Source organism: Frigoribacterium sp. Leaf186, from assembly GCF_001423905.1.
GTDB lineage: Bacteria > Actinomycetota > Actinomycetes > Actinomycetales > Microbacteriaceae > Frigoribacterium.
Genome location: NZ_LMPQ01000001.1, coordinates 732393 through 790063 on the forward strand (window position 1 = coordinate 732393; position 57671 = coordinate 790063).

A 57671-nucleotide genomic window follows, 5' to 3' on the forward strand; every position below is an offset into this window, starting at 1 on the left:
TCCTCGCCTTCATCGGCGTCAAGCTGCTGTTCCACGCCCTGCACGTCAACGAGGTGCCGTTCATCAACGGCGGCGAGCCGATCACCTGGATCCCCGAGATCCCGATCTGGTTCTCGCTCGGCTTCATCGTGCTGACGATCGCCGTCGCGACCGTCGCCAGCCTCGCCAAGACCCGCCGGGACGCGCGTGCGAAGGCCGGCGTCACGGCGACCTCCGACCCCGACGACCACTGATCACCCGACGGGCGGCCCCACCCGGGGCCGCCCGTCCGCCCTTCCCCGACCCGACCCGACACCGCCACTCCCCCGCGGCACGACCGCGACCGCACCACGGAACGGAACACCTCGATGCGCCTCGAACTCATCCGCCACGGCCAGACCGACTGGAACGCCGCCGACAAGCTGCAGGGCTCGTCGGACGTCCCCCTGAACGACACGGGACGCGGCCAGGCCCTCGAGGCGGCCCGCCTCTTGGCCGGCGTCGAGTGGAGCGCCATCGTCTCGTCACCGCTCGGGCGGGCCCGCGAGACCGCCGAGATCATCGCCGGCGAGCTCGGCATCGAACTGGGCGACGCCTACGCCGAGCTGATCGAGCGCGACTACGCCTCGCACGAGGGCCGCACCCCCGAGTCGCCGATCCCCGACGAGCCGAACGCCGACTACCCCGACATCGAGCCCCGTGGGTCGGTCGCCGCGCGCGGCATCGGCGCACTCGAGATGATCCGCGACACGCGTCTGCCGCTCGACGGCGACGACGCCCACATCGTCGTCGTCTGCCACGGCACGATCATCCGCTTCACCCTGGCCGAGATCCTCGGCCGCGAGGTGCCGCACATCGAGAACGCCGCTGCGAACACGGTCGAGTGGGACGGCACCGCCTGGCACGTGCTGAGCATCAACGGCGGGGTCGTCGACACGCCGATCGACTGACACCACGGTGCCCTGCCGGGGCACGTCGAGAACCGAGGAGGCGCGGCCACGCAGGTCGCGCCTCCTGCGTCTGTGCCGGGGGCGCCGGCAGGGCCGGTCAGGCCGGGGCGGGGGCCGGGGCGGGGGCGGCGGTGCCGCGCTCGGCGACGACGCGTTGGCCGACGACGGCGCTGACCCCGTCCTGGCGCATCGAGACGCCGTAGAGGGCGTCGGCGATCTCCATGGTGCGCTTCTGGTGCGTGATGACGATGAGCTGGCTGGACTCGCGGAGGTCCTGGAAGATCGTCAGCAGGCGACCGAGGTTGGCGTCGTCGAGTGCCGCCTCGACCTCGTCCATGATGTAGAACGGGCTCGGCCGGGCCTTGAAGATCGCGATGAGCAGCGCGACGGCGGCCAGCGACCGTTCTCCGCCCGACAGCAGCGAGAGCCGCTCGATCTTCTTGCCGGCCGGCCTCACGGTCACCTCGATGCCGGTCGCGAGCAGGTCGTCGGGGTCGGTCAGGTGCAACGAGCCGCTGCCCCCGGGGAAGAGCACCGGGAACACCCGGTCGAACGCGGCCTGCGTGTCGGCGAAGGCGCTGGCGAAGACGGTCTGCATCTTGTCGTCGATCTCGTCGATGATCGTCAGCAGGTCCTTTCGGGTGCCCGTCAGGTCGGACAACTGCTCGGTCAAGAACAGGTGTCGCTGTTCGAGCGCCGCGAACTCCTCGAGGGCGAGCGGGTTGACCCGGCCGAGCTGCGCGAGCTTCTTCTCGGCGACGGCCAGGCGTCGCTGCTGGGCCGGCCGGTCGAAGGGCACGCCCCGAGGAGGCGCGGCGACCGCCCCGGCCGGGGTCGCGTCGTCGAGGTCGTCCGCCGCCCCTCGCGCACGGTCGGCGGCCCCACCCGCTGCGCCCGCGTCCGCGTCGCTCGCGTCCGCGTCGCCCGCGTCCGCGTCGCCCGCGGCCTCGACGTCGAGCAGGTCGACCTCGTCGTCGACGGACGGACGCGCCACGACGTCGTCGTCGCCGGGGACGAGCACGTGCGGGCCGTACTCGGCCACGAGGACGTCCTCGTCGAGGCCGAGCTCGGAGCCGGCGCGCTCGAGCAGCCCGGACAGGTGCAGCTTCTTCTCGTAGATCTCCATCTCGAGGCCGTGCACGCTCTCGGTCACCGTGCCGAGCCGGTCGCGCAGCTCACGCTCGGCTCGCCGCAGCGCCTGCAGCTCGGCGTTCTGCTCGGCCCGGGCCGCCTCGGCCTCGGTCAGCACGGCGCGGGCCTCGGCCACCGACCGCGCGACCGCGTCGAGGGTCGGCGGCAGCGCCTCGAGCACCGCCGAGGTGGCGGCCGTCTGGCGCTGCCGCACGACCGTCCGGCGGGCCTGCAGCTCGGCGGCGGCCCGTTGCTCGTCGAGCTGGCGCTGCAGGGCCTCGGCCCGGGCGATCTCGGCCCGGACGCGTTCGCGGACGGTCTCGAGGGCGATGCGGCGCTCGGTCTCGACGGCCCGCGCCGCCTCGACCTCGGCCAGCAGGCCGTCCCGCGCCGAGGCGTCGAGCAGCGGGCGCGGACGGGCGGCGTGCTCGTCGTGGGCGGCCCCGGCGGCGTCGACGGCCCGGCTCGCGGCGTCCACGGCCTCGGACGACGCGTCGAGCGCGGTCGAGAGACGCTCGACCTCGGCCTCGGCAGCCTCGACCCGGGCACGGAGGCGGCCGAGCTGCTGCCCGTGGGCGGTGACCCGCGCCTCCTCGTCGCGGGCGGCCGCCGCGGCCTCCTTCGCCCGGGCGCGCGTGGCGGCCAGCCGCTCACGGACCTCGGCGAGCTCAGGGGCGAGCCGCTCGATCTCGGTGGCGACCCCGGTCAACCGGTCGGCGGCCGCGTCGCGCTCGGCGACGAGCTCGAGACGCGAGCGTCCGGCGCCCGACCCGCCGCGCAGCACGTAGTCGGTCAGCACCTCGCCGGCCCGCGTGATGACGGTGACCGGCACGGGGTGGCCCGCGAGTGCCTGCCAGGCCGAGCGGGCGACCGCGAGGTCGTCGGCCACGACGGTGGCGGCCAGCAGGCCGAGCACCCCGGGAGGCGCGGTGACGACGGCCGTGGCGGCGACGGCTCCGGTCGGGAGGTCGACGTCGAGCGTCGACAGGGGCCGCACGGGCTCGGCCACGACGACCTCGACCCGGCCGAGCTCGGCCTCGGTGGCGTGCGCGACGGCGTCGGCCGCGGCCTCGAGGTCGTCGGCCAGCACCGAGTCGACCACGCTGCCGAGCGCCGCGGCGACCGCGGCCTCGTAGCCCGGACGCACCTGGACGTGCTCGGCCACCAGGCCCCGGATGCCGGGTCGGCGCGCGGCGACGAGCGCGGCCGTGGCGTCGTTCTGGTCGAGGGCGAGCGAGAGCGCACTGCGGCGGGCCGCGAGGGCGTCGCGCTCGCGTTCGGCGACGTGGAGGCGGTCGCGCAGCTCGTCGACGCTCGCCGAGAGAGACGTCACCCGGGTCTCGGCCTCGGCCTGGACGGCGGCGTGGTCGACCCCGTCGCCGTCGACGCGCGGCGATCGCCCCTCGAGCTCGGCGTACTCGGCGCGCCCGGCGTCACGACGCGCCTCGGCCGCCTCGAGCGCGGCACGTTGCCGCAGCTGCTCTCCGCGCACGGCCGCGAGCCCCGAGCGCGCGGTCTCGAGCGCCCCGCGCAGTCGCGTCGCGTCGAGGTCGTGCTGCGAGACGAGCACGGCCTGGGCCTGGATCTCGACGTCGAGCGCGTCGAGCGCCGCACGGGCCGTCGCCAGCTCGGCCCCGGCCGCACCGACGGCCGACTCGGCGTGCGCGACGTCGCCGCGCAGGCGATCGGCCTCGTCACGCGCGTCGGCGACCATGCCCGAGCTGACGGTCGTCGCCACGGCGGGCTGGTCCGCCTGCTGGGCGAGCAGCTGCAGTCGCTGCTGCGCGAGGCTCGCCAGGCTGCGGAGGCGTTCGTGGACCGACTCGAGCCCGAAGGCGACCCGGCGGGCGTCGTCGACGGCGTCGCCGACCATCGCCTGCTCGAGTCGGTGCTCTCGCTGCTTGTTCTGGTCGATCTGCCCTTGCAAGGCGATGCGTTCGGTCTTGCGCTCGGACTCGGTGCTCGAGGAGGCCGTCAGCGACTCGCGCAGGCCGACGACCTCGTCGGCCACCAGGCGGGCCCGGGCGTCGCGGACCACCGCGGCGATGGTCTGCGCCTCGCGGGCGATCTCGGCCTGACGCCCCAGGGGCTTGAGCTGGCGACGGATCTCGCCCGCGAGGTCGCTCAGGCGGGTGAGGTTGGTCTGCATCGCGTCGAGCTTGCGGAGCGTCTTCTCTTTGCGGCGTCGGTGCTTGAGGATGCCCGCAGCCTCCTCGACGAACCCTCGGCGGTCTTCGGGGGTGGCGTGCAGCACCGCGTCGAGTTGGCCCTGCCCGACGATGACGTGCATCTCGCGGCCGAGGCCGGAGTCGCTCAGCAGCTCTTGCACGTCGAGCAGGCGGCAGCCCTCGCCGTTGATGGCGTACTCGCTGCCCCCGTTGCGGAAGAGGGTGCGGCTGATCGTCACCTCGGCGTAGTCGATCGGCAGGGCTCCGTCGGAGTTGTCGATCGTGAGGACGACCTGCGCCCGACCGAGGGGGCCGCGCGTCGAGGTGCCGGCGAAGATGACGTCCTCCATCTTGCCGCCGCGCAGGTTCTTCGCCCCCTGCTCGCCCATCACCCAGGCGAGGGCGTCGACCACGTTGCTCTTGCCCGAGCCGTTGGGACCGACCACGCAGGTGACGCCCGGCTCGAACGCGAACGTGGTCGCCGAGGCGAACGACTTGAAGCCCTTGAGCGTGAGGCTCTTCAGGTGCATGCGCCGCGCCTCCTCGGGGATCGTGTCGGTGGTGACCCGCGCTCAAGGATACGGGCGGGGGGCCCGCCGACCGGGGAGGCGGGCGGCACCGAGGGCGCCCGGGGTCAGCGCGTGCGGACCTTCTGGCAGCGCGGGCAGAAGTGGCTCGAGCGGTTCATGAAGGCCTCGCGCACGATCGGGGTGCCACAGCGCGGACACGGTCGCCCCTGCTGCCCGTAGGCGGCCAGGCTGTGGCTGAAGTAGCCCGACTGGCCGTTCACGTTGACGTACTGCGCGTCGAAGCTCGTGCCCCCCTCGCCGAGGGCCTTGAGCAGGACGACCCGCACCTCGGCGAGCAGCATGCGGGCCCGCGCCCTCGAGAGCGACTCGGTCGGCTGCTCGGGGTGGACGCGCGCGGCCCAGAGGCTCTCGTCCGCGTAGATGTTGCCGACCCCGCTGAGCAGGCCCTGGTCGAGCAGGGCGCGCTTGACGCCGGTGCGACGGGCCAGCAACCGGGTGATGACCCGCGGCTCGTCGAAGGCCGGGTCGAGCGGGTCGCGGGCGATGTGCGAGACCTGCTGCGGGACGCGGCGCACCCAGGCGGCGGGGTCGTCGTCGGTGCCGGCGAGGGCGGGTGCCGGCGGGGCAGGGCGTCCGGCCTCGCCGTCGGCCTCGGCCACGGCCTCGGCCACGGCCTCGGCCTCGGAACCCAGGAGGCGCGGGCCGGCGAACCCCGCCGCTCGCCCGTCGAGGGTGGGCACCGTCTCGTCGAGCGCCATCGAGCCGAAGATGCGCTGGTCGACGAAGGCCAGCCGGACCGCCCCGAGGGAGGGGCTCTCGACGTCGAGGCGGATGCGCATGAGGCGGTCGGGCTCGGCGTCACGGCTGCGCAGCAGCACCTGCCCGCTCATGCCCAGGTGCGCCACGAGCGCCAGCGGCTGCTCGTGCGGCTCGGCCGGCTCGAACGGGAACCAGAGGAACTTGCCCCGGCGGACGGCCGAGTCGATCGTGCCGCCGACGAGGCGGTCGACGAAGTCGTCGCTCGGGCCGCGGTGCCGCTTGAGCGAGCGCTGGTCGAGGACGTCGACCGCCGTCACCACGGCACCGGCCACGACGGGGTGCAACCCCGCGCGGACGACCTCGACCTCGGGCAGCTCGGGCACGGTCAGTCGGACGACGCGGCGGCGCGACGTGCGGCCGCGACCCCGGCGGCCGAGGCGTTCAGGGTCGTCCAGGCCTCGAGGGCCGCGGCCATCTCGGCCTGCTTCTTGCTGCTGCCCGACCCCTCGGCGACACCCTGTTCGTCACCCAGGGCGACGACGGCGTGGAACCGCTTGTCGTGGTCGGGGCCGCTGTCGGTCACCGAGTACGACGGCATGCCACGCCCGAGGGCGGCGGCGAGCTCTTGCAGGCTCGTCTTCGGGTCCATCGCGGCGCCGAAGCGGTCGGGGTCGACGAGCAGCGGTGCGACGAGCCGGAGCACCAGCGCGGTCGCGGCCTCGCCCCCGGCCTCGAGGTAGGTCGCACCGATGATCGCCTCGACGGTGTCGGCGAGGATCGAGTGCTTGTCGCGCCCACCCGTCAGTTCTTCGCCGCGGCCCAGCCGCAGGTGCGGGCCGAGCCCGACGATGCGGGCGACCTCGGCCAACGCCACGGTGCTCACGAGACTCGCCCGACGCTTGGCGAGGTCACCCTCGTCGAGGTCGGGGTTCTCGGTGAAGAGCATGACCGTGACGGCCTGCCCGAGGATCGAGTCGCCGAGGAACTCGAGGCGTTCGTTGTTGCCGACGCCGCCGTGCTCGTACGAGTACGACCGGTGGGTGAGCGCCTGGTCGATCAGGTCGTCGCTCAACTCGATCTGCAGCCGGGACAAGAGAACAGCCCGGTCGGCACCAGGGCTCGACTCGGGCTGACTCATGCGCTCACCGCGAGGGTGGACGGGTTCACGTCGGTGATCAGACGTCGGCGACCTTGCGGCCCTTGTACTCCATGTACAGGGCGGTGCCGGCGCTGTCTTCGACGACCTTGGCACGGTGCGGGAGGCTGTAGGTGACCTTGCCGTTCTCGATCGTCTTGACGAGCTGGACCGGCGTGGCCTTCCACTGCGAACGACGAGCGTGCGTGTTGGAGCGTGACTGCTTGCGCTTCGGGACGGCCATGGGTTTCTCTTCTCTCTGTCGGCACCCTCACGGGTGCCTGGGTCTGACGATGGTGGGTGACGCGGTGGTGTTCAGTGCTGCTCGTCGGCCGGGCGCTGGTCGTCGTGACCGGTGCCCTGTGACGTGCCGTCGGCGGGTGCCGATTCAGCCTGGAACCCTGCCAGGGCCGACCAACGGGGGTCGGCGATCTCGCGGGGTTGGTAGTCGGGGATGTCGTCCACACGCTCGCCCGTTTCGGGGTCGAGGCCCGGACAATCCGGCCGACAGACCGGCTGGAAGGGCAGTGACAGAACCACTGCGTCTCTGACCACGGGTTCAAGATCCACGTGATCGTCTTGAACTTGATAGTCAAAAGCTTCGTCGACATCGTACGCGAAAACCTCGGCGAAATCGACTTCGACGGGCTCGGAGATGTCGCGCAGGCACCGGCTGCACTCGCCGACCGCCGTGCCCGACACGTGGGCGGACACCAGGATGCCGTCGTGCAGCCCCTCGAGCTTGACGTCGATCGCGATCTCGGCGCCCTTCGGCACCGAGATCTGCCCCTCGCCGAGCTTCTCGGGCACGACGACGTCGAGCTCGTGCTCGCGCATCTCGCCCGGACGGTGCACGAGGTCGAACACCGGGACGGTGTAGGGGGTCTGGGTGAAATGAGGCACGAGGAGGGAGTTTACGCCGTCGAACCGGACGTCGCCTCCGTGCCGCCGACGAGCGATCGCGGTGCGATCGTCGCCGCGACGCGCTGGCCGGGGGACGAGGAGGCGCGGAGCCCGTCGATCACGCGACGCGCGTCCGCCTGCACCCGGCCGGCCGCGGGCTGGGCACCGAAGCGCTCCGCCTGCAGGGCGTCGAGCAGCGCGGACGTCGCGACCCGCGCCTCCTGGACCCTGGCCCCTCGAACCCTCGACGTGCGGACGGGCGTCGACGCCGGGGCGGCGCCGTCGGCCCCGAGCCGCGCGAGCAGGAGGTCGGCGACGGCCGGCGGCGTGAGACCCGACGTCACGGGCACGCCGAGGTCGCGGGCCGTGTCGACGACCTCGTGCCAGGCGTGGAGCGCGAGGTCGGGCGGGGCGGCGGACAACCGGCGGCGCCGACGACCGGCCCGCAGGCCGGAGGGCACGACCAGGCCAGCGAGCAGCAGGGCGGCGAGCAGCGACAGGGCGATCGACGGAACCGGGCCGACCCCCGTGCCCGCGCCGGACGCCCCCGACGTCGGGGTGGCGCTCGCGCCCGGGGCCGCCGTCGTCGGAGCAGTCGTCGCCGAGGGCCCCGTGCTGGCCTCGGGAGCCGTGCTGGCGTCGTCCGAGGGGACGTCGCTCGGTTCGACGCCGGTCTGCTGCAGGTACTGCTGGGGGGCGCCGAGCCCGACGGTCGGCTCGAACGGCACCCAGCCGAGGCCGGCGAAGTACAGCTCGGGCCAGGTGTGGAGGTCGTCGCTGCTGACCTGGAACGCCGCGTCGTCACCGACGCCCTGGAGGTTGCCCGGCAAGAAGCCGACGGCCACGCGCGACGGGATGCCGAGCGTGCGGGCCATGACCGCCATGGCCGAGGCGAAGTGCACGCAGTAGCCGCTCTTCACCTGCAGGAAGGTCTCGATCGCGTCGAGGCCGCTGCCGTCGTAGCCGCGGTCGACGGGCGTGTCTTCCGAGTACGTGAAGTCGCCGTCGCGGAAGTAGTCCTGCAGCTCGACGGCGGCGTCGAACGGGTTGGCGGCCCCGGTGGTCACCTGGGCCGCGAGGTCGATGACGCTCTGCGGCACCTCGTCGACCGAGAGGTAGGCCGTCATGTCGGGCCCCGCGTCGTCGAGCGAGGCGACGACCTGTTCAGGGCTCGGGTCGACCGGGCGGCTCGTCACCTCGTACTCGAGCCCCTGGGTGCCCTCGGAGTCGCTGCGCACCGTGACGCCGCTCTCGTCGACGAACCGCCACTGGTCGTCGAGTCCCTCGATGCTCGTGGGCGGGACGGGAACCGGCAGGTAGGGGCTGCGGAGGGCGCCGACGGTCACGTCGGTGACGACGTCCCGTCGCGCGGTGCCCGGGTCGATGCCGGGCGCGTCGGGCAGGGCGTCGAGGGTGTTCAGGGGGTCGAGCTGCACGTCGGCGGGGCTCCAGGTCCGGCCAGAGAAGTCGACGAGGTCGACGAGCTTCAGGTACTGGCCCTGCGCGTCGTCGGTGCGGTACGAGAGGACGGTCACCGGCGCCCCGCGGCGCAGGTCGTCACCGAGGTCGATGATCGGGTTCACCCCGGTGGCGAGGCCCGTGCCGGTGCCCGACCCGGTCAGCGGCGCCACGCCCGACAGCGGGACGACGGCCGTCAGCAGGCCCGCGACGGCCACCGACGCCGCGGCGCCGACGAGACCCGCCCGCGACGGCCGACGGCCGGTCGACACCATGAGCAGCACCAGGTAGGCCAGCACCGTCGCCACGACCCAGGGCCAGCTCGTGGCGACGTTCGGCACGAAGGTCGGCACGGCCAGCACGAGCGCCGGGAAGAGCCCGGTCATCACGGTCAGCTGCCCGACGCTCGACAGCAGGTCGGTGACGACGGCGACGACGAGCACCGAGAGGGCGACCGTGACGAGCAGCCCGTCGTTGACCTCGACCGGTGCCGACCCGTCGACGATGGCGGCGTTTGCCTGCGCCGAGAGCTCGGGGAGGCGCGCGAAGGTCGCTCCGGTCGGGACGACGCCCAGCAGGGCCGTGCCCCCCGAGGCGAAGGCCGTCGTGACGAGGGCCCCGGCGACGGCTCCGACGACGACGCCCACCCACGACGCCGTGCCCAGGGCACGGAGGACCAGTGAGGCGCCGAGCACGACGCCGGCGACGACGGCGCCGGCCACCCACCAGCCGACCCCGACGAACACCGGGTGCAGGCTGGCCAGCGAGAGGACGAGGACGAGCCAGAGCAGCACCGAGGTCTGCCACCGGGCCGTGGCTCCCGGCACCGCTCCGAAGAACCCCACGCGAGGCGACGGGTCAGTCATCGAGCACTCCTGCACGGGCGATCAGTCGTCCGACGTCGTCGCTCGAGTCGGCCTCCACGACCCGCCACCCGGCGTCGACGAGTGCCCCGGCCACCTCGTCCGGGGTCAACACGGGACCGGCCGCGCGGTCGGCGCCGTCCGTCGCCCGGGCCGGGCGCGAGGTGAGGCCGGTGCCGAGCGGCAGGGCGGGCGTCACCACGACGGCCACGGCCGACGACCCGACGGCCCGCGAGGCGACGAGCAGGTCGAGCTCGAACCGCCTGAGGCCCGACACGACGGCGACCACGGGTTCGCGGGGCGACGGAGCGGGCGCGGGCGCACCGAGCTCGTCGTCGAGGCGGAGGTCGGCGAGGTCGTCGAGGAAGACCGTCGTCGAGTCGGGGTCGTGCCGGGCGACGAGCGACCCGTCGGGCGTGGCGAGGACGGTGAGCGACCCGGCGTGCCCGACCTCGACCGCCACCGTCGCGGCGAACGACACCGCCCATTCGAAGGCGTCGCTGACGAGCGGGATCGTCGGCGCCGCGGCCGTCGACCGGAAGCCGCTCGAGGGCGGCACCGTCGGCCGGGCGTCCGACCATCCCTCGGCCGCGACCGCGATCACCACCCGGGCGCTCGGCAGGCCGTGCTGCTCCTCCTGCCGGACCATCAGTTCGCCGTGGCGGGCCGTCGCCTTCCAGTGGACGCGTCGCATCGGGTCGCCCCGGCGGTACTCCCGGGTGACGGGGTCGTCGTCGCCACCGGCCAGGCTGTGCTCCCGCTGTCGCCGCGAGCCGTCGCCCAGCGCCCGCGACTCGCGACCGAGGCCGACCTCGACCACCTCGGGCACGACGACGAACTCGGCCGCACCGTCGGCGACGACGCGTCGTCGGGCGACGCCGTACGACTCGACCAGGTCGACGTGCAGCGGCCCGATGCGGTGGCGTCCGCGCGGCAGGTCGTGGTGGCGGAAGACCGCCGAGGAGGCGCGCCCCGGCACGAGCAGGACGGCTGCGGCCTCGGAGTCGGCAAGGCGCCCGAAGGGCAGCTGCTCGCGGACCCGCACCGTGCCGGAGGTCCGGCTGCCGCGGGGCAGCACCGACACCGTCTCGACGGCGGACCAGCCGGCCACGCCACGGTCGGGCGAGAAGCGACGGGCGACCCGGACGTCGACCATGCGGAACAGCAACGACACGGTGACGGCAACGGTCAGCACGACGAGCGTCGTGCCGGCGAAGACGAGCGCCGGCGCCTGGAGCAGCCAGCCCACGAGCACGACGAGCACGCCGCCGGCGAGCACGCCGACGCCCCGGCCGGTCGGCCTGGGGACCCCACCCCGCTTCACGGTCAGCGCGCGTCGGCCGGGTCGCCGAGCGGCACGGCGGTCCGTTCGACGACCTCGGCGACGAGGTCGTACGCGGCCGAGACGGCTCCGGCACCCGCCCGACCGGCGAGGATCACGCGGTGCCCGAGGACGGGACCGCTGAGGGCGTCGACGTCGTCGGGGACGACGTAGCCACGGCCGTTCAGCGCGGCCCACGACTTGGCGGCCCGCATCAGCTGCAGCGTCGCCCGGGGGCTCGCCCCGAGACGGACGTCGGGGTGCACCCGGGTCGCCTGGACGATGCGGACGGCGTACTCCTCGACGGCCTGCGCCGTGTAGACGGTGCGCACCGCCGCGATCATGCGGGTGAGCTCGTCGAGGGAGACGAGCGGGCGCAGGACGTCGAGCGGGCTGACGCGCTCGCGCTGCTGCAGCATGCGCAGCTCGCTGCGGGCGTCCGGGTAGCCGAGCGAGATGCGGGCCATGAAGCGGTCGCGCTGCGCTTCGGGCAGGTTGTAGGTGCCCTCCATCTCGACCGGGTTCTGCGTCGCCACGACGAGGAACGGTGAGGGCAGCGGGTGGGTGATGCCGTCGACGGTGACCTGGCGCTCCTCGAGGCTCTCGAGCAGGGCCGACTGCGTCTTGGGCGAGGCCCGGTTGATCTCGTCACCGATGACCACGTTCGCGAAGACGGGGCCGGGCTTGAACTCGAACCCGCCGCTCTGCCGGTCGTAGACCGAGACGCCCGTGATGTCGCTCGGCAGGAGGTCGGGGGTGAACTGGATGCGCGTGACCGTGGCGTCGACCGCCTTGGCCAGGGCGCGGGCGAGCTGGGTCTTGCCGACGCCGGGGACGTCCTCGATCAGGAGGTGCCCTTCGGCCAGCAGCACGGTCAGCGCGGTCGAGATGGCGCCGTCCTTGCCGTCGATGACGGTGGCGACGGCCTCGAGGATGCCCCGGGCCCGCTGCTGGACCTCGTCGAGCGACATCTCGGGCCCGGCCCCGGCAGCTCGGACGGCGGGGTCGACGGTCGGGTCGTTGGTCGTGGTCATCGCGTCGTCCTCGGTCGGGTGGGTCGGGGTCAGGTGGTGCTGAGGTACGCGGCGACGGCCTCGGGCACGTAGGGCGAGACGTCGCCGCCGAGCGACGCGACCTGGCGGACCAGCGAGCTCGAGACGTGCGCGTGGGCGGGGTCGGGCAGGAGGAACACGGTCTCGACGCCGGCCAGGCTGCGGTTCATGATCGCCATCGGGGTCTCGTACGCGACGTCGACCTGGGAGCGGATGCCCTTGACCAGCACGCTCGCGCCGACCTCGGTGCAGTAGTCGACGAGCAACCCGACGCTCCAGCTGTGCACCGTGACGGTGTCGGGCAGACCCGCTGCCCTGAGGGAGTCGCCGAGCAGCGAGACCCGCTGCGCCAGCGGCAGCAGGGCGCTCTTCTCGGGGTTGTGCACCACGAGGACGTGGACCTCGTCGAAGATGTTGGCGGCCCGGGCGATCACGTCGACGTGACCGAGGGTCACGGGGTCGAACGAACCCGGGACGACGGCGATCCTGCTCATCCGGTCACTGTATCCCGCCGACCCCGGACGGACACCCAGGCCGGACCCACCGTCGAGGACACGTCACGCATCGTCTGCCGGCTCAGTTCTTGCCCATGGCCTCGCGGCCCCGGTCGTCGAGTCGCCGGGCGATGGCCGCGGCGAGCGCGGGATGGTCGACCAGGCGGGGGTCGGCCTCGAGCACGTCGGCGGCGTGCTCACGGGCGAGGCCGATGAGGTCGCCGTCGCGCGCCACCCGCAGCAGGCGCAGCGAGGACCGCCCGCCCGACTGCAGGTTGCCGAGCACGTCGCCCTCGCGGCGGAGCTCGAGGTCGACTTGCGCGAGCTCGAAGCCGTCGAGCGTCGCCGCGACCGCGTCGACGCGCTCACGTGCCACGGTCTCGGCCGCCGCGTGGGTGACGAGCAGGCAGAGCCCCGGGTGCCCCCCTCGCCCGACGCGACCCCGCAGCTGGTGCAACTGCGAGACGCCGAAGCGGTCCGCGTCGAGCACGACCATGGTCGAGGCGTTCGGCACGTCGACCCCGACCTCGATCACGGTGGTGGCGACGAGCACGTCGACGTCACCGGCGGCGAACCGGCGCATGACGTCGTCCTTCTCGTCGGACGACATGCGGCCGTGCAGCGGTTCGATGCGCAGGCCCTGGAGCACGGGGATCGTGGGCACCCGTGCCATGACCCCCTCGACGCTGGCCCGCTCGGGCGCCGGCGCCTCGGCCGCATCGGCGTCGGGCGCATCGTCGTCGGACGCGACGTCGCCGTCGGGCGGGTCGCCCGGTTCGGCCGTCACCGCGTCGATCGCAGGGCAGACCACGAACACCTGTCGCCCCTTCGCCACCTCTTCGGCCGAACGCTGCCAGATGCGACCGCCCCAGGTCGGGTGGTCGGCGAGCGGCACGACGAACGACTCGATGGCCTGGCGCCCCGTCGGCAGCTCGGCGATCGTCGAGACGTCGAGGTCGCCGAACACCGTCATCGCCACCGTCCGCGGGATCGGCGTGGCGGTGAGGACGAGCACGTGCGGCGGCGTCGCCCCCTTCTTGCGCAGGGCCTCGCGTTGGTCGACGCCGAAGCGGTGCTGTTCGTCGACCACGACCAACCCGAGGTCGAAGAACTCGACGGTCTCGCTGATCAGCGCGTGGGTGCCGACCACGATGTGGGCCTGACCGCTGACGATCGACAGCAACGCCTTCTTGCGTTGCGCGACCGTCATCTGGCCGGTCAGCAGGGTCGGTCGCAGTCGCGCGGCCAGGTCGGGCCCGAGCGTCGCCGTGATGGACCGCAGGTGCTGCGCGGCGAGCACCTCGGTCGGGGCGAGCAGCGCCGACTGGCCCCCGCTCTCGGCGACGGCGAGCATGGCCCGCAGGGCGACGAGGGTCTTGCCCGAGCCGACCTCGCCCTGGACGAGGCGGTTCATCGGCACCTCGGCCTCGAGGTCGCGGGTGATCTCGTCGCCCACGAGCCGCTGGTCGCCCGTCCGCTCGAAGGGCAGGGCGGCGTCGAAGCCGGACAACAACCCGTCGGGGGCGGCCCGACGTGGCGTGGCCGCCGAGCGGCGCACGAGGGCCCGCTGCTGCAGCAGCGCGCTCTGCAGCACGAAGGCCTCGTCGAACCGCAGCGTGTCACGGGCCGTGAGGTGGTCGCGATCGGTCTCGGGCCGGTGGATGCGCTCGTAGGCCTCGGACACCGGCATCAGGTCGAGCTCGGCGCGCACCGACGCCGGCACCGCGTCGTCGATCGGCGGCAGGCCGTCGAGCAGCACCTCGACCGACTTCTGCACCTGCCACGAGGCCACGGAGGCGCTGGCCGGGTAGATCGGGATCGGTTGCTTCGCCCACTTCTGGGCCTGCTGGTCGCCGACCCCGGCGACGGCCTCGTGCGAGGCGTCGAAGAGCTCGTAGTCGGGGTGGGCCAGTTGGCGCAGCCCCCGGTAGTCGCCGACCTTGCCCGCGAAGATGCCGCGGGCACCCGGCACGAGGTCCTTCGCCCGCCAGGCCTGGTTGAAGAACGTGAGCGTGAGGATGCCCTGCCCGTCGCCGATGCGCACCTCGAGGATCGAGCCACGGCGGGCCCGCATGGTGCGCTCGCGCACGTCGAGCACCTGCGCGACGATCGTGACCGACTCGCCGAGCGGCAGCTGATCGAGGGCCGTGAGCTCTCCGCGTCGGGCGTACCGCCGCGGGAAGTGCGTCAGCAGGTCACCGACCGTGCGCAGGCCGAAGGCCTTCTGCAGCGCGGTGGCCGTGCGGCCCCCGAGGGCCCCGGCCAGCGACGCGTCGAGGGGTGAGTCGGGCACGGACACCACGCTAGTGCCCGCCCCCGACAGCGCCCCTCCCCTGACGTGGGCCGCGAGCGTCAGAGCGAGAAGGAGTACCCGCCGGAGGCGCGGGTCGCGGTCGCGAGGTCGGCCGTCTGCCGGTCGTCGTTCACCTCGAGGGCCCGCAGCCGACGCCCCACCTCGCGCGCCGACTGCTGGCAGAAGCCGACGGCCAGGTGACGCTCGGCCTCGGAGTCGGCCCGCGCCTCCTGCAGGGCCGTCGAGGCCCGCGAGAGCACGGCCGTCTGCGCGTAGATGCCGCTGGCCGCGTCGGCGAGGCGCTTCTGCACGAGCTGCTTCTCTTGCACCTTCTTGCCGTGCTTGCGCAGGGCGCCCTCCGTGCGTTCGCGCAGCCGCGACACCTGTTCGCCGAGCTCGGCGGCCTGCTTCGCGAGGGCGGGGTGGACCCCGACGGGACGCTCGGGTCGGAGGCGACGCTGGACGCGGCCGGCGACGTACGGGGCGAGCACGCCGAGGGCCCGCCCGGGGTCGCCGATGCTCAGCGACGCCACGTCGGGCAGTTCTTCGCTCAGCGTCTTGAGGCCGTTCAGGGCGACGAACGCCCGCAGGACGTCGTTGGCGCCCTCGAAGATCGGGAAGATGCGGAAGTCGCGCAACGCCTTCGACAGCGGGTGGTCTGCCATGTAGGCCTCGCCGCCGTGCAGCTGCACGGCCCGGTTCAGCGCGTACCAGCCCGTGTCGCTCGCCGCGACCTTGGTCATGGCCGACTCGAGGGCGAAGTCGGTGTCGCCCCGGTCGACGAGACCGGTGGTGAGGTACGACATCGACTCGATGCCGTAGATCTGTCGGGTCATCCAGGCGAGCTTGTCGCCGACCATCTCGAAGTCGGCGAGGGGCCTGCCGAACTGGTGCCGCGCCTCCGTGTGCTCGAGGCTCAGCTCGAGGAACCGCTTCATGCCGCCGGCGATCGCCGTGCCCATCGACATGCGACCGTTGTTGAGCGTGTTGACGGCGATGCGGAAGCCGTCGCCCGGCTCGCCGAGCAGGTTCTCGGCGGGCACCCGGACGTCGGTGAAACGCACGCGTTGCAGGTGGTTGGCCTTGAGGCCGTGCGTCTCGAACCGCGGGCCGGTGCTCAACCCCTCCGTGCCCTTCTCGACGATCAGCGCGACGTGGCCGAGGTCGCTCTGCGCGAAGACCGTCAGGACGTCCTTGTCGCCGTTGCCGATCCACCGCTTCTCGCCGTTGAGCACCCAGCTGCCGTCGGCCTGCCGCTCGGCGCGGGTCTCGAGGGCGTAGGCGTCGCTGCCCACGTTCGGCTCGGTCAGCACGAACGCGGCGAGTTTCCGACCGCTCGCCAGGTCGGGCAGCCAGCGCGCCTTCTGGTCGTCGGTGCCGTAGAGGTGCAGCGGCTTGGTGCCGATCGACTGGTGCACGCCCATGACGGTGGCCAGGGTGCCGTCGACCCGGCCGAACTCCTCGTACACGCGGCAGTAGGCGCTCTGGCCGAGCCCGAGACCGCCGTACTCCTCGGAGACGAAGAGTCCCATCAGCCCCCGCTCGCCCAGCTCGCGCACGAGGTCGTCGCCGATCCACCCCTCGCGTTCGGCCTTCAGCGGGTCGTAGCCCGCGAGCACCTCGCGGGCGGACGCCGACACCGTCTCGACCCGGGCCTTCTCGGCCGCGGTCATGCCGGGGTACGGGAAGACGAGCTCGGAGGCGATCCGCCCCGCGAAGAGCGACTTGGTGTACGAGGGCCTGACGGTTCGATCGACGATGGTCATGGCACCCGATGCTGTCGACGCCGGCGGGTGCGGACAACTCAATTGTGCAGGTCCGACGACCGCGCCGGGCGGGCGACGGCGATGCGTTGTCGGGATGCTCGAAGCGCGCCCCCCGGGCACTGCGTCGGACCGGGGCCGCGGCCCAGCCGGAGCGGCGCCGTCGCCGGGTCGGGCCCGCACCGTCGTCCGGTCGGCCGTGCGATCGGACGGGCCACGGCGACCTGGCATGGTTGACCCCATGTCCCGCATCATCTCCGGCTTCGCCGACAACCTCTCGCTCGTCGTCCCCAAGGTCGGGACGCGCCCCACGAGCGACCGGGTGCGCGAGGCGCTCTTCTCGTCGCTCGACGCCCGTGACGAGATCCGCGGCCGGCGCGTGCTCGACCTCTACGCCGGCACCGGGGGCCTGGGGCTCGAGGCGGCGTCGCGGGGGGCCGCGTCGGTCGTGCTGGTCGAGAAGTCACCGGCCGCGGCGAAGGTGCTGCGCCGCAACGTCGAGTCGGTGCTCGCCCGGGCGCCCCGCCCGCCCCGGGGCACTCCCCCGCGCGTCGACGTCGTCGCCCAGCCGGTGCGGTCGTACCTCGAGGGCGGGTCGGCCCTCGTCGACCTCGTCTTCTTCGACCCGCCGTACGAGCTCTCGGCGGCCGACCTCACCGCCGACCTCGTCGCCCTCCTGCCCTCGCTCGACGAGCAGGCCCTCGTCGTCGTCGAACGCGCGTCCCGCGACGGCGAGCCCGGTTGGCCGGACGGCCTCAGCCTCGACGTGAAGAAGCAGTACGGCGACACGACCGTCTGGTTCGCGCTGCGCGACTGATCCGACGGACGAGGAGGCGCGGGTGGCCTCGTCAGCCCTGCCCTCCGGACCACAGGCGGTACGGGTCCCACCCCCCGGCCTCGCCGAGGTCGGAACCGTCGAGGGTGACCCGGGGCGCGCCTCCTGCGGCGTCGCGGACCGTGCCGACGGCGCGGAAGCCGCCGGGCAACGGCGCGCCGGGCGGGAACGTGGCGAAGAGGGAGTGGTCCTCGCCGCCCGAGAGGGAGAGGCGCACGTCGTCGCCGAGGGCGGCCGCCGTCAGGTCGACCACCACGTCGCCGGCCCGGGCGACGCGGCCCGCGTCGAGGGCGAGGCCGTCGGACAGGTCGAGCATCGCGGTCGCGCCCGCGATCGCCGCGGCGCGCCCGTCGGCGACGGGCGGCGTGGGGGCGAGGTGCCAGCCGACGTCGGCGTCGCGGGCGCGGAGAGCCGCGGCCGCGGAGGCGTCGGGCCGCCCCTCGTGGTCGACGCCCAGGCGGAAGAGCAGGTCGAGCCCCCGGGCGGACCGGCCGAGGGCCCCGGAGACCGCGACGACGTCGCCGGGCCGGGCGCCGTCCCGTCGCACCGGGGCGCGCCCCTCGAGGTCGCCGAAGGCCGTCACCGCGACCGTGAAGGTCGGTGAGACCGAGAGGTCGCCGCCGACCACGCCCGCCCCGGGGGCCATGACCGCGCAGCCCTCGCGCAGCCCGTCGGCGAACGCCTCGAGCTCGGCCACGGGCGTGTCACCGGGCACCGCGAGGGCGACGACCAGGGCCGTCGGCCGCGCCCCCATCGCCGCCACGTCGGCCAGGTTCGAGGCGGCGGCCTTCCAGCCGAGGTCGTGCGGCGTCGACCAGGCGCGACGGAAGTCGGGGCCGTGCACCATCAGGTCGGTCGTCACGACGAACCGGGCGTCGGGGGCGGCCACGACGGCTGCGTCGTCGCCCGGGCCGAGCAGGGTGTGGTCGCCCCGCGGCAGACGCGGCAGGATGCGCGCGAGCGTGGCGAGCTCGCCGACTCCCTCGACGGTGTCGTCGGCGTCCGGGCGGGGGTCCGTGGAGCGTCGTTCCATGTGCTGAACGGTAGCCTGGTTGCGATGTCGAACCCGTCCTCGCTCCTCGCCCCGCGCCTCCGTCCCCGCCTCCGCGTCGCGGCCCTGGCGCTCGTCACGGCGGGTCTCGCGACGACCCTCGTCGGCTGCGCCCAGGCCGTGCCGATGCAGCCCGCCGACGGGGCGAACGACCCCTCGTGCGCGCAGGTCACCGTCCACCTGCCCGAGGTCGTCGACGACGGGCAGGGCCGGCGCGAGACCGACGCCCAGGCCACGGGCGCCTGGGGCTCTCCGACGAGCGTGTTGTTGCACTGCGGCGTCGAGACGCCCGCGGTGTCCGACCTGCCCTGCTACGACATCCAGGGCGTGGACTGGCTGGTCGACCAAGATCCTGACGACGCCGAGACCTCGATCCTCACCACGTACGGCCGCGAGCCGGGCGTACAGGTGATCGTCGACACCACGAAGGCCAACGGCGGCAACGTGCTGCGCGACCTGGCCGACGCGGTCGGGTACCTGCCGAACGACGGCAAGCAGTGCGTCGGGGCCGGCGACCTGCCCGGCTCGGCCGGCTCGGCCGACGAGCCCTCCGCCACGCCGACGCCGTAGCGCCCGCCGGGCCGCGCGTTCGTTCCGCCGTCCGCCTGCACGCCGCCGGGCCACGCCACGAACGACGCGCGCCGCGACGAGATCTCGTCACGGCACGTGCACGTCGTGGTGCCTCAGCGTCGCGCTGTGGGCGAGCACTGTGCGTGCAACCCGAGCGGTTGCCCCTTGCTCGAGCCCCACTCGTCCGTTATTAATAGATGACGTCAGACATTTCGTCGAATGGGAGGGAGGTGAGCCATGAGCATGGAACAGGTACTCGCGGACCTGCGCGACGAGTTCTCGTTCGTCGCATCGAACCCTTCAGGCTGGAACCACTGAAACGAAGGGCCGCCTGCTGTGCAGGCGGCCCTCTCCACAAGGGTCGACATGTTCTCTCTCTCCTCTATTTCCGTGCATCGAACAGCGCGATCGTTGCTCGAACAGGCTGACGGCACTCGGCTGGGAGCCGCGCAGACGGCCTTCACGCACCGTGCCCAGATCGCAACCTGCACATATCCCTCCCTCCACCGCCCCATCGACGCCCCGAACCATCTGACCGATCTCGGCATCCGGGTGAGCAGCGATCCGTTCGTGTTCTTGACAGCGGCAACTGAAACTTTGGGCCTCGATCGGATGACGGCCCCCTGGACGAACCAGGAGGCCGTTCTCCGTGCCTGGTTCGATGACGAGCTGACCGAACCCGAGATCGTCAGTCATCTCGATGCACTCGTGTCATTCGCCGGGCGCTGGGGGGATGCCGGTGAGATCGCGTCGCAGCTCGTCACGGGTTCGCGACCCATGCGGACGACACGCTTGCAGACCTATGTCGCCTGTGCGTTGGCTGCTCGGCATGACGCCCGGTGCCTCCAGGCATTCGACGACGTGGCGACCCGGTCGGACGCTTGCCCTCTCGATGAAGCGATGGCCCGAGTCCGGGCGGCCGCCTGGTTGGTCAAGAGAGTCGATGACGTGAAGGGAGCCGGGCATCGACTCGTCCGGCTGCAGGCTCTCATCGACGCGTGGCGACGTCATGCGGTGATCAGCGAGGCCGACGCGGACACTCTCGAGGGAGTGGCGAAGAACCTGCTCGCGCTGGTCGATCTCAGAGCCGGAAGGCCTGGAGCAGCACGGGCGAACCTCCAACAGGCCATATCGCTGCTGGGCGAGGGAGACCTGGTGACGGTGGCACCCGATCGACGGGCGCGCTATGCCGCGCAGGCTCGGCTCAACGGCATCCAACTCCTGGCTTCGACTTCCGGTTGGGTCGTGGCGTCAGCGCGCGCACTCGAACACGTCGAGTGGTGTCGAGCGCACCACGACGGATCGGTCAGCGAGGCCATGGCCGTTGCCGCGTACGCCCTCTTTCGCGCAGGGGATCTCGTGAAAGCGGATCGACTCGCGCGCCAAGCGGCGCTGGTGATCGCTCGAGAAGGGTCGCCGATGCGGCTGTCCGCGGTACGCAAGACCCTGATCGGCACTCTCCACGCAGCCGGTCGAGAGGACGAGGCCCTCGGACTGGTGCAGGACCTCACAGCCGATCCGCTGGGGCTGTGTCTCGATGACCACGAGGTCGACGCATGACTCGAGCAGCCCTCGAGCTGGTCGACGTGTCGCGGGTCTTCCGTCGGGGTGCCACACGCAGGGTCGCCGTCGACGGGTTCGACTTGACCCTTGCACCGTCCAGCGTCACCTGTCTGCTCGGGCCGAACGGTGCCGGCAAGACCACGACCGTCAAGATGGCCTCGACCCTCCTCGCACCCACGTCGGGCGAGGTCGTCGTCGCCGGCGTCGACGCCGTCCGGCGCCCCCGCGAGGCCCGGCGTCACCTCGGACTCGTCCTCGGTGGCGACCGGGGCTTCTACCTTCGGGCCACGGCTCGCGAGAACCTTCGATTCTTTGCCACCCTCACGGCCGTGCCCACCCGGCTCCATCGGTCCCGAGTGACGGAACTCCTCGCGACGGTGGGTCTGTCCGACCGCGCCGACGATCGCGTCGAAACGTTCTCACGAGGCATGCGTCAACGCCTCCACCTGGCGCGAGCCCTGCTGGGCGAACCCACGGTCGTCCTGTTCGACGAGCCCTCGATCGGCCTCGATCCCGAGGGCGCTCGCGACCTTCGTGACCTCGTCGTACAGCAGCGGGACCATGGACGTAGCATCCTCCTGACGACACACGACCTGAACGAAGCCGAAGCCCTGTCCGACACCGTGATCGTGATCGACGACGGGCGGACGGTCGCGAGCGGCGACGCCCGACACGTCGCCCAGCTCGCAGGCGTCGAACTCGTGACGACGACGTCGCTCCCCCTCCTGCCACCGTCGCTCGTGCCTCGCCTCATGGACCGTGCCGACGTCGCGGAAGTCGTCGTCCGGCAGAAGCCGTTCGCGGCCGAAGTCGACATCTTCTGGACGACCGGCTCGGCACTCCCCCCGTCGGGTTCCCGCCTCGTCGACGTCCTGACCGTGGAACCGCACTGGACGACGACCAGGCCGGTGTCGCTGCACGAGGCGTACCTCGCGTTCATCGCCCGTGCACGTCGGATCGAGACGTCGTGACACGTGTGTTGACGATGACGGCGTTCCACTCCCGCCAGCTCCTGCGCACCAGCTTCTTCCTGCACGAGTCGCTCCTCGCCCCGATGGCGTTCATGACGCTCCTCGCAATGGGCCGACGGGCCTCGGGCGTCGATGTCGGCACCGACCTCTGGGTCACGGCCACGACGGCCGGCCTCTGGTCGACGACCACGCTCGCCGTCGGCATCATCGGGTTCCAGAGGCACCAGGGCACCCTCGAGCACCTCGTCCTCACCTGTCGGCCCCCCGGAGTCGTCTTCGGTGCCCTCACCTCTGCAGCGGCCGCCATCGGTCTCGCAGGACTGCCCGGCTGCCTCGCACTCCAGTGGGCGCTGACACGTCAGGTCAGCACGTCGTGGCAAGCAGTGACGAGCATCGCGGCGAGCGGCGTGGCCTGCGCGGCGAGTGCAGCCGTCCTCAGCTCGTTCTTCGTCCTCGTCCGTTCCGCGACCGTCTTCGAACCCCTCGTCCTGCTTCCGGTCTGGCTGCTCTCCGGACTGACGGTGCCCGTCGACGCCCTGCCCAGCGGCCTGGCGCTCGTGGCACGTCTGCATCCCCTGACCTCCGCCGTGGCGATCGCCCACACCACGGAAGCCACGACGTCCTTGTCCCTGCTCGGCGCCTCCCTCGTCACGTCGGGCATCTGGGGCGTCCTCGCGGCCGCGCTGTCGGCCAGAGCGCACCGGGCGGCTCTCGTTCACGGAACGCTGGGCCTGTCGTGATGCGGGGCGCATCGTCGGTCGTCCTCGCGGCTGCCACCATCGCGTTCCGGAGCCGGGTCGAGTTCACGACCAAGGCGGGTGTCGTGGTGCGCTATCTCGCCGTCCCGTGTCTGACGGCATGGCTCTTCCTCGCCTTCGCCTCGGGCGGGATGGACAGGGCACCCACCTCGAGGGACGCCCTCTGTGCTGGTCTCGCCACCGCGGCCCTCGCATCGTCCACGGCGTTGACCGAGCTCATGTCGGTGGACCGTTTCGAGGGCGTCACGGCTTTCATCGTCACGGCATCACGCGGTCGCCTCCTCGGCTGGCTGGGAAGGGCGGGGTTCGTCTCGGCCACCGGCGCGGTGACGGGCCTCGTGGGGACCACGGCTTCGCTCGTCGTCACCGCCGGCGCGGGCGCCGTCTTCTCGCCCACCGATCTGCTCGCCATCCCCCTCGGGTCGCTCTCGAGTGTCGGCGTCGGTCTCACGGTCGGCGCGATCGGCCTCGTCCAACGCGACTCGTTGCTCTTGTCCAACCTGGTGCAGCGCGGACTGCCGATCGTCTGCGGTGTCGTCGCCCCACTCGGTGGCCTCGTCTCGGGAGGCGATGCCGTCGCCGGCCTGTTCCCGCTCGGGCTGCTCGTCCAGTCGACCCGGCAGGAATCCTTCTGGAATCCGCACGACCTGACGACGTTGCTCGTCTGTTCGATGGTGTGGATCGTTGTCGGACTGCTGCTCAGGGTGTCGCTCGAGAGGCACGCGCGGCGGCGAGGCACCTCCGAGTTGCTGACGGCCGGATGACGAGCAGGCGCGGTCAGCGCTCCGTCTCGAGGCCGAGCGCGATGAGTTCGTCGATCAGCTGGGGGTAGCTGAGGCCGCTCGCGAGCCAGCAGGCGGGGAACATCGAGATGGGGGTGAAGCCGGGCATGGTGTTGACCTCGTTGATCACCCAGCCGTCGTCGGTGAGGAAGAAGTCGACCCGGGCGAGGCCGGTGCCGTCGATGGCCTCGAAGGCGAGCGCGGCGAGGCGCTGCATCTCGGCGAGCTCGTCGCCGCTGAGGTCGGCCGGGCAGACGAGGTCGGCACCGGGCGCACCGAGGTACTTCGACTCGAAGTCGTAGAAGGTGTCGCTCGCGAGGACGATCTCGCCCGCGACCGAGGTGCGCGGCGACGCCCCGTCACGCCCGCCGAGAACGGCGCACTCGATCTCGCGGCCGACGACCGCGGACTCGACGAGCACCTTGTGGTCCTCGGCGTACGCCTTCGCCATGGCCGCGCCCAGCTCGGCGGGTGAATCGACGCGCGACACCCCCACGCTCGAACCGGCCCGGGCCGGCTTGACGAACATCGGGTACCCGAGCGCCTCGACGTCGGCGGCGACGCGGTCGGGCGCGGCGTCCCAGTCGCGGCGACGAACCGTGCGCCACGGCGCGACGGCCACGCCGGCGGCCTGCAACACCGTCTTCGTGAAGTGCTTGTCCATGCCGAGCGACGAGGCGAGGACGCCGGCCCCGACGTACGGGAGGCCGGTCAGTTCGAGGAGGCCCTGCACCGTGCCGTCCTCACCGAACGGGCCGTGCAGGATGGGGAAGACCACGTCGACCTCGCCCAGCAGGCGGGTCGAGCCGTCGGCCTCGGTCACCATGAGCTCACGGGTGGTGGACGACTCGGGCCAGTGCACCCGCGTGCCGTTGTCGACGACGGTCGGCAGGGTCTCGGCGTCGAGCGCGAACCGCGACGCGTCGTCGGGCTGCAACGTGAAGGCGCCCTCGGCCGTGATGCCGACCGGCACCACCTCGAACCGCTCCCGGTCGATCGCCGAGAGGACTCCTCCGGCCGTCGCACAGCTGATCGAGTGCTCGCTCGACCGGCCGCCGAAGAGAACGACCACGACGGTCTTCGCCGGGCCGACCGACGACGGGTCGGTCGCGCCGGGGGCGGTCGCGGCGGGGCTGGTCACGTCGGGATCGGTCGCGACGGGGGCGGTCGTCGGAGTCGGGTCGCTGGTCGCCATGGAGGGGCCTTTCTTCGGTGTCACGGCCCACGGGCCGACCCGCGGTGGCGGGCTCTGGTCGGCGCACGCCCCGGCGGCGACGACCTCGAGGTCACTCGCCCTGCGGCTCGTCCGTCTCGGTGAGGTGCGGGGCGATGTTGCGCGGGTCCAGCGTACCGGCGAGCACCTCGGCCACCTGCTGGACGATGGGCATGTCGACGCCCCGCGACCGGGCCAGTTCGAGGATGGGTGCCACCGACGCCAGCCCCTCGGCGGTCTGGTTCATCTGACGCACCACGTCACCGAAGGCGTACCCCTGACCGAGCAACCGGCCCGCCGTGTTGTTGCGCGACAGCGGCGACTCGCAGGTGGCGATGAGGTCGCCGAGCCCGGCGAGCCCGGCGAGCGTCTCGGCCTTGGCACCGAACGAGACCGCGAACGCGGTCATCTCGGCCAGGCCCCGCGTGATGATCGAGGCCTTCGTGTTCTCGCCGTAACCGACCCCGTCGACGATGCCGATGGCGACGGCGATGAGGTTCTTCAGCACGCCGCCGAACTCGGTGCCGATCACGTCGGTGTTGACGAACGACCGGAAGTACGGGTTGGTGGCCGTGGCCGCGACGAGGGTCGCGGTCTCGAGGCTGTGGGACGACACCACGGCGGCCGTCGGCTGCCGCTTCGCGATCTCGAGGGCGAGGTTCGGACCGGACGCGACGGCGATCAGGTCGCGCTCGATGCCGAGCTCGGCCTCGATGACCTGACTCATGCGGAGCCCGGTCGCCTTCTCGACGCCCTTCATCAGGCTGACCACCGGTACGCCGCCGGGCACGAGCCCCCGGATGGCCGTCAGGTTCTCGCGCAGCGTCTGACTCGGCACCGAGAGGTAGACCTGCTCGGCGCCGGCGAGGGCCTGCTCGACCGACGGGGTCGCCACGAGCGTGCGGGGCAGGTTGATGCCCGGCAGGTAGTCGGTGTTGCGCTTGCTCTCGGTGATCTCGCGGGCCACCTCGGGACGGCGGGCCCACAGGGTGACGTCGGCACCGCCCTCGGCGAGCACCTTGGCGAAGGTCGTGCCCCAGCTGCCCGACCCGAGCACGGCGACCCGACGCGGGATGGCCTCGCGCATGACGATCGAGATCGCCTCGGTCGTGACCGCCCCGTCGCCGAGAGCCTCGATGGCGCCTTCGCGTGACTCGGAGCTACTCAAAGCGGCCTGTCTCCTTCTGGTGGTTCTTGGCGGGGTTCCAGCGCTCGGCGGGTGCCGTCTCGGCCCGAAGCCGCTCCACGAGCTCGGTCACGGCCTGCATGACGAGCGCCGTGGCGGCCGTGACGGACGCCTGGTCGAGCGGTCGGTCGCGATAGGCCGAGAGGTCGACGGGATCGCCGATCACGACGGTGATGCGCTTGCGGGGGAAGGCGTGCAGCCGGCTCGAGTAGCGCCCCATCAGGTGCTGGCTGCCCCAGTGGGCCATGGGGATGAGCGGGACCCCGGCGGCGAGGGCGAGCCGCACCGCCCCGCTCTTGCCCTTCATGGGCCAGAGATCGGGGTCGCGGGTCAGCGTGCCCTCGGGGTAGACGATCACGCCGCCACCGCTCGCCACGAGGGTGCGACCGGCGGCGAGGGGGTCGTTGTCGTGCGTCCGACCGGCCCGTTCGACCGGGATGTGCCCCATGGCGTGCATCATGCGGCCGAAGATCGGCACCCGGAAGAGCGACGCCTTGGCCAGGAAGCGCGGGACGCGGCCGAGGGCCCACATGACCCGGCCGACGACGACCGGGTCGATGTTCGTGTAGTGGTTCGGCGTCAGGACGAACGCGCCCTCGGCCGGCAACTTGTGACCGTCGACGATGTCGATCGAGGCCATCAGGTCGAACAGCGGCGCCGCGGGCGTCGCCAGGGTGCGGAAGAACGCGCCTTTCTCCTTGCGACGCCCTCGCGCCGGGACCGGGACGACGGGGGCGTCGGGGTCGGCAGTCGACACCGGCCGATCAGCCCTTGAAGTCGAAGTCGGCGCCGAGCTTGCGCAGCTTCGCGATGAAGTGCTCGTAGCCGCGGCTGATGATGCCGACGTTGCTGATCTTCGACTCGCCCTCGGCGGTCAGGGCCGCGATCAGGTGGCTGAAGCCACCGCGCAGGTCGGGCACCCGGATGTCGGCCCCGTGCAGCGCCGTCGGGCCGTTGATGACCGCGGCCTGCTCGAACTCGCGACGCGCGACGCGGCGGTCGTGGTCGGGCAGTCCGTCTTTGTGCACGGTGATGTCGGCACCCATGTCGTTGAGGGCCTCGGTGAACTGGAAGCGGTTCTCGTACACCGTCTCGTGAACGACCGAGGTGCCCTGCGCCTGCGTGAGGGCGACGATCAGGGGCTGCTGCCAGTCGGTCATGAAGCCGGGGTGCACGTCGGTCTCGACGACGACGGGCTTGAGCTCGCCACCGGGGTGGAAGAAGCGGATGCCGTCCTCGTGGACGTCGAAGTCGCCGCCGACCTTGCGGAAGACGTTCAAGAACGTCATCAGGTCTTTCTGGTCGGCACCCTCGACGAAGATGTCGCCCTTGGTCGCGAGCGCGGCCGAGGCCCAGCTGGCGGCCTCGTTGCGGTCGTTGATCGCCCGGTGCGTGTAGCCCCGGAGCTTCTCGACGCCCTCGATGAAGATGACGCGGTTCGGCTCGACCGAGACGACGGCGCCCATCTTCTGCAGGATGGCGATGAGGTCCATGATCTCGGGCTCGATCGCGGCGTTGCGCAGTTCGGTGACGCCCTTGGCGAGCACCGCGGTCAGCAGCACCTGCTCGGTGGCGCCGACGCTCGGGTAGGGCAGCTCGATGTTGGCACCGGTGAGGCCGTTGGGCGCCGTGAGGTGGATGCCGTTGTACGACTTGTCGACGACGGCGCCGAAGGCCCGCAGGGCGTCGAGGTGGAAGTCGATCGGTCGGTCGCCGATGCGGCAGCCACCGAGGTCGGGGATGAACGCCTCGCCGAGACGGTGCAGCAGCGGACCGCAGAAGAGGATCGGGATGCGGCTCGAACCCGCGTGGGCGTCGATCTCGGCGAAGTGGGCGCTCTCGACGTTGGAGGGGTCGAGGATCATCTCGCCGCGCGCCGGGTCGGTGATTCGCACGCCGTGGACCGAGAGGAGCCCGCGGACGACGTTGACGTCGCTGATGTCGGGGACGTCCTTCAAGATGCTGGGGGTGTCGCCCAGCAGCGCCGCGACCATCGCCTTGGTGGCGAGGTTCTTCGCGCCGCGCACCTCGATGCGACCGATGAGCGGCTTGCCGCCCCGGATGACGATCTCATCGGAGGTCAGCCCCACACGGGCACCTGCTGCTGCTGCGTCTTGGACGAGAGAGTTCACTTACTTCACCGGCAATGTCTTCGGGCGCCAGGAGGCGCGACGGGATTCGAATTCTGTGATGGCCGCTTCGTCGCGGAGGGTCAGGCCGATGTCGTCGAGGCCTTCGAGGAGACGCCACTTAGTGTAGGCATCGACTTCGAATCCGACGGTGAGGCTGCCGACCGTGGCGGTCTGCGCCACGAGGTCGACCGTGATCTCGACGCCCGGGTGCTCGTCGATCTCGGCCCAGATCCGCTCGACGTCGTCTTCGGCGACGGCTGCGGCGAGCAGCCCCTGTTTGCCGGAGTTGCCGCGGAAGATGTCGCCGAAGCGCGAGCTGATGATGACGTCGAAGCCGAAGTCGCGGAGCGCCCAGACGGCGTGCTCCCGGCTCGACCCGGTGCCGAAGTCGGGGCCCGCGACGAGGACGCGCGCGCCCTGGAACACCGGCTGGTTCAGCACGAACTCCGGGTCGTTGCGCCACCCGAAGAAGAGGGCGTCCTCGAAACCGGTCTTGGTGACGCGCTTGAGGAACTGCGCCGGGATGATCTGGTCGGTGTCGACGTTCGAGCGCTTGAGCGGCGCGGCGACGCCGGTGACGGTGGTGAACTTCTGCATCAGAGGGCCCCTGCCCGGTCGGTGCCGTCGGCGAGGACGGGTTCGGCGTCCGATCGGGCGTCGACCGGTGCCCCGGCGTCGTCGGCCTGGAGGTCCCACGGCGACGAGAGCGTTCCCCGCACGGCGGTGGCCGCGGCGACGAGCGGCGACACGAGGTGCGTGCGGCCCCCCTTGCCCTGACGGCCCTCGAAGTTGCGGTTCGACGTCGACGCGCAACGCTCGCCCGGGGCCAGCTGGTCGGGGTTCATGCCGAGGCACATCGAGCACCCGGCGAACCGCCACTCGGCGCCGAAGTCGGTGAAGACCCTGTCGAGGCCCTCGGCCTCGGCCTCGAGCCGGACGCGCGCCGAGCCCGGCACGACCATGACGCGGACGCCCTCGGCCTTCGTGCGGCCACGGACGATCGACGCGAACGCCCGCAGGTCTTCGATGCGGCTGTTGGTGCACGAGCCCATGAAGACGGCGTCGACCGGGATGGCCTTCATCGGCGTGCCGGCCTCGAGTGCCATGTACTCGAGGGCTCGCGTCGCCGCGGCCTTCTCGTTCGGGTCGACGACGGACTCGGGGTCGGGCACGGAGTCGCTGAGCGACACGCCCTGGCCGGGGTTGGTGCCCCAGGTGACGAACGGCTCGAGGGTGTCGGCGTCGAGGAAGATCTCGGCGTCGAACACCGCGTCGTCGTCGGTGGGCAGGGTGTCCCAGTAGGCGACCGCGTCGTCCCAGTCGGCGCCGGTCGGAGCGTGCGGTCGACCCTGCAGGTAGTCGTAGGTGGTCTGGTCGGGCGCGACCATGCCCGCGCGGGCCCCGGCCTCGATCGACATGTTGCAGATCGTCATGCGCCCCTCCATCGAGAGGGAGCGGATGGCGCTGCCGCGGTACTCGAGCACGTAGCCCTGCCCGCCGCCGGTGCCGATCTGCGCGATGACCGCCAGGATGATGTCCTTCGCGGTGACGCCGGGGCGCAGCGTGCCCTCGACGGTGACCGCCATGGTCTTGAAGGGCTTGAGCGGCAGCGTCTGCGTCGCCATGACGTGCTCGACCTCGCTCGTGCCGATGCCGAACGCCATTGCCCCGAAGGCCCCGTGGGTCGACGTGTGCGAGTCGCCGCAGACGACCGTGACGCCCGGCATCGTGAGGCCGAGCTGGGGGCCGACGACGTGCACGATGCCCTGCTCGGCGTCGCCCAGCGAGTGCAGGCGGACGCCGAACTCGGCCGTGTTGCGGCGGAGCGTCTCGATCTGCGTGCGGCTGGTCAGGTCGGCGATCGGCTTGTCGATCGCCAGGGTCGGCGTGTTGTGGTCCTCGGTCGCGATGGTGAGGTCGGTGCGACGCAGCGGCCGACCGGCCTGGCGCAGGCCGTCGAAGGCCTGCGGGCTCGTGACCTCGTGGACGAGGTGGAGGTCGATGTAGAGAAGGTCGGGGGCACCGTCTTCGCCCTTGACGACGACGTGGTCGTCCCACACTTTCTCGGCCAGCGTCCTACCCACGGGCACGCCCCTTCTCTTGTATCGACGTCGAGATGATCCGAGGAGTCTACGCCAGTGCCTCCGGCGTCCGTCCCGACGGTCGAGGGGTGGAACCCCGCCCCGGCGGCGGTCATTCCCACCCCGGCGAGGCGGTGGCACGGCCGGGGCGTCGCCACGGCGAGCGCCGCGGCCCAGGGCTCCGAATAGCATGACGACACCCGTCGGGCGGACGACGGCTGCGCTCGACGAGGAGGCCGACCCATGAGCCACCCCGAGCGCGCGCGCGATCACCCCGAGGAGGCGCGGGTCGCGGGCCGCTGGCACCGCGCCTCCCCGGCTCGTCGCCTGGCCTCGGTGCTGGGCGCCCTGGTCGTGGCGACCGCGCTCGTGGCCGCCGGGGCGGTCTCGGTCGCCCCCGACTACGGCGACGGCCGGCCCTGGACCGGACTCGCCGTGGACGACCTGCGGCGCGCGCCGGACGCGACCGGCTGGACGCTCGACCTCGCCGCCACCCTGGCCCCCGACGCCCCGCGGCGGTGCCTGAACTTCTGGACGTCCCCGGCCGTCGACGGGCTGGTCGCCGTCGGCACCTCGGTCGACCTCGACTTCGGCGACGCCCTGGGGTCGCCGGCGTGCCGGTCGTACGCCTCGGAGGCCACCACCAGCCTCATCGGCCTGGTCGAGACGGCCACGGGCACGGTGCGCTGGGTGCACGACCTGGCCCGGGACGTGCCCGACACCGACGCGCTGAGCATCCCGGCGACCCAGGTCGTGCCGGCGGCCGGACGCGTGCTCGTGCAGACCCAGACCACGGGGGCCACGGTGCTCGCCGCGCTCGACCTGCGCGACGGGTCGCTGGTCGAGTCGACGCGCGGCCGGCGCGACCTGCCGAGCGTCAGCGTCGACTCTCGCGGGCCGCTGCAGCTGCGCACCTTCTCGGGCATCGCGGGGTCGGGCGACCGGTACCAGCTGGTCGAGGCCTCGCGCCTCGACGACCCGGTGTGGGAGGGCGGGGTCGACTCGGGCAGCACGCCGGCGTTGCTGGACGCCGGCGCCCTGGTCTCGCAGGGCGGCGAGACGGTGCTCGTCGACGGCACGACGGGAGACGAGCGACCGTTCGCGGCGTCGCCCGACGTCATCGCCGTCCCGCCGGTGGGAGCCGTCGTCACGACCGACGACGGCCGTCGCGTCGTCGCGTTCGGCATCGAGTTCACCCGGGCGAACGGCACGGTGTCGGCGCTCGACGAACGCGGCGACGCCGTGTGGAGCCGGCCGACGAGCGGACGCCGGCTGGCGGTCACGCCGTCCTGCGTGATCGTCGTCACCCGCGGCGACACGGCGGCGGAATGCCTCGACCCCCGCGACGGCGACGTGCGGTGGAGCACCGACCTGGGCGCCCCGTTCGCGATCGAGGCCGTGCCGGGCCAACGGGGTGACGAGGTGTTCGTGATCGTCCAACGGGACGGCGGGTCGCGGTTGCTCGCCCTCGACGGCGGGGACGGGCACACCCGGTTCAGCTCGGCCGTGGGGCTGCTCGACGACCTCTCGGCGGCGGGCCGATCGGTGCTCTACCTGCAGACCGACGACGGCCGGTCGTCGGGGCGCGACGTGGCCGCCCTCGACCTGGCGGACGGCCGACCGCTCTGGTCGACCTCGACGTCCGGCACCGTGGTGTTCTGGGGCGGGCACCTGGTGCGGATCGACGAGCGGGGCGTGGCCCGGCGACTCGTCGACACCGCCCGCGTCGGAGCGACGTCGTGAGGGCGGGGCGTCGGCTGACCGGGGTCTACGCCGCCCTGGCGCTGGCGGCGATCGCGACGACCGTCGTCGTCGCACCGACCCAGCCCGAGTACGGCGGCGACGGCCCCTGGCAGGGCATCGCCGTCGACGACCTGCGACAGCAGCCGACCACGACCGGCTGGCGGGTCGACCTGCGGGCCGCCCTCGCACCCGGGGCCCCGCCCGAGTGCCTGCGGTACCGGTCGACGCCCGTCGACCAGGGGCTCGCGCTCGTCAGCGCGGCCGGCGCCTGGACCTACGGCTTCGCCAACGACGGCGACTGCGCCACCCCGACCCAGGGCGTGGGCACCCGCATCGGCGCGCTCGACGTCGACCGCGGGGCCTTCCGCTGGGTGCACGACGTGGCCGACGACTTCCACGAGCTCGGGCTGACCGGCCCGGCACTCGTGTCGTCCGTCTCGACGGTGGAGGGTGCCGGTCTGGTGCTCGTCCGGGCGTCCGTCGACGGCGAACAGGTGCTGACGACCCTCTCGACCGAGACCGGTCGACCGGTCGACGTCGTCTCGACCGGTTCGGCCGGCGACGGGGACCAGTTCCAGACCGCGGGCGCCGTCGTGGTCACCGGGCGTCAGCAGGGCGTCGGCGGCGTCTACCGGTACGAGCTGCGGGACGCCCGCGACCTCGGCCGGGTCGTCTGGAGCGGCGCCGCCTCGACCGCCGGCATCGCCCTCGCCCTCAGCGACCGCGTCGTCGTGGCCCGGGCGGACGGCTCGGTGCAGGTCGACCTGGCCACGGGCGTCGAGCGGGCCTGGTCGGCCCGGCTCGACCGCCTGGTCGGCTACGTCGTCCACGACGACGTCGTCTACGCCCCCCGAGGAGGCGCGGCCACGGGACGAGGCGACGCCGGCTTCGTCGCGTTGACCGCCGGCGGCGAGCGCCTCTGGAGCTCGGACCGGGACGTCCGGGGCGGGTACTCGGTGACGCGGACCTGCCTCGCGGTGACCGACGTCCGCTCGCGGACCGTGACCTGTCTCGACCTCGCCACGGGCGAGGTGCGCTGGCGCGACCCCGCGTCGAGCTCGTCCGCCGTGGACGGCCTGCCCGGCCAGACCGACGACCGGGTCTTCGCCACGGCGACGGCCGCGGGGCCGGGCCCGGTCGTGGTGCGCGCGCTCGACGGGGCGACCGGCTCGGCCGGCGCACGGGTCTCGTTGCCCGACGGAGCCGTGCTCGCCGCGGCGGGCCGCACCGTCGGCTACGCCCTGGCCTACGGCAGTTCGGGCGGACGCTCGACCCTCGTGGCATTCGACCTCTCGAGCGGACGACCCCTGTGGCAGCACGCCGCGCAGCTGCAGGTCTACGCGTGGGCGGGCCGGTTGGTCGACGTCGACGTCGACGGGGTCGCGCGCGAGCTCGTCGCACCCGACCGGGTGGCCGTCCCGCCGGGTTCGGCCGGAAGCTGACCGATGCACCGCACTCGAACACGTGTTCGACTCGTGACGTAGAATGTGGGCATGAGCATCGCCTTCACCGCCTCGCTGTTCGACGGCCTGTCCGACGGGCCCGACCTCGCGCCGCTCTCCGGTCGCGTCGACCACCTCGACCTGGGCGAGGGCGCGTGGCTCGACGTCGTCCCGGCCTGGGCGTCGCATTCCGACGCCCTGTTCGAACGCCTCGTCACCGACGTCCCGTGGCGGGCCGACCGACGACAGATGTACGACCGCGTCGTCGAGGTGCCCCGCCTGGTCTCCTCCTACGACGCGGGTGACGCCCTGCCCGATCCCGTCCTGGCGCGGGCTCGCGACGACCTCAACGGCTACTACGCCGACGAGCGCGGCGCCCCGGCCGAGCAGCGCTTCGAGCGGGCGGGGCTCTGCTTCTACCGCACGGGCGACGACAGCATCGCCTGGCACGGCGACCACGTGGGGCGGACGCTCGACCGCGACACGATGGTCGGCATCCTCTCGCTCGGGGCACCCCGCACGTTGGCGGTGCGCTCCCGGACGACGGGTGCGACCCGGCGCTTCCCGCTCGGCCACGGCGACCTGCTGGTGATGGGCGGCAGCTGCCAACGCACCCACGAACACGCGATCGCCAAGACGAAGAGGGCCGTCGGGCCCCGCATCAGCGTGCAGTTCCGTCCCGTCTGGCCCGCGTAGACCACCCGGCGGCCCGCGAGGGTCGCTGAACGGGCCGCCCGCCCGTCACTCGTATGCTGTGCACACGATCGACGACGAGGTGGACGAGGATGCCGGCAACCCGCGACGACGTGGCGCGTCTCGCGGGCGTCTCGTCGAGCACCGTCTCGTACGCCATCAGCGGTCGGCGGACGATCTCGGCCGCCACGCGCCAACGCGTCGAACGCGCGATGGCCGAGCTCAACTACACGCCCAACGCCTTCGCGCGCGGACTGGCGGGCGCCCGGGGCGGCATCCTCGCCCTGCACTACCCGTACGGCCGACGGGGGGTGACCTCGTCCGAGTTCGAGTACGTCGCGGCCGCCACCGACCAGGCGAGGCGCCGGGGCTACCACCTGCTGCTCTGGTCCAACCCCATCGACGACGTCGAGGGCCTGGGCAGCCTGGTGAGCGAGGGGCTCGTCGACGGAGTCATCCTGATGGAGCTCACCGCGCACGACGACCGCGTGGCCGTGCTGTCGCGCTCGCGCCTGCCGTTCACCAACATCGGCCGCCCGGACGACGTCGAGGGACTCTGGTTCGTCGACGCGGACTACGAGGCGCTCGGCCGCCTGGCCGTCGACCACGTCGCCGACCTCGGGCACCGGCACGTGTTCTTCCTCAGCCAGGCGATCGAGGCGCCCGAGCGGGGCTCCGGGCCGCTCGGCCGGGCCACGGCGGCGCTCGCCGGGCCCGCGCGGCGGCGAGGGCTCGAGGTCGAGACGCACCTCGCCCGGAACTCCGTGCCCGGCGGTCGCGAGGCGTTCACCGCCTTCGACTCGTCGCCGCACCGGCCGACCGCCGTCATCGCCTTCAACGAGACGGCCCTCGCCGGCTTCGTGCAGGCCGCAGCGACGGCCGGCCGGTCGATCCCGGCGGACGTCACGGTGGTCGCCCTCAGCATCGGCGACCTCGCCGCCGAGATGACGTCTCCCCCGCTCACGACGGTCGCTCCCCCGGGCACCGAGATCGCCGCGGCCGCCGTCGACGACCTGGTCGACCGGATCGAGGGCCGCCGTCTCGAGGCCCCCCAGGTGCTGGTCGGTCCCCGCCTGACGGTGCGGGGGACGTCGGGCACCGCCCCCCGACACGACCGTCCGTAGCAGACGCGGTTGCGCGCCTCCTGCGAGTGTGTGACACTCATCGTCGACGCGCGTCGACGACGACGCGCGGCGGACGACGCCGACAGCACGGTCGTGGTCCGCCCTGGCAACTCAACGAGGAGAAACCCATGCGAGCATCCCTGCACCGCCGTTTCACGGGCCCCCTGGCCATCTTGGCGGCGTCGAGCTTCCTGTTGGCCGGATGCTCCGGCACGGCCGACCCCAACGACCCGAACGCCGGAGGCGCGGGTGCCGGTGACGTCGGGACGGCCGACGGTGTGGTCAACGTCTACGGCACGATCAACGGCGACGAGGCCACCCTGCTCGAGCAGTCGTGGGCCGACTGGGAGAAGGCCAACGACATCGAGATCAAGTACACGGGCGACAAGGAGTTCGAGAAGCAGATCGGAATCAAGGTCCAGGGCGGCGACACCCCCGACCTCGCGATCTTCCCCCAGCCCGGACTGCTCGCCGACACGGTCGCGTCGGGCAAGGTGCAAGAGCTGCCCGCCGACGCCCTCGCCAACGTGAAAGAGGGTTGGTCCGAGGACTGGCAGAAGTACGGCCAGGTCGACGGCACCCAGTACGGCGCCCCGCTGATGGCCAGCGTCAAGGGCTACGTCTGGTACTCCCCCGCCAAGTTCAAGGAGTGGGGTGTCGAGGTGCCGAAGACCTACGACGACCTCGTCGCCCTGTCGAAGACCATCCAGGAGAAGACCGGCGGGCCGTCCTGGTGCGCCGGGTTCAACTCGGGTGAGGCCTCCGGCTGGCCCGGGACCGACTGGGTCGAGGACCTCGTCCTGCGCGAGGCCGGGCCCGACGCGTACGACTCGTGGGTCGCGGGCGACACGAAGTTCACCGACCCCGAGATCAAGGACGCGTTCGACTCCGTCGGCGAGATCCTGCTCGACCCCGACCTCGTCAACGCCGGGTACGGCGACGTGAAGTCGATCAACTCGACGGCCTTCGGCGACGTGGCCACCAACGTCGCGAACGGCAGCTGCGCCCTGACCCACCAGGCCTCGTTCTTCGAGGGCTTCCTGACCGCCGCGAACAACGCGTCCGGCCAGCCCGCCACGGTCGCCGAGGACGGCGACGTCTGGGCGTTCCTGACCCCGCCGATGAAGGAGGACGACCCCGCCGCCGTCACCGGTGGTGGTGAGTTCGTCGCCGCGTTCTCGAACGACGACGACACCGCCAAGGTCCAGGCCTACCTCGCCAGCGCCGACTGGGCGAACAGCCGCGTCTCGCTGGGCGGCGTCATCTCGGCCAACAAGGGCCTCGACCCCGAGAACGCCGGCAGCGACCTGCTGAAGGGCGCCGTCGAGATCCTGCAGGGCACCGACACCACCTTCCGCTTCGACGGTTCCGACCTGATGCCCAAGTCGGTCGGTTCCGACAGCTTCTGGAAGGGCATGGTCGACTGGATCGACGGCACCGACACCGACTCGGTCCTCAGCGAGATCCAGGCCGGCTACACCTCGTAACACCCGCGTCTCAGGGGCCACCGCGAGTCGGTGGCCCCTGACCCCGCGCCCGACCGCCGTCCCCGGCGGCGGTGGACGGTCGCGCCCTGTTCGGACCCGAACGTGAAAGGACAGAGATGTCCAGCTTCTTCCAGTGGTTGGCGGGAATCCCGCCCCTGGCCCAGATCCCCCTGATCCTCGTCGCCTTCACCGCCCTCGTGGCCGTCGTGCTGGTCTTCGTCGAGTTCGCGCCCCGACGCGGGCTGCAGTACACGATCATCCGCCTCGCGGTCTGCGTCGCCGTGCCGGTGGTCGTCCTGTTGGCCTTCGGCCTCTACAACTCGGTGATCTGGGTCGCCGCGATCGCCGCCGTCCTCGGCGGTGGGCTCTTCCTGCTGGACTACCGCTCGAAACGCGGCGCCGGCTACTCGCTGCAGCTCATCGCGTTCATGACGCCCGCCGTGTTCTTCCTGATCATCGGCCTGATCTACCCGACGATCACCACCGCGGGGCAGGCCTTCATGAAGAACGACGGCTCGGGCTTCGCCGGGCTCGACAACTTCGTCTGGGTGTTCACGAGCCCCGACGGCCTCACCGCCTTCGGCAACACGCTGATCTGGGTGCTGCTGGCCCCGATCACCGCCACGGCCATCGGCCTCGCCTACGCCGTCTTCATCGACAAGAGCCGCGGCGAGAAATTCTTGAAGCTGCTCGTCTTCATGCCGATGGCCATCTCGTTCGTCGGCGCCTCGATCATCTTCAAGTTCTTCTACGACATCCGCCAGGGCGACCAGATCGGCCTGCTGAACGGCATCCTCGTCGCCTTCGGCGGACAACCCGTCGACTGGCTCGGCCTCGAACCGTGGAACACCCTGCTGCTCGTCATCGTGCTGATCTGGACGCAGGCCGGCTTCGCCATGACGGTGCTGTCGGCGGCCATCAAGGGCGTCCCGGCCGAACAGCTCGAGGCGGCGTCGCTCGACGGCACCAACGGCTTCCAGGCGTTCCGCCACATCACCGTGCCCGGCATCCGGACGACCATCATCGTCGTGCTCACCACGATCTCGATCGCGTCCCTGAAGGTCTACGACATCGTCTCGGCGATGACCGGCGGCCGCAACGACACGACCATCCTCGCGTTCGAGATGGTCCGGCAGTTCCAGCTCGGCAGCCGCACCGGCTACAGCTCGGCCCTCGCGGTGATCCTGTTCGTCCTCGTGCTGCCGATCGTCATCTACAACGCCCGCCAGATCCAGAAGCAGAGGGAGATCCGATGAGCGCCACACCCACCCCGATCGGGGTCTCGGTCGGCTCGGGCACCGAGCGACAGCTCAAGCGCGGGGTCGCCCGCATCGAGAGCTCGAGCGGCAAGCTCAAGCGCGGCACGACGAGCCGCGGGGCGACGATCGCCGCCCTGATCATCGCCGTCGTCTGGACCCTGCCGACCGCAGGGCTGTTCATCTCGTCCTTCCGTCCGGCGAACGACATCAAGACCACCGGCTGGTGGACCGTCTTCGCCAACCCCGGCTTCACGTTCGACAACTATGTGAACGCCCTCAACTCGGGCGACAGCCTCACCCTCGGCAAGGCCTTCCTCAACTCGCTGGTCATCACGCTGCCGGCGGCGTTGATCCCCATCACGATCGCGAGCCTCGCCGCGTACGCCTTCGCCTGGATCGAGTTCAAGGGCCGCAACACGATCTTCGTCCTGGTGTTCGCCCTGCAGATCGTCCCGATCCAGATGGCACTCGTGCCGTTGCTCCGGCTCTTCTCGGACGGCCTGCGCATCGGCGGGCTCTACATCTTGCCGGGGCTCGGGGTGAACGGCCTCGACGGGTCGTACGCCAAGGTCTGGATCGCCCACACGATCTTCGCGCTCCCCCTCGCCATCTTCATGCTGCACAACTTCATCTCGGAGATCCCGGCCGAGGTGATCGAGGCCGCCCGCATGGACGGCGCCGGTCACGGCCAGGTGTTCTTCCGGATCGTCCTGCCGCTGTCGATGCCGGCCATCGCCTCGTTCGGCATCTTCCAGTTCTTGTGGGTCTGGAACGACCTGCTCGTGGCGACGGTCTTCACGTCGGGTCAGGGATTGCCCATCACCAAGGCCCTGCAAGACCTCTCGGGGTCGTACGGGCAGTCGTGGGAGCTGCTCACGGCCGGGGCCTTCATCTCGATCATCGTGCCGCTGATCGTGTTCTTCGCCCTGCAGCGGTTCTTCGTCCGTGGCCTGCTCGCGGGTGCCACGAAGGGCTGAGACGACCCGCCCGACCGGCCGCGGCCCGACGACGTCATCACGACGGAGTCGGGCCGCTGCTCGTCGTACCCCCCACGGCTGCGTCGGCTGCGACGGCTGCGACGGCTGCGACGTCTGAATCGTCGGCCGTCAACGACGAAACCGCCCGGCGGCAGCCGAGCGGTTTCGTGGTGGTGCTGGTGACCCCAACGGGATTCGAACCCGTGTTACCGCCGTGAGAGGGCGACGTACTAGGCCGCTATACGATGGGGCCGTATTTGCAACTCGTCGAGTATGCCACACCGCGCCAGCCCGTCACAAATCGGGGCACCGGCGTGCCGGGTCCGCCCTCGCGCACGCGCGTACAGTCGCTCTCATGCGCCTCACGAAACTCGAACACGCCTGCCTGATCCTCGAGACGGACGGCCGCAAGCTCGTCGTCGACCCGGGCTCGTTCACGAGCCCCCTGGTCGACCTGCACGACGTCGACGCCGTCGTCGTCACGCACGAACACGCCGACCACTGGACGCCCGACCAGCTGACGAACCTGCTGGCGTCGAACCCGTCGGCCACGATCTACGGGCCCGAGGGCGTGGCCGCCGCGGCCGAGTCCTTCGACGTGCACGTGGTCGCCGAGGGCGACACCGTCGAGGTCGGCCCGTTCACGCTCGCGTTCTACGGCTCACGTCACGCGGTCATCCACGAGAGCATCCCGGTGATCGACAACGTCGGCGTGCTCGTCGACGGGTCGCTGTTCTACCCGGGCGACCAGTTCACCGTCCCGCCCGTGCCCGTCGACGTACTGGCCGCGCCCGTCGGCGCCCCGTGGCTCAAGGTGGCCGAGGTCATCGACTACGTCGCGGCCGTCAAACCCCGCCTGGCGTTCCCCACGCACGAGCAGACCCTCTCCGCGCCCGGACTCGCCATGCACTTCGACCGCATGAAGGCATCCGCACAGTCGGTCGGCGGCGACGCCGTCAAGCTCGAGGCCCACGAGTCCCTCGAACTCTAGGCCCGGCACCGGACGTCCGGTGCCGGGCGTCGGGCGCCCGGACGACGAACCGCCCCTCCCCCGGCACGGCCAGGGTGGGGCGGTTCGTCGTCCGGGGTGGCTAGAGCGTGACGTCGATCTCGCGCAGCACCTGCGCGTCGATGGCCACGCGCACCTTCTCGACGAGCTCGTCGGGCGCGGGGCTGTCGATGGTGAGCACACTGAGCGCCTGACCACCGGCGCTCCGGCGGGCGATCTGCATGCCGGCGATGTTGATGCCGGCGTCGCCGAACTCGCGACCGTAGACCGCGACGATGCCGGGACGGTCGGTGTAGACCATCACGAGGTGGTGGGCCGCGATGGGCACCTCGACGTCGTACCCGTTGATCTCGACGATCTTCTCGACCTGCTTCGTGCCGGTCAGCGTGCCCGACACCGAGATCTGCGAGCCGTCGCTCAACGAGCCGCGCAGGGTGATGACGTTGCGGTACTCGTCGCTGGTGGGGTCGGTGAGCAGCCGCACCGTGATGCCGCGCTGCTCGGCGAGCAGCGGCGCGTTCACGTAGCTGACCGACTCGCTGACGATGTTGGTGAAGATGCCCTTCAGGGCCGCCAGCTTGAGCACGCTGACGTCGAACTCGACCAGGTCGCCCCGCACCTCGACGTCGACGCTCGTCAGCGGGCTGTCGGCGAGGCCCGAGAAGACCTGCCCGATCTTCTCGACCAGGGGGATGCCGGGGCGGACGTAGGGGTCGATCACGCCACCCGCAACGTTGACCGCGTCGGGCACGAGCTCGCCCCCGAGGGCGAGGCGCACCGACCGGGCGACCGAGACGCCGGCCTTCTCTTGTGCCTCGTCGGTCGAGGCGCCGAGGTGCGGGGTGACCACGACGTTCTCGAGACCGAGCAGCTTCTGGTCGACCGGGGGCTCCTTCACGAACACGTCGAGGCCGGCCCCGGCGATCTCGCCGGTCGTGAGGGCCTCGTACAGGCCGTCCTCGTCGATGAGCCCGCCGCGCGCCACGTTCACGACGAAGGCCGACTTCTTCATGGCCTTCATCTGCTCGAGTCCGATCATGCCGGTCGTCTCGGGCGTCTTCGGCATGTGGATCGTGACGAAGTCGCTCGTGGCGAGCAGGTCGTCGAGCGAGAGCAGCGTCACGCCGAGCTGCTGGGCGCGGGCGGGGGTCACGTAGGGGTCGTAGGCGACGACGTTCACGCCGAACGCCTGCAGGCGCGCGGTGATCAGGGCGCCGATGCGGCCCAGCCCGACGATGCCGACCGTCTTCTCGTAGAGCTCGACACCGGTGTACTTCGAGCGCTTCCACTGCCCCTGCGCCAGGGCGGAGTGGGCGGCCGGGATGTGCCGGGCGAGGCTCAGGATGTGCCCGACGGTCAGCTCGGCGGCCGAGATGATGTTCGAGGTCGGGGCGTTGACGACCATGACGCCGGCCGTGGTGGCGGCCTTGATGTCGACGTTGTCGAGACCGACGCCGGCGCGGGCCACGACCTTGAGCGACGGCGCGGCCGCGATGGCCTCGGCGTCGACCTGGGTCGCCGACCGGACGAGGATCGCCTCGGCGTCGGCCAGGGCCGCCAGCAGGGCGGGGCGGTCGGTGCCGTCGACCGATCGCACGTCGAAGTCGGGCCCGAGGGCCTCGACGGTTGCGGGTGACAGTTCTTCTGCGATCAACACGACGGGCTTGGCCACGGGGCGGACGTCCTTCTCTGGGTGGTGTTCGGTCAGGGGCCGCGACGCGCCGTGGGCGCGGCTGCCCACGACTCTATCGACTCGTCCGGCGTGTGACGTCCACATGACGCGGTGGTGCCGAGCGCCGTCGACGAGCCGACCCGCGCCTCCTCGGCCGGGGTCAGACGGTCGTGACGTAGGCCGTCAGCGTGAGCGAGACGGCGGCCACGAGACCCAGGGCGGCGAACAGCACGAGGGTGAACTTCCAGAGCTCGTGGCGGCGACCGACGACGATCGCGCCGACGAAGGCCAGCGGTGGCACGACCACCCCGACGATCAACGGCAGCCACGGCGGCTGCACGATCAACCCGTCGAGCCCGTTCTCGCGGTAGAAGTCGTTGTTCTGCGTGAAGACCTGCGGCACCAGCACCAGGTTGGAGATCGCCTCGAACAGGTCGAACGCGAAGGCCGCCGCGAAGACGATCGCGACCGCCAGGTAGAAGAAGAAGGAGGCGCGGCCCGGTTCGCTCGCGTCGCCCGCCGTCACCGAGACGGCGTCGTGGTCGCGACCCGCCCCGGGCACGGAGGCGCGGCCGAGGTCGCTCATGCCGGACCCCCGATGACGAGCGGCCAGGGCGCCACGAGGAGCGCGCCGAGGGCCATCACGGCGAGGCGACGTCGCGTGCGGACCGTGGGGACCAGCACGATGACGGCGACGAACCAGGCGAGGGGTGCGGCGACGGCGAAGAGCTCGCCGAGGTTCCACATGACGGACGAGATCGCATCGGTGAAGGGGTTCGTGAAGTCCCCCACGGCGACGATCCAGCCGGCCGCCCAGAGCAGGAAAACACCACCGAACACGCCGTGCACGATGAGCGAGCCCGAGCTCATGACGGCGGGACCGTCGTCGTCGTCGTCATCCGTCTCGTCGGCCTCGTCGGGGGCGTCATCCGCCTCGTCGGCGTCACGAGCCCGGACCCGTCGCACCCTGGCCGACGGGGCCGGACCCTCGACGTGGCTGCTGTCGGCCTCGTCACCCCAGGTCAGGGCGTCGTCGGGGTCGCCGCCGGCCGGAGCCTGCGGCTCGGCAGGCGTCATGCCGTGAGCTTGGACGAGACCGCCGCGAGGAGTGCGGGATACAGCGGGTGGTCGTCCTGGACGCCGGTCAGCGTGCGGGTCAACTCGTCGGCGCCGAGGCCGGAGACCAGCAGCGACTGCAGTTCGACGCTCTCGACGTCGTCGGGCACCGAGAAGTCGAGGGCCGCGCGGACGGCACGGACGAGCGCGTCGTAGGGCAGCCCGCGCTCGGCGGCCTGGGCCGCCGGACCGACGAACCGCTCGTGACGGCTCAGCTTGCGCAACGGGTTGCGGCCGACCCGCTCGGTGGTGTCGGGCAGGTGCGGGTTGGCGATGCGGACGAGGTTCTTCTCGATGTACGCCTGCTGCTCGTCGGCGTCGAGCTCGTGCTTGGCGACGAGCAAGGCCTTGGTCTCGGCGAGCACGCCACGGACCTCGGCCATGACCTCGGCGTCGTCGAGCGCCTCTCGGATGCTCGCGAGCCCCTTGCGGAACCCGTGGTACGCGGCTGCCGCGTGGGCGGTGTTCACCGTGAAGAGCTTCCGCTCGATGAAGGGCTCGAGGTCGTCGACCCAGGTGACCCCCTGGATCTCGGGACGGTGCTCACCGAAGGGGGTGCTCTCGACGACCCACTCGAAGAACGACTCGATCGTCACGTCGAGCGTGCCGCCGGCCTGCTCGGGGACGATGCGGTCGATGGCGCAGTTGGCGAAGACGGCGTTCTCGGCCGGGTCGTGCTCGCGCACGGCGACGGCCAGCGAGTCGGTCGCGTTGATGGCGTTCTCGCAGGCGATGACGGCCAAGGGCGCGAGGTCGGCGGATCGCGCGGCGAGGCCCTGGGCGATGACGGGCGCGACGAACGGCAGGATGCGCGCGCCGACCGCGGTCGTCACGACGTCGGCCGTGGCGATCTCGGCGACCAGGGCGGCCTCGTCGGTGCGGCTGTTGATCGCCCGGTAGTCGTCGACGACGGTGGTGCGGCTGTCTGCGCCCACCTCGTGGACCTCGAACGACGGCTGCGACTGCAGCGCCCCGATCAGGTCGTCGTTCACGTCGGCGAAGACGACCTCGTAGCCACTCGCGTGGAGGAACTGGGCGACGAAGCCCCGACCGATGTTGCCGGCGCCGAAGTGCACGGCCTTCTTGCTGTGAGCCATGCCTTAGATCATGCCACGAGGTCGTCGGGCCGACCGACGGCGCGAAGGCCCCGCACCGGGTGGTGCGGGGCCCTCGCGGGTGGTTCGGGTGTGACGTCGGTCAGCGTGCGGCGCTGCCGTCGACGTAGTCGTTGTCTTGCTGCTTCCAGGCGAAGAGGGCGCGCAGCTCTTGGCCGGTGGCCTCGATGGGGTGCTCCTCGCCCTTCTTGCGCAGCTCCTGGAACTCGGGGGCACCCGCGTCCTGGTCGTCGATGAAGCGCTTGGCGAAGGCACCCGACTGGATGTCGGCGAGGACGGCCTTCATGTTCTCCTTCACGTCGGGCGTGATGACGCGGGGGCCCGACACGTAGTCGCCGTACTCGGCGGTGTCGGAGACGCTCCAGCGCTGCTTGGCCAGGCCGCCCTCCCAGATGAGGTCGACGATCAGCTTGAGCTCGTGCAGCACCTCGAAGTAGGCGATCTGCGGCTGGTAGCCGGCCTCGGTGAGGGTCTCGAAGCCGTACTGGATCAGCTGGGAGGTGCCACCGCAGAGCACGGCCTGCTCGCCGAAGAGGTCGGTCTCGGTCTCTTCGGTGAACGTGGTCTTGATGCCGCCGGCGCGCAGGCCGCCGATGCCCTTGGAGTACGACCAGGCGAGGTCCCAGGCCGAGCCCGAGGCGTCCTGCTCGACGGCCACGATGACGGGGACGCCACGGCCGGCCTCGAACTCGCGACGCACGGTGTGGCCCGGGCCCTTCGGGGCGACCAGCAGGACGTCGACGCCCTCGGGCGCCTCGATGTAGCCGAAGCGGATGTTGAAGCCGTGACCGAACACGAGCGCCTTGCCGTCGGCGAGGTTCGGGGCGATGTCGTCGGCGTAGACGTGACGCTGCACCTGGTCGGGCGCGAGGATCACGATGACGTCGCCCCAGGCCGAGGCCTCGGCGGGCGTCTGGACGGTGAAGCCGGCCTCTTCGGCCTTCGCGCGGCTCTTCGAACCCTCTTTGAGCCCAACGACGACCTCGACGCCCGAGTCGCGGAGGTTCAGCGCGTGGGCGTGGCCCTGCGAGCCGTAGCCGATGACGGCGACCTTCTTGCCCTGGATGATCGACAGGTCGGCGTCGTTGTCGTAGACGATTTCAGTCACGGTGGTGGTTCTCCTTGGGTGTTGACGATGGGGTGTCGGGACGAGGAGGCGCGGGTGGCGGCCCCTCGAGGGGTCAGTTCTTGAAGACGCGGTCGGTGATCGATTTCGCGCCGCGCCCGATGGCGAGCAGGCCCGACTGCGAGATCTCCTTGATGCCGTAGGGCTCGAGAACTCGGAGCAACGCGGTCGTCTTGCCGGTGTCACCGGTGACCTCGATGACGAGGGCGTCGGTCGACACGTCGACGACCGAGGCGCGGAAGAGGGTGACGGCTTCGAGCACCTGCGAGCGGGTCGTGTTGTCGACGCGCACCTTGATCAGCAGGTGTTCGCGCTGCACGGATTGCGAGTAGTCGAGCTCGACGATCTTGATCACGTTGATCAGCTTGTTGAGCTGTTTGGTGACCTGCTCGAGCGGCAGCTCTTCGACGTCGACGACGACCGTGATGCGGCTGAGCCCCTCGACCTCGCTCTTGCCGACGGCGAGGCTCTCGATGTTGAACCCGCGCCGGGCGAAGAGCCCGGCGACGCGGGTCAGCAGACCCGGCTTGTCTTCGACGAGCAGGGACAGGACGTGGCTCATGCGTGTTCTCCGGTCATGTCGCCGTCGCGGGTGGTGTCGGAGGCGCTCGTGCCGGGCGCCTCGTCGTCCCACTCGGGAGCGAGGGCACGGGCGTGCTGGATCTCGGAGTTCGAGACCCCTTGCGGCACCATCGGCCAGACCATCGCGTCGCGGCTGACGACGAAGTCGATGACGACCGGTCGGTCGTTGGTCGCGAGGGCGAGCTCGATGGCCGCGTCGACCTCGTCTTCGGTGCGGACCCGGATGCCGAGGGCGCCGTAGGCGTCGGCCAGCTTGACGAAGTCGGGCACCATGCGGGTCTCGTGCCCGGTGTTGAGGTCGGTGAACGAGTGGCGCCCCTCGTAGAAGAGCGTCTGCCACTGCCGCACCATGCCGAGCGACGAGTTGTTGATGATCGCGACCTTGATCGGGATGTCGTTGATGACGCAGGTGGCGAGTTCTTGGTTGGTCATCTGGAAGCACCCGTCGCCGTCGATGGCCCACACCACACGGTCGGGCTGCGCGACCTTGGCGCCCATGGCGGCCGGGACGGAGTAGCCCATCGTGCCCGCGCCTCCGGAGTTGAGCCAGGCGTGCGGGCGCTCGTACTCGATGAACTGGGCGGCCCACATCTGGTGCTGGCCGACGCCGGAGGCGTAGATCGCCTCGGGGCCCGAGAGCTGCCCGATGCGCTGGATGATCGCCTGCGGCGACAGCAGGCCGTCATCGGGCTGGGTGTAGCCGAGCGGGAACTGCTCGCGGAGCCCGTCGAGGTGCTCCCACCAGGCCGCGATGTCGGGCTTGACGCCGCCCGTGACCTCGGCGAACGCGCTCGTGAGGTCGGGGATGACGACCTTGGCGTCGCCCACGATGGGCACGTCGGCGATGCGGATCTTCGAGATCTCGGCCGGGTCGATGTCGACGTGGACGACCTTCGCGCCGGGCGCGAACAGCTCGGCCTTGCCGGTCACCCGGTCGTCGAACCGCGCACCGAGGGCGATGATGAGGTCGCTCTCTTGCAGGCCGAGCACGGCCGGCACCGTGCCGTGCATGCCGGGCATCCCGAGGTGCTGCGGGTGGGTGTCGGGGAAGGCTCCCCGGGCCATGAGGGTGGTGACGACGGGGGCCCCGGTGAGCTCGACGAGCGCCTTCAGCTCGGCCGAGGCGCCGGCGCGGATGACGCCGCCGCCGACGTAGAAGACCGGCTGCTTCGCGTCGGCGATCATCTGCGCCGCGGCGGTGATCTGCTTGCCGTGTGCCTTCGTGACCGGCCGGTAGCCGGGCAGGTCGACCACGGGCGGCCAGACGAAGGGCGCGCTGTTCTGCTGCGCGTCCTTGGTGATGTCGACGAGCACCGGGCCGGGACGACCCGTGCTCGCGATCTGGTAGGCCGCGGCGAGCGTCGCCGGGATGTCTTCCGGCTTGGTCACCAGGAACGAGTGCTTCGTGATCGGCATGGTGATGCCGACGATGTCGGCCTCCTGGAAGGCGTCGGTGCCCATGAGGGTCGAGAAGACCTGCCCGGTGATGGCCAGCAGCGGCATGCTGTCCATGTACGCGTCGGCGATGGCCGTGACGAGGTTCGTCGCGCCGGGGCCGGACGTCGCGATGGCGACGCCGACGCGGCCGGACGCCGCCGCGTAGCCCTCGGCGGCGTGACCGGCGCCCTGCTCGTGGCGGACCAGGATGTGCCGGATCGCCGTCGAGGCCATCAGCTCGTCGTAGAACGGGATGATCGCGCCGCCGGGCAGCCCGAAGACGTCGGTCACGCCGAGGTGCTCGAGCGACTTGAGGATGGCACCGGACCCGGTCAGCACGGGAGGCGCGGCGGGCGACCCGACGGACGCGCCGGCGGCGGGCCGGGCCGTCCGCGTCGCGGTGCCGGGTGTGGGGGTGGACTCTGCAGGCATCGGTGCCGGTTCCCTCTTCGTGGTCGGTGATCGCTGGTGACGGGGCGGCTCGGGCCGCGTGCGGGGGTGACGCGCCGGGCGATCGGGCGGGGCGTCAGTAGGTGACGGCGCCCTCTGCCGCGGAGCGGACCTGGCGTGCGTACTTCGCGAGGACACCGCGGGTGTACCGCGGGGGAAGCGGGGCCCAGCCGTCTCGGCGGGCGTCCAGCTCAGCGGCGTCGACGAGTAGGTCGATCGAGCGAGCGGCGATGTCGACCCGAATCAAGTCACCATCGCGCACGAAGGCGATCGGACCGGAGTCGACCGCTTCGGGTGCTATGTGGCCGATGCACAGGCCGGTTGTGCCGCCTGAGAATCGTCCGTCCGTCAAGAGTAGTACATCTTTGCCGAGCCCAGCGCCCTTGATGGCCGCCGTGATGGCGAGCATCTCGCGCATGCCGGGGCCGCCCTTGGGGCCCTCGTAGCGGATGACGACCACGTCGCCGGCCTCGATGCGCCCCTCGGTCAGGGCATCCATGGCGCCGCGTTCGCGCTCGAAGACCTTGGCCGGGCCCTCGAACACCGAGGCGTCGAAGCCGGCCGTCTTGACCACGGCACCCTCGGGTGCCATCGAACCACTGAGCACCGTCAGGCCGCCGGTCGCGTGGATCGGGTCGTCGAGGGTCCGCAGCACCTCGCCGTCGAGCGGCTTGGGCTTGATCGACTCGAGGTTCTCGGCGACGGTCTTGCCGGTGACCGTCAGGCAGTCGCCGTGCAGCAGACCCGCGTCGAGCAGGGCCTTCATGACGACGGGCACGCCGCCCATGCGGTCGACGTCGTTCATGACGTACTTGCCGAAGGGCTTGAGGTCGCCGATGTGCGGCACCTTGTCGCCGATGCGGTTGAAGTCGTCGATGGTGAGGTCGACCTCGGCCTCGTACGCGATGGCGAGCAGGTGCAGCACGACGTTCGTCGAGCCGCCGAACGCCATGGCGACCGCGATGGCGTTCTCGAACGCTTCTTTCGTCAGGATGTCGCGCGTCGTGATGCCCTGGCGGAGCATCTCGACCACGGCCTCGCCCGAGCGGTGGGCGAAGTAGTCGCGTCGACGGTCGGCCGACGGCGGCGAGGCCGAACCGGGCAGGCTCATGCCCAGGGCCTCGGCCACGCTCGCCATCGTGTTCGCCGTGTACATGCCGCCGCAGGCGCCCTCGCCGGGGACGATCGCGCACTCGATGGCCTTGAGGTCGTCGTCGCTCATGTTGCCGGCCTTGTGGGCCCCGACCGCCTCGAACGAGTCGATGATGGTGACGTTCTTCTCGGTGCCGTCGCTGAGCTTGACCCAACCGGGGGCGACGCTGCCCGCGTAGAGGAAGACGCTGGCGAGGTCGAGCCGGGCCGCGGCCATGAGCATGCCGGGCAGCGACTTGTCGCACCCGGCGAGCAGCACCGAACCGTCGAGACGCTCGGCGTTCATGACGACCTCGACGCTGTCGGCGATGACCTCACGCGAGACGAGCGAGAAGTGCATGCCCTCGTGCCCCATCGAGATGCCGTCGGACACCGAGACCGTGCCGAACTGCAGCGGGTAGCCGCCCCCGGCGTGGACGCCCTCTTTGGCGCCCTGGGCCAGCCGGTCGAGCGACAGGTTGCAGGGGGTGATCTCGTTCCAGCTGCTGGCGATGCCGATCTGGGGCTTGCTCCAGTCTTCGTCGCCCATGCCGACGGCACGGAGCATGCCTCGTGACGTGGTGGCCTCGACGCCGTCGGTGACGACGCGGCTGCGGGGTTTGATGTCGATCCCGTCCGGGGTGGGCTTCTCTGGCATGGGTCGAGTTTAGGGCGTGAGCGCGCCTACCCGGTCCACCGACGCCGAGGCCGACGCCGACGACCTCAGAGCTCGCCCGGCTCCCCCGACGCGTCGCCGCCCGACCGGGTGCGTCGACCCTCGTGGTCGCGCTCAGGGTCGTCGCCCTTGCTGTCGTCGAGACCGGACGAGTCGCCCACGCGGTCGAGCTCGACCGCGAGGGCGTCGGCCGACCCGACCGGGAGGTCGGACACGTCGAGGTCGGCGGCGTCGCCCTCGGTGGTCTCGGCGATCTCGCCCGCCGCGCGGGCCACGGCGTCGTCGAGTTCGTCGACGACGAGCTGCTCGCGCAGCAGGTCGCCGTTGCGGTACCCCGCACGCCCGATCATGTGGGCCGAGATGGGAGCGGTCAGCATCTGGAAGACCAGGACGACGAGCAGCGACGCGATGGTGCCGACCGTGTGCTGGTCGAGGGCGATCGCGGCCAGCACGAGGATGAGCCCGAAGATCTGCGGCTTGGTGGCGGCGTGCATCCGTGACAGGGCGTCGGGGAACCTCAGCAGGCCGATGCCCGCGGCCAGGGAGAGCAGCGCCCCCGCGATCAGCATGATCGAGGCGGCGACGTCGTAGACGGCTTCGGGGATCACGAGGGGTCCTGCTTCGACACGTAGCGCGCCACCGTGATCGTCCCCAGGACGGCCGTCAGGGCGAGGGCGAGGATGACCGGGATCGTCCGGGTGTGGCCGTTGAAGACCATGTCGGCCGCGAGGACGCAGATCAGGGTCGTCAGCAGCATGTCGGACGCGATCATGCGGTCGAGGATCGACGGCCCCCGCACGATGCGGATGACCGAGGCGAGACCGGCGAACGCGAACAGCGCGCCGACGACGTAGGCGACGACGGTCACGAGGGGCCTCCTTCGTGGGACGAGGACGGGCTGACCGGGTCGTGCACCTCGGCCGCGGCCGGGGTGCCGTCGGAGATCCGGCGTCGGTCGTCGTCGCTGCCGAGCACCCGGACGAGACGCGCCTCGACGACGAGGACGCCGTGACGGACGGCCTCGACGCCGTCGAGGTCCTCGACGGCCAGCGCGTGCAGGTACAAGATCGACCGCTCGCGGTCGGCCTCGACCACGAGCGAGCCGGGCACGAGCGAGATCGCCTCGGCCACCAGGGTCATGATGAAGTCCGACCGGGTGTGCAGCTGCACCGCGACGATCGCGTTCGAGTCGACCCCGCGGGGACGCACGGCCTGCCAGGCGACGATGACGGAGGCGCGCACCAGGTCGACCAGGAAGTGCGCCAGGAAGACCACGGCGTACCAGAGGTTGAACCGGCCGCTGAGCTCGACGGGCGGCAGGAAGAACACGCGGGTCACCAGGAGCGCGACGGCGACGCCGGTGACGAACGCGAGCACCGTGAACTGGTTCCACAAGGCCATCCAGAGGACGACCAGGCCGACGAGCAGCGGCAGTTGCCGGGCGAGGCTGCGCCCGACCTCGCCACGCGTGGGGCGACCGGTCACGGGATGCTCCCCTCGTCGGTGGTGTCGGAGGCTGGTTCGGGCTCGGGCGACGACGGGTCGGTGGCCGTCTCGCCCTCACCGTCGGGGAACACCGTCTGCACGTAGTCGTTCGAGCCGTAGACCCGACCGGCCGCGCGTTCGGCGACGCCGTAGAGCGGGCCCGCGGCGAAGGTCAGCACGAGCGAGACGAGCACCATGCCCGCCGTCGCACCCACCATGGTGCGGGGGTTGGTCCGGCGCTGCTGCACCGCCACGCGTCCCGGTGCCTCTTCGAGGTGTTCGGTGAACGGTGACTCGTGGTCCTCGACGTCGGCCTTCGGGCGCCAGAACGCGAGGTTCCAAGCCCGCATCAGGGCGTAGAGGGTCAGGAGCGACGTGAGCGCCCCGGCACCGATCAACACGTAGACCAGGGGGTCGTCGAGTCGGGCCCCGGCCTCGAAGAGCGCCACCTTGCCGATGAAGCCCGAGAACGGCGGGATGCCGCCGAGGTTGAGGGCCGGGATGAAGAACAGCACGGCGACGATCGGCGCGGCCTTGAGCAGGCCCCCGAGCCGCGTGATCGACGCCGTCCCACCCCGTCGTTCGATGAGGCCCGCACCGAGGAAGAGCGTGGTCTGCACCGTGATGTGGTGCACGACGTAGTAGATGGTGGCTGCCAGGCCCTCGACCGTGCCGAGGGCGATGCCGAAGATCATGTAGCCGATGTGGCTGACCAGGGTGAACGAGAGCAGCCGTTTGATGTCGGCCTGGGCCACCGCACCCAGGATGCCGACGGTCATGGTCAGCAGGGCGATGATCAACAGGTACACGTTGACGTTGCTCTCGACGAAGAGGACCGTCTCGGTGCGGATGATGGCGTAGACGCCCACCTTGGTGAGCAGGCCGGCGAACACGGCCGTGACCGGCGCCGGGGCCGTCGGGTACGAGTCGGGCAACCAGAACGACAGCGGGAAGATCGCGGCCTTGATGCCGAACGCCGTCAGCAGCATGACGTGGATAATCGTCTGCACGTCGGGCGGGATCGTGTCCATCTTCTGGGCGATGTCGGCGATGTTGACCGTGCCGAGCGCGCCGTAGATCATCGCGATCGACGCCAGGAAGAGCACCGACGACACGAGGCTGACGACGATGTAGACGACGCCCGCGCGGATGCGCTGCTCGGTGCCCCCGAGGGTGATCAGGACGTAGCTGGCCACGAGCAGGATCTCGAAGCCCACGTAGAGGTTGAAGAGGTCGCCGGCGATGAAGGCGTTGAACACGCCGGTCGCGAGGATCAGGTACGTCGGGTTGTAGATCGAGACGGGCGCCTCGCCGTCACCGTCGGCCTGCCCCTGCCCCACCGAGAAGACGAAGACGGCCAACAGGACGATCGACGAGATGCTCAGCATCAACGCCGCGAGCCGGTCGACGACGAGCGTGATGCCGAACGGGGCCTCCCAGCCGCCCACCTGGACGGCGATGGCCCCCTGGGAGTCGACCACCACCAGCAGCACGAGGCTGATGACGACCACGAGGGCCAGCGCGACGATCGAGACGACCGCCTGCAGCCGCGGACGACGCCCGGCGATCAGGGCGGCCGCCGCGCCGAGCAGCGGGACCAGGACGACGAGCGGGACGAGGTAGCTGGAGTTCATGCTCGGTCGCCCTTCTCGTCGTGGTGTGCACGGTCGCCCTGCGGGCCCCGGTCGTCTGCCGGGACGGCTGCCTCGGCCCGGTCGCCGAACTCGCTGTCGCCGCCGGCCTCGTCGTCGCCGTCGCCCTGCTCGGACTCCTCTTCGGCCGGGACGCCGCGACGTCCGATCTCGAGGTCTTCGGCGTCGTCGGCCAGGGTGTCGCCCTGGGCGAGTCGCCACGACCGGTAGATCAGCGCGAGCATGAAGGCCGAGATGCCGAAGGTGATGACGATGGCCGTCAGCACGAACGCCTGGGGCAGGGGGTCGGCGAACTCGGCCGGGTCGGCCTGGCCGTCGACGATCGGTGCGGCACCCCGACGGCCGGACATGATCAGGATCAGGATGTTCGTCGCGTTGCCGACCAGCAGGAAGCCCAGCAGCACCCGGGTCATGCTGCGCTCGAGCAGCAGGTAGACACCGCAGGCGTACAGCGCGGCCATGACGACGATCAGGACGAGTGAGACGCTCATGCGTCACCCCGCCCGGTCGGGGAAGTACCGGCGACGGACACGGGGAGCGCCTCTTCTCGGGGCTCGGAGACCTCGCCCGGGTGACCGGGCGCGTCCTCTTCTTCTTGGCGGTCGACCTCGGCCCCGAGACTCCGCAGGACGTCGAGCACCAGCCCGACGACGACGAGGTACACGCCGATGTCGAAGAAGGTGCTGGTCACGAACTCGATGTGCCCGAGCAGGGGCACCTCGGCCTCGAACCAGGTCGAGGTGAGGGCGTCGACGCCGAAGAAGAGCGGGACGAGGGCGGTGGCCGTGACCGTCAGGAGGCCGGCACCGAGCAACTTGCCGGCGTCGAGGGGGGCGGCGGCGCCGAGCTCGTAGCGGCCACCGGCGAGGTAGCGGGCGACGAACGCGAAGCCCGCGACGAGACCGCCGGCGAAGCCCCCACCCGGGGTGTTGTGCCCGGCGAAGAGCAGGTAGATCGACACGACGATGATGGCGTGGAAGATCAGCCGGACCACGACCTCGAGCAGGATGGACCGGTTCTGCGGCGCGAGCTTGCGACCGGCCAGCAGCCAGGCCCGACGGTCGCCCTCGGTGCTGTCGCCGATCTGGACGGTGGTGCCGCCGTCGGGCACCACGGGTGCCGGTTCACGGACGGGCCGGACGCGGGCCAGGAAGCGCTGGGCGCGGGTGCGTCTCTCGGGCCGGGGCAGCACGTCGGCGCGCGAGGTGAGGAACACCAGGCTGGCGACGCCCGTGGCGGCGACGATCAGCACGGCGATCTCGCCCATGGTGTCCCACCCTCGGATGTCGACGAGGGTCACGTTGACGACGTTGCGTCCGTGTCCGCCGTCGACGGCGAGCTCGGGGAACGCCCCCGAGATGGTCGGGCCGGGCCGCGCGCCGAGGGCGACGACGGCGATGGCGGCCATCACCGAGCCGACCGAGACGCCGATGACCGCGCGGGCGACCCGGTGGGTCCGACCGTTGCGCTCCCCCAGGCGGGCGGGCAGGCGACGCAGCACCAGGACGAACGCGATGAGCGTGATGGTCTCGATGAGAGCCTGCGTGAGGGCCAGGTCGGGTGCGCCGTGCAGGGCGAACAGGGCCGCCATGCCGTAGCCGGTCACGCCGACGAGGACGACCGCCTGGAACCTCTTGTTCGAGAGCGCCGAGGCGATGGCCCCGATGATCATCAGGGTTCCGATGGCCAACTGTGCCGGGTAGTCCCAGAGCACGGCGGTCGTCGGCCAGCTGCCGTTGATCGCGAGCGTCACGACCGACGAGGCGATGAAGACGACGAGGATGGTCGCGAGGTAGAAGGGCAACGAACCGCGCTGCGTCGTCGCGGTCGTCAGCGAGGCCGTGCGGTCGACGGTCGCCATGATGCGGACGTACCCGTCGGAGGCGCGGGGCAGGAACGAGACGGCCTTCTGCACCCGAGCGACCCGGTCGCGTTGCCAGAACAGCAGGGCCCCCACCCCGAGCGAGACGGCGGTGAAGCCGAGTGCCGGCTCGACGCCGTGCCAGAGCGCCAGGTAGTACGGCTCGTGCTCGCCGACCCCGGCGGGCAGCGTGTCGGCGTACCGGGCGAAGACCGGGCCCACCTGGTACGAGACCAGGCCGAGCACGAGACCGGCGACGGCGAGCACCATCGGCGACAGCAGGAAGTCGACGTGCTCTCGCACGAACTCGACCGGACCGACCCCCTCTTTGCGGCCGAAGGCACCCCACAAGAAGCGCAGGCTGTAGGCCGTCGTCAGGATCGAGCCCACGACGACGCCCACGAGGGCGACGACGCCCCAGACCGACCCCGTGACGGCGTCGTCGTAGAGGGCCGTGAGCACCGCCTCTTTCGCGACGAAGCCGAAGGTCGGGGGAACGCCGGCCATCGAGGCGAGGGCGAGGACGGTCACCACGAGCAGGACGGGTGCCTGCCGGCCCAGCCCGCAGAGCTTCCGAAGGTCGCGCGTGCCCGTCCGGTGGTCGATGACGCCGACCACCAGGAAGAGCGTGGACTTGAACAGGGCGTGGGCGACGAGCAGGGCGAGGCCGGCGAGGGCGGCGTCACGCGTGCCGAAGCCGACGACGATCGTCAGGAACCCGAGCTGGCTGACCGTGCCGTAGGCCAGCACGAGCTTGAGGTCGTGCTGCCTCAGGGCGCGGTAGCCACCGAGGACCATGGTGACGACGCCGACGGTCACGATGATCTCTTGCCAGCCCGGCTGGTCGTGGTAGCCGGGGGCGAGGCGCGCGACGAGGTAGATGCCCGCCTTGACCATCGCCGCGGCGTGCAGGTAGGCACTCACCGGGGTGGGTGCGGCCATGGCGGCTGGCAGCCAGAAGTGGAACGGCACGAGCGCCGACTTCGACAGGGCGCCGACGAGCACGAGGACGACGGCCACGGTCACGACGGTGCCCGACGGCGGGTTCTCGACCAGCTGCGAGAGCGAGCTCGTGCCCCCCTGGACGGCGAGGATCACGAGCCCGACGAGCATCGCGAGGCCGCCGGCCGTCGTGACGATGAGGGCCTGCAGCGCGGCCCCGCGGCTGGCCTGCTTGGCGGTGTAGTGCCCGATCAGGAGGTACGAGAAGACGCTCGTGGCCTCCCAGAAGACGAAGAGCACGAAGACGTCGTCGCTCGTGACGAGCCCGTACATCGCACCGGCGAAGGCGACGAGCACGGCGGCGAAGCGGGCCCGCCCGGCTTCGTCGCGGGCGAAGTAGCGCGCGCAGTAGACGAGCACGAGGCCGCCGACGCCCGTGACGACCAGCGCCAGCACCCAGGCGAGCACGTCCATGCGCAGCGTGAGCGAGATGGCGAGCTGAGGGATCCACGGCACGGCCTCGACCGGCACCTCGCCCGAGAGCACCGCCGGGCCCTGCAGGGCCGTGACGACGAAGGCGGCGAAGGGCACGATCGACGCCCAGACGAAGAGCGAACGACCCAGGCGACCACCGACGCAGGCCACGACGACGGCCGCCACGGCGAACGCTGTCAGGACTACGATCACGGGGACCTCCGTCGGCTGGCGACCTCGCCGGACCGTCTCGGGCGAGCGGTGGCGGGTAGTCGCGGCGGGGTGTACAGACTACCTTGCGATGACCTGAGAATGCTCAGACCGGAGCATCACGACCGTGCAAAGCATGCGACCTCAGGCATGCCCCAGGTGCTCGCGCAGACCGGCCAGCTCGGCGAGCAGGTCGGCCACGGCGGCGGGGTCGGCGACGCGGTGCATCGCGCGGGTCTCGCCCGGCCCGACCTTCAGCGACAGGTCGCCCTCACCGAGCGCCCGGAAGCCGTCCTCGTCGGTGACGTCGTCGCCCGCGTAGAGCACGCCGGTGGCACCCACGACCTCGCGCAGGCGCTCGATGCCGTCGTCCTTGCCGGTGGCCCGCACCGCGAACTCGAGGACGTTCTTGCCCACCCGCTCGTGCATGCCGCCGAGGGCGCCGACGGCCTCGCGGGCGGCCTCGTGGACCGCCTCGGTCGTGGCCTCGTCGGCGAGCCGGGTGTGCAGCGCCAGACCGGCGGGCTTCTCTTCGACGAACACGCCCTCCCGCCCTTCGGCGACACCGTGGACGGCTTCGGACAGGCGCTCCCTCGCGGCTCGTTCGTCGTCGCTCAGCGAGGTCTCGTGACCGTCGACCCGCACCTCGATGCCGTGCGACCCGACGAGCAGCACCTCGTCGGGCGTCCGGCTGACCTCGACGAGCGACGCGAGGTCGCGACCCGACACCAGGGCGACGGTGGTCTGGTCGAGCGCCGACAGGCGTCGGATGGCGTCCATCGCCTCGGGCAGGGCCCTGGCCTGCAGGGGCGCGTCGACCTCGGGGGCCAGCGTGCCGTCGAAGTCGAGGGCGACCAGGAGGCGCGGGGTCGTCGCGAGGCGACCGAGCGCGTCGCTGAGGGCCAGGGCGTCGGCAGTGGTCACGAGGCGTCACCGCCCGTCGCGCCGTCGGCCGACACGGGGGTGATCTGCTGCCCCGGACGGACGTTCTCGAGCGCCTGCAAGAACGACGCCGACCACTTGGCCACGTCGTTCTCGAGCACCCGCCGCCGCAGCGCCCGCATGCGCGTGGTGCGGTCGCGCTTCGGCATCTCGACGGCCCGCATGATGGTGTTCTTGAGGCCGCCGATGTCGTGCGGGTTGATCAGCAGGGCGCTCTTGAGCTCGTCGGCCGCACCGGCGAACTCGCTGAGCACGAGCACCCCGTCGTTGTCGCGTCGCACGGCCACGTACTCTTTCGCGACGAGGTTCATGCCGTCGCGGAGGGCCGTGACGAGCATGATGTCGGCCGCGAGGTAGAGCGCCACCATCTCTTCGCGCGGGTACCCGTGGTGGTGGTAGCTGATGGCCGTGTGGCTCATCGTGCCGTAGTCGCCGTTGACCCGGCCGACCGTCAGCTCGATCTCGTCGCGCAGCAGCTTGTAGGTCTCGACCCGCTCGCGGCTCGGGCTCGCGACCTGCACGAGCGTGGCGTCCTCGACGCTCAGCCGGCCGTCGGCCAGCAGCTCGCCGAAGGCCTTCATCCGGTGCCGGATGCCCTTGGTGTAGTCGAGGCGGTCGACGCCCAGCATGATCGTCTTGGGGTTGCCGAGGCCCTCGCGGATCTCGCGCGCCCTGGCCTGGACGTCGGGTCGCGCGGCCAGTTCTTCGTAGCTCGCGGCGTCGATCGAGATCGGGAAGTGCTTGGCGAGCACGCGGCGCACCTTCGTGCCCCGACGCGAGACCGGCGCGGACTCGTCGTCGACGGGCACCTCGATGTAGGGCCGGGTCGTCGAGTAGCCGAGCAGGTGCCGGACGGCACGCGAGAAGTTCGAGGCGTCGTCGGCCCGCTGGAACCCGATCACGTCGGCGCCGAGCAGGCCCTCGACGATCTGCTGACGCCACGGCAACTGCGAGAAGATGCCGAGCGGCGGGAAGGGGATGTGGTTGAAGAACCCGATGGTGACGTCGGGTCGGGCCTCGCGCAGCATCTTCGGCACGAGCTGCAGCTGGTAGTCCTGCACCCAGATGGTGCCGCCCTCTTCGGTGATCTCGGCGGCCCGGTCGGCGAAGCGCTGGTTGACCTGC

50 protein-coding genes and 1 tRNA gene (2 of these 51 cut by a window edge) are annotated in these 57671 nt (G+C 71.5%); 16 read left to right on the plus strand and 35 right to left on the minus strand.

The genetic code is table 11. The features are described 5' to 3' along the window. Positions 1 to 233 carry the end of a TerC family protein gene (locus ASG05_RS03380; protein WP_056257299.1) on the plus strand. It extends 787 nt beyond the left edge of the window, so 233 of the gene's 1020 nt are visible here — the last part of the coding sequence; the start codon falls outside the window, past its left edge; its stop codon occupies positions 231 to 233. 114 nt (positions 234 to 347) lie between these two features. After that, on the plus strand, positions 348 to 929 hold the full coding sequence (locus ASG05_RS03385; RefSeq protein ID WP_056257303.1) for a histidine phosphatase family protein: 582 nt from the start codon (positions 348 to 350) through the stop codon (positions 927 to 929). 97 nt (positions 930 to 1026) lie between these two features. Here the strand turns inward: ASG05_RS03385 and ASG05_RS03390 are convergent, their stop codons facing one another. The 11 genes from ASG05_RS03390 to ASG05_RS03440 form a co-directional block, all read right to left on the minus strand. Beyond that, a complete protein-coding gene (locus tag ASG05_RS03390) occupies positions 1027 to 4758 on the minus strand; it encodes a chromosome segregation SMC family protein (protein ID WP_056257305.1) in 3732 nt (1243 codons plus the stop codon). Positions 4759 to 4862: 104 nt separating this feature from the next. After that, positions 4863 to 5900 carry a DNA-formamidopyrimidine glycosylase family protein gene (locus tag ASG05_RS03395; protein ID WP_056257308.1) on the minus strand — a complete coding sequence of 346 codons (1038 nt, stop codon included), beginning with the start codon at positions 5898 to 5900 and terminating at the stop codon, positions 4863 to 4865. Positions 5901 to 5902: 2 nt separating this feature from the next. Next, a complete protein-coding gene (gene rnc / locus ASG05_RS03400) occupies positions 5903 to 6655 on the minus strand; it encodes a ribonuclease III (protein WP_056257310.1) in 753 nt (250 codons plus the stop codon). Positions 6656 to 6692: 37 nt separating this feature from the next. After that, a complete protein-coding gene (gene rpmF / locus ASG05_RS03405) occupies positions 6693 to 6896 on the minus strand; it encodes a 50S ribosomal protein L32 (RefSeq protein WP_043593937.1) in 204 nt (67 codons plus the stop codon). A 71-nt stretch (positions 6897 to 6967) separates the two neighbouring features. Next, the gene (locus ASG05_RS03410) at positions 6968 to 7489 is read right to left on the minus strand and encodes a DUF177 domain-containing protein (RefSeq protein ID WP_082486437.1); all 522 of its coding nucleotides are present in this window, start codon (positions 7487 to 7489) and stop codon (positions 6968 to 6970) included. Positions 7490 to 7566: 77 nt separating this feature from the next. Next, positions 7567 to 9879, minus strand: coding sequence for a transglutaminaseTgpA domain-containing protein (locus tag ASG05_RS03415; RefSeq protein WP_157490032.1), 2313 nt, complete (start codon positions 9877 to 9879; stop codon positions 7567 to 7569). Continuing rightward, positions 9872 to 11200 (minus strand): DUF58 domain-containing protein, encoded by a 1329-nt coding sequence (locus ASG05_RS03420; RefSeq protein ID WP_056257315.1) that lies wholly within the window; start codon positions 11198 to 11200, stop codon positions 9872 to 9874. Before ASG05_RS03420 ends, ASG05_RS03415 begins: the two co-directional genes overlap by 8 nt. 2 nt (positions 11201 to 11202) lie before the next feature. Continuing rightward, on the minus strand, positions 11203 to 12231 hold the full coding sequence (locus tag ASG05_RS03425; protein ID WP_082486301.1) for a MoxR family ATPase: 1029 nt from the start codon (positions 12229 to 12231) through the stop codon (positions 11203 to 11205). A 29-nt stretch (positions 12232 to 12260) separates the two neighbouring features. Next, positions 12261 to 12743 (minus strand): pantetheine-phosphate adenylyltransferase, encoded by a 483-nt coding sequence (gene coaD, locus ASG05_RS03430; RefSeq protein WP_056257317.1) that lies wholly within the window; start codon positions 12741 to 12743, stop codon positions 12261 to 12263. 82 nt (positions 12744 to 12825) lie between these two features. After that, complete coding sequence (locus tag ASG05_RS03435; protein WP_056258369.1) at positions 12826 to 15036, minus strand: ATP-dependent DNA helicase RecG; 2211 nt, start codon at positions 15034 to 15036, stop codon at positions 12826 to 12828. 59 nt (positions 15037 to 15095) lie between these two features. After that, a complete protein-coding gene (locus tag ASG05_RS03440; RefSeq protein ID WP_056257321.1) occupies positions 15096 to 16802 on the minus strand; it encodes an acyl-CoA dehydrogenase family protein in 1707 nt (568 codons plus the stop codon). Positions 16803 to 17040: 238 nt separating this feature from the next. Between ASG05_RS03440 and rsmD the strand changes: the two genes are divergently transcribed. Further along, positions 17041 to 17616, plus strand: coding sequence for a 16S rRNA (guanine(966)-N(2))-methyltransferase RsmD (rsmD, locus tag ASG05_RS03445; RefSeq protein WP_056257324.1), 576 nt, complete (start codon positions 17041 to 17043; stop codon positions 17614 to 17616). Positions 17617 to 17647: 31 nt separating this feature from the next. Here the strand turns inward: rsmD and thiL are convergent, their stop codons facing one another. Then, positions 17648 to 18667 (minus strand): thiamine-phosphate kinase, encoded by a 1020-nt coding sequence (gene thiL, locus ASG05_RS03450; protein ID WP_056257326.1) that lies wholly within the window; start codon positions 18665 to 18667, stop codon positions 17648 to 17650. Positions 18668 to 18691: 24 nt separating this feature from the next. Here thiL and ASG05_RS03455 point away from each other — a divergent pair, with 24 nt between their 5' ends. From ASG05_RS03455 to ASG05_RS03475, 5 genes are all read left to right on the plus strand, one after another. Next, positions 18692 to 19255, plus strand: coding sequence for a DUF3515 family protein (locus ASG05_RS03455; protein WP_082486305.1), 564 nt, complete (start codon positions 18692 to 18694; stop codon positions 19253 to 19255). A 366-nt stretch (positions 19256 to 19621) separates the two neighbouring features. Continuing rightward, entirely contained in the window at positions 19622 to 20815 is a 1194-nt protein-coding gene (locus ASG05_RS03460) for a hypothetical protein (RefSeq protein ID WP_157490034.1), read from the plus strand. Beyond that, a complete protein-coding gene (locus ASG05_RS03465) occupies positions 20812 to 21789 on the plus strand; it encodes an ABC transporter ATP-binding protein (protein WP_056257330.1) in 978 nt (325 codons plus the stop codon). Before ASG05_RS03460 ends, ASG05_RS03465 begins: the two co-directional genes overlap by 4 nt. After that, on the plus strand, positions 21786 to 22529 hold the full coding sequence (locus ASG05_RS03470; RefSeq protein ID WP_157490035.1) for a hypothetical protein: 744 nt from the start codon (positions 21786 to 21788) through the stop codon (positions 22527 to 22529). The genes ASG05_RS03465 and ASG05_RS03470 overlap by 4 nt, the downstream gene beginning before the upstream one ends. Then, positions 22526 to 23311, plus strand: a complete 786-nt coding sequence (locus ASG05_RS03475) for a hypothetical protein (protein WP_157490036.1) — start codon at positions 22526 to 22528, stop codon at positions 23309 to 23311. The genes ASG05_RS03470 and ASG05_RS03475 overlap by 4 nt, the downstream gene beginning before the upstream one ends. A gap of 13 nt (positions 23312 to 23324) precedes the next feature. On the opposite strand, the gene ASG05_RS03480 is transcribed toward ASG05_RS03475, so the two are convergent. From ASG05_RS03480 to leuC, 6 genes are all read right to left on the minus strand, one after another. Then, a complete protein-coding gene (locus ASG05_RS03480; RefSeq protein WP_082486307.1) occupies positions 23325 to 24524 on the minus strand; it encodes a D-alanine--D-alanine ligase family protein in 1200 nt (399 codons plus the stop codon). A gap of 91 nt (positions 24525 to 24615) precedes the next feature. Then, positions 24616 to 25629, minus strand: coding sequence for an NAD(P)H-dependent glycerol-3-phosphate dehydrogenase (locus ASG05_RS03485; protein ID WP_056258374.1), 1014 nt, complete (start codon positions 25627 to 25629; stop codon positions 24616 to 24618). A 73-nt stretch (positions 25630 to 25702) separates the two neighbouring features. Next, positions 25703 to 26485, minus strand: a complete 783-nt coding sequence (locus tag ASG05_RS03490) for a 1-acyl-sn-glycerol-3-phosphate acyltransferase (protein WP_056257339.1) — start codon at positions 26483 to 26485, stop codon at positions 25703 to 25705. 7 nt (positions 26486 to 26492) lie between these two features. Next, a complete protein-coding gene (gene murA / locus ASG05_RS03495) occupies positions 26493 to 27860 on the minus strand; it encodes a UDP-N-acetylglucosamine 1-carboxyvinyltransferase (protein ID WP_055971815.1) in 1368 nt (455 codons plus the stop codon). Next, positions 27861 to 28457, minus strand: a complete 597-nt coding sequence (leuD, locus tag ASG05_RS03500) for a 3-isopropylmalate dehydratase small subunit (protein WP_056257343.1) — start codon at positions 28455 to 28457, stop codon at positions 27861 to 27863. After that, the gene (leuC, locus tag ASG05_RS03505) at positions 28457 to 29944 is read right to left on the minus strand and encodes a 3-isopropylmalate dehydratase large subunit (RefSeq protein WP_056257345.1); all 1488 of its coding nucleotides are present in this window, start codon (positions 29942 to 29944) and stop codon (positions 28457 to 28459) included. The genes leuD and leuC overlap by 1 nt, the downstream gene beginning before the upstream one ends. A gap of 240 nt (positions 29945 to 30184) precedes the next feature. On the opposite strand from leuC, the gene ASG05_RS03510 reads away from it, so the two are divergent. From ASG05_RS03510 to ASG05_RS03540, 7 genes are all read left to right on the plus strand, one after another. Beyond that, positions 30185 to 31684 carry a PQQ-binding-like beta-propeller repeat protein gene (locus ASG05_RS03510; RefSeq protein ID WP_056257348.1) on the plus strand — a complete coding sequence of 500 codons (1500 nt, stop codon included), beginning with the start codon at positions 30185 to 30187 and terminating at the stop codon, positions 31682 to 31684. Next, entirely contained in the window at positions 31681 to 33126 is a 1446-nt protein-coding gene (locus tag ASG05_RS03515; protein WP_056257352.1) for a hypothetical protein, read from the plus strand. Before ASG05_RS03510 ends, ASG05_RS03515 begins: the two co-directional genes overlap by 4 nt. Before the next feature lie 51 nt (positions 33127 to 33177). Then, positions 33178 to 33822 carry an alpha-ketoglutarate-dependent dioxygenase AlkB gene (locus tag ASG05_RS03520; protein WP_056257354.1) on the plus strand — a complete coding sequence of 215 codons (645 nt, stop codon included), beginning with the start codon at positions 33178 to 33180 and terminating at the stop codon, positions 33820 to 33822. 89 nt (positions 33823 to 33911) lie between these two features. Continuing rightward, positions 33912 to 34943, plus strand: a complete 1032-nt coding sequence (locus ASG05_RS03525; RefSeq protein WP_056257357.1) for a LacI family DNA-binding transcriptional regulator — start codon at positions 33912 to 33914, stop codon at positions 34941 to 34943. Between the two features lie 128 nt (positions 34944 to 35071). Further along, entirely contained in the window at positions 35072 to 36430 is a 1359-nt protein-coding gene (locus ASG05_RS03530) for an ABC transporter substrate-binding protein (RefSeq protein ID WP_056257361.1), read from the plus strand. A gap of 116 nt (positions 36431 to 36546) precedes the next feature. Continuing rightward, complete coding sequence (locus tag ASG05_RS03535) at positions 36547 to 37686, plus strand: carbohydrate ABC transporter permease (protein ID WP_056257364.1); 1140 nt, start codon at positions 36547 to 36549, stop codon at positions 37684 to 37686. After that, positions 37683 to 38666: a carbohydrate ABC transporter permease gene (locus ASG05_RS03540; RefSeq protein ID WP_056257367.1), complete on the plus strand. Its 984-nt coding sequence runs from the start codon at positions 37683 to 37685 to the stop codon at positions 38664 to 38666. The genes ASG05_RS03535 and ASG05_RS03540 overlap by 4 nt, the downstream gene beginning before the upstream one ends. A 177-nt stretch (positions 38667 to 38843) precedes the next feature. Here ASG05_RS03540 and ASG05_RS03545 read toward each other — a convergent pair. Further along, positions 38844 to 38919, minus strand: a tRNA-Glu gene (locus ASG05_RS03545). Between the two features lie 102 nt (positions 38920 to 39021). Between ASG05_RS03545 and ASG05_RS03550 the strand changes: the two genes are divergently transcribed. Continuing rightward, entirely contained in the window at positions 39022 to 39657 is a 636-nt protein-coding gene (locus ASG05_RS03550; protein ID WP_056257370.1) for an MBL fold metallo-hydrolase, read from the plus strand. Between the two features lie 100 nt (positions 39658 to 39757). Here the strand turns inward: ASG05_RS03550 and serA are convergent, their stop codons facing one another. The 16 genes from serA to otsA all read right to left on the minus strand — a co-directional run. After that, complete coding sequence (gene serA, locus ASG05_RS03555) at positions 39758 to 41347, minus strand: phosphoglycerate dehydrogenase (protein WP_056258377.1); 1590 nt, start codon at positions 41345 to 41347, stop codon at positions 39758 to 39760. 160 nt (positions 41348 to 41507) lie between these two features. Continuing rightward, positions 41508 to 41933, minus strand: coding sequence for a hypothetical protein (locus ASG05_RS03560; protein WP_056257372.1), 426 nt, complete (start codon positions 41931 to 41933; stop codon positions 41508 to 41510). After that, on the minus strand, positions 41930 to 42424 hold the full coding sequence (locus ASG05_RS03565) for a hypothetical protein (protein WP_056257376.1): 495 nt from the start codon (positions 42422 to 42424) through the stop codon (positions 41930 to 41932). The genes ASG05_RS03560 and ASG05_RS03565 overlap by 4 nt, the downstream gene beginning before the upstream one ends. After that, complete coding sequence (locus ASG05_RS03570; protein WP_056257383.1) at positions 42421 to 43560, minus strand: mannitol-1-phosphate 5-dehydrogenase; 1140 nt, start codon at positions 43558 to 43560, stop codon at positions 42421 to 42423. Before ASG05_RS03570 ends, ASG05_RS03565 begins: the two co-directional genes overlap by 4 nt. 100 nt (positions 43561 to 43660) lie before the next feature. Then, positions 43661 to 44686, minus strand: coding sequence for a ketol-acid reductoisomerase (gene ilvC, locus ASG05_RS03575; protein WP_056257386.1), 1026 nt, complete (start codon positions 44684 to 44686; stop codon positions 43661 to 43663). A gap of 73 nt (positions 44687 to 44759) precedes the next feature. Then, entirely contained in the window at positions 44760 to 45266 is a 507-nt protein-coding gene (gene ilvN / locus ASG05_RS03580; RefSeq protein WP_043593980.1) for an acetolactate synthase small subunit, read from the minus strand. Then, the gene (locus ASG05_RS03585) at positions 45263 to 47155 is read right to left on the minus strand and encodes an acetolactate synthase large subunit (RefSeq protein WP_082486311.1); all 1893 of its coding nucleotides are present in this window, start codon (positions 47153 to 47155) and stop codon (positions 45263 to 45265) included. Before ASG05_RS03585 ends, ilvN begins: the two co-directional genes overlap by 4 nt. Before the next feature lie 94 nt (positions 47156 to 47249). Then, the gene (gene ilvD, locus ASG05_RS03590; protein WP_056257388.1) at positions 47250 to 48962 is read right to left on the minus strand and encodes a dihydroxy-acid dehydratase; all 1713 of its coding nucleotides are present in this window, start codon (positions 48960 to 48962) and stop codon (positions 47250 to 47252) included. A gap of 65 nt (positions 48963 to 49027) precedes the next feature. Further along, positions 49028 to 49588 (minus strand): monovalent cation/H(+) antiporter subunit G, encoded by a 561-nt coding sequence (mnhG, locus tag ASG05_RS15695; protein WP_235491372.1) that lies wholly within the window; start codon positions 49586 to 49588, stop codon positions 49028 to 49030. Continuing rightward, positions 49585 to 49848: a monovalent cation/H+ antiporter complex subunit F gene (locus tag ASG05_RS03600; RefSeq protein ID WP_056257391.1), complete on the minus strand. Its 264-nt coding sequence runs from the start codon at positions 49846 to 49848 to the stop codon at positions 49585 to 49587. Before ASG05_RS03600 ends, mnhG begins: the two co-directional genes overlap by 4 nt. Next, positions 49845 to 50465: a Na+/H+ antiporter subunit E gene (locus ASG05_RS03605; RefSeq protein WP_056257394.1), complete on the minus strand. Its 621-nt coding sequence runs from the start codon at positions 50463 to 50465 to the stop codon at positions 49845 to 49847. Before ASG05_RS03605 ends, ASG05_RS03600 begins: the two co-directional genes overlap by 4 nt. Further along, the gene (locus ASG05_RS03610) at positions 50462 to 52099 is read right to left on the minus strand and encodes a Na+/H+ antiporter subunit D (RefSeq protein ID WP_082486312.1); all 1638 of its coding nucleotides are present in this window, start codon (positions 52097 to 52099) and stop codon (positions 50462 to 50464) included. Before ASG05_RS03610 ends, ASG05_RS03605 begins: the two co-directional genes overlap by 4 nt. Then, positions 52096 to 52608 (minus strand): Na(+)/H(+) antiporter subunit C, encoded by a 513-nt coding sequence (locus tag ASG05_RS03615; protein ID WP_082486314.1) that lies wholly within the window; start codon positions 52606 to 52608, stop codon positions 52096 to 52098. The genes ASG05_RS03610 and ASG05_RS03615 overlap by 4 nt, the downstream gene beginning before the upstream one ends. After that, positions 52605 to 55607, minus strand: a complete 3003-nt coding sequence (locus tag ASG05_RS03620; protein ID WP_082486316.1) for a Na+/H+ antiporter subunit A — start codon at positions 55605 to 55607, stop codon at positions 52605 to 52607. Before ASG05_RS03620 ends, ASG05_RS03615 begins: the two co-directional genes overlap by 4 nt. A gap of 141 nt (positions 55608 to 55748) precedes the next feature. After that, positions 55749 to 56528, minus strand: coding sequence for a trehalose-phosphatase (gene otsB / locus ASG05_RS03625; protein ID WP_056257397.1), 780 nt, complete (start codon positions 56526 to 56528; stop codon positions 55749 to 55751). Then, positions 56525 to 57671 carry the 3' portion of an alpha,alpha-trehalose-phosphate synthase (UDP-forming) gene (gene otsA, locus ASG05_RS03630; RefSeq protein ID WP_056257400.1) on the minus strand. 353 nt of this gene lie beyond the right edge of the window, so 1147 of the gene's 1500 nt are visible here — the last part of the coding sequence; its start codon lies off the right edge, out of view; it ends in the stop codon at positions 56525 to 56527. Before otsA ends, otsB begins: the two co-directional genes overlap by 4 nt.

Excerpts from the sequence above, each read along its gene's own strand:
- ASG05_RS03385 (WP_056257303.1), top strand. The coding sequence starts at position 348 with ATGCGCCTCGAACTCATCCGCCACGGCCAGACCGACTGGAACGCCGCC.
- ASG05_RS03390 (WP_056257305.1), bottom strand. The coding sequence starts at position 4,758 with ATGCACCTGAAGAGCCTCACGCTCAAGGGCTTCAAGTCGTTCGCCTCG.
- rnc (WP_056257310.1), bottom strand. The coding sequence starts at position 6,655 with ATGAGTCAGCCCGAGTCGAGCCCTGGTGCCGACCGGGCTGTTCTCTTG.
- rpmF (WP_043593937.1), bottom strand. The coding sequence starts at position 6,896 with ATGGCCGTCCCGAAGCGCAAGCAGTCACGCTCCAACACGCACGCTCGT.
- ASG05_RS03410 (WP_082486437.1), bottom strand. The coding sequence starts at position 7,489 with ATGCGCGAGCACGAGCTCGACGTCGTCGTGCCCGAGAAGCTCGGCGAG.
- ASG05_RS03415 (WP_157490032.1), bottom strand. The coding sequence starts at position 9,879 with ATGACTGACCCGTCGCCTCGCGTGGGGTTCTTCGGAGCGGTGCCGGGA.
- ASG05_RS03425 (WP_082486301.1), bottom strand. The coding sequence starts at position 12,231 with ATGACCACGACCAACGACCCGACCGTCGACCCCGCCGTCCGAGCTGCC.
- coaD (WP_056257317.1), bottom strand. The coding sequence starts at position 12,743 with ATGAGCAGGATCGCCGTCGTCCCGGGTTCGTTCGACCCCGTGACCCTC.
- ASG05_RS03440 (WP_056257321.1), bottom strand. The coding sequence starts at position 16,802 with ATGACCATCGTCGATCGAACCGTCAGGCCCTCGTACACCAAGTCGCTC.
- rsmD (WP_056257324.1), top strand. The coding sequence starts at position 17,041 with ATGTCCCGCATCATCTCCGGCTTCGCCGACAACCTCTCGCTCGTCGTC.
- thiL (WP_056257326.1), bottom strand. The coding sequence starts at position 18,667 with ATGGAACGACGCTCCACGGACCCCCGCCCGGACGCCGACGACACCGTC.
- ASG05_RS03455 (WP_082486305.1), top strand. The coding sequence starts at position 18,692 with ATGTCGAACCCGTCCTCGCTCCTCGCCCCGCGCCTCCGTCCCCGCCTC.
- ASG05_RS03460 (WP_157490034.1), top strand. The coding sequence starts at position 19,622 with ATGTTCTCTCTCTCCTCTATTTCCGTGCATCGAACAGCGCGATCGTTG.
- ASG05_RS03465 (WP_056257330.1), top strand. The coding sequence starts at position 20,812 with ATGACTCGAGCAGCCCTCGAGCTGGTCGACGTGTCGCGGGTCTTCCGT.
- ASG05_RS03480 (WP_082486307.1), bottom strand. The coding sequence starts at position 24,524 with ATGGCGACCAGCGACCCGACTCCGACGACCGCCCCCGTCGCGACCGAT.
- ASG05_RS03485 (WP_056258374.1), bottom strand. The coding sequence starts at position 25,629 with ATGCGCGAGGCCATCCCGCGTCGGGTCGCCGTGCTCGGGTCGGGCAGC.
- leuD (WP_056257343.1), bottom strand. The coding sequence starts at position 28,457 with ATGCAGAAGTTCACCACCGTCACCGGCGTCGCCGCGCCGCTCAAGCGC.
- ASG05_RS03510 (WP_056257348.1), top strand. The coding sequence starts at position 30,185 with ATGAGCCACCCCGAGCGCGCGCGCGATCACCCCGAGGAGGCGCGGGTC.
- ASG05_RS03520 (WP_056257354.1), top strand. The coding sequence starts at position 33,178 with ATGAGCATCGCCTTCACCGCCTCGCTGTTCGACGGCCTGTCCGACGGG.
- ASG05_RS03525 (WP_056257357.1), top strand. The coding sequence starts at position 33,912 with ATGCCGGCAACCCGCGACGACGTGGCGCGTCTCGCGGGCGTCTCGTCG.
- ASG05_RS03530 (WP_056257361.1), top strand. The coding sequence starts at position 35,072 with ATGCGAGCATCCCTGCACCGCCGTTTCACGGGCCCCCTGGCCATCTTG.
- ASG05_RS03535 (WP_056257364.1), top strand. The coding sequence starts at position 36,547 with ATGTCCAGCTTCTTCCAGTGGTTGGCGGGAATCCCGCCCCTGGCCCAG.
- ASG05_RS03540 (WP_056257367.1), top strand. The coding sequence starts at position 37,683 with ATGAGCGCCACACCCACCCCGATCGGGGTCTCGGTCGGCTCGGGCACC.
- ASG05_RS03550 (WP_056257370.1), top strand. The coding sequence starts at position 39,022 with ATGCGCCTCACGAAACTCGAACACGCCTGCCTGATCCTCGAGACGGAC.
- ASG05_RS03560 (WP_056257372.1), bottom strand. The coding sequence starts at position 41,933 with ATGAGCGACCTCGGCCGCGCCTCCGTGCCCGGGGCGGGTCGCGACCAC.
- ASG05_RS03565 (WP_056257376.1), bottom strand. The coding sequence starts at position 42,424 with ATGACGCCTGCCGAGCCGCAGGCTCCGGCCGGCGGCGACCCCGACGAC.
- ASG05_RS03570 (WP_056257383.1), bottom strand. The coding sequence starts at position 43,560 with ATGGCTCACAGCAAGAAGGCCGTGCACTTCGGCGCCGGCAACATCGGT.
- ilvN (WP_043593980.1), bottom strand. The coding sequence starts at position 45,266 with ATGAGCCACGTCCTGTCCCTGCTCGTCGAAGACAAGCCGGGTCTGCTG.
- ASG05_RS03585 (WP_082486311.1), bottom strand. The coding sequence starts at position 47,155 with ATGCCTGCAGAGTCCACCCCCACACCCGGCACCGCGACGCGGACGGCC.
- ilvD (WP_056257388.1), bottom strand. The coding sequence starts at position 48,962 with ATGCCAGAGAAGCCCACCCCGGACGGGATCGACATCAAACCCCGCAGC.
- ASG05_RS03610 (WP_082486312.1), bottom strand. The coding sequence starts at position 52,099 with ATGAACTCCAGCTACCTCGTCCCGCTCGTCGTCCTGGTCCCGCTGCTC.
- ASG05_RS03615 (WP_082486314.1), bottom strand. The coding sequence starts at position 52,608 with ATGAGCGTCTCACTCGTCCTGATCGTCGTCATGGCCGCGCTGTACGCC.